General features: G+C 55.6%; 52 protein-coding genes and 1 riboswitch (1 of these 53 only partly in view). Of the genes, 32 read left to right on the top strand and 20 right to left on the bottom strand.

Going from position 1 to position 57,120, the window contains the following annotated elements; translation table 11 throughout:
• Window positions 1-642: the 3' portion of a DedA family protein gene (locus tag NUX24_RS10680; protein WP_023310374.1), read on the top strand. It extends 126 nt beyond the left edge of the window; only the last 642 of its 768 coding nucleotides appear in the window; its start codon lies beyond the left edge, outside the window; it ends in the stop codon at window positions 640-642.
• Window positions 643-685: 43 nt separating this feature from the next.
• Here NUX24_RS10680 and thiQ read toward each other — a convergent pair whose 3' ends face one another.
• From thiQ to sgrR, 4 genes are all read right to left on the bottom strand, one after another.
• Window positions 686-1,387: a thiamine ABC transporter ATP-binding protein ThiQ gene (thiQ, locus tag NUX24_RS10675; protein ID WP_214577061.1), complete on the bottom strand. Its 702-nt coding sequence runs from the start codon at window positions 1,385-1,387 to the stop codon at window positions 686-688.
• On the bottom strand, window positions 1,371-2,981 hold the full coding sequence (gene thiP / locus NUX24_RS10670) for a thiamine/thiamine pyrophosphate ABC transporter permease ThiP (RefSeq protein WP_047651549.1): 1,611 nt from the start codon (window positions 2,979-2,981) through the stop codon (window positions 1,371-1,373). The genes thiQ and thiP overlap by 17 nt, the downstream gene beginning before the upstream one ends.
• A complete protein-coding gene (thiB, locus tag NUX24_RS10665; protein WP_257831437.1) occupies window positions 2,957-3,940 on the bottom strand; it encodes a thiamine ABC transporter substrate binding subunit in 984 nt (327 codons plus the stop codon). Before thiB ends, thiP begins: the two co-directional genes overlap by 25 nt.
• Before the next feature lie 31 nt (window positions 3,941-3,971).
• Window positions 3,972-4,072: riboswitch (TPP riboswitch) on the bottom strand.
• 36 nt (window positions 4,073-4,108) lie between these two features.
• The gene (gene sgrR / locus NUX24_RS10660; RefSeq protein WP_193805051.1) at window positions 4,109-5,764 is read right to left on the bottom strand and encodes an HTH-type transcriptional regulator SgrR; all 1,656 of its coding nucleotides are present in this window, start codon (window positions 5,762-5,764) and stop codon (window positions 4,109-4,111) included.
• Between the two features lie 88 nt (window positions 5,765-5,852).
• Here sgrR and sgrT point away from each other — a divergent pair, with 88 nt between their 5' ends.
• Window positions 5,853-6,005: a glucose uptake inhibitor SgrT gene (gene sgrT, locus NUX24_RS10655; protein WP_023310379.1), complete on the top strand. Its 153-nt coding sequence runs from the start codon at window positions 5,853-5,855 to the stop codon at window positions 6,003-6,005.
• Window positions 6,006-6,124: 119 nt separating this feature from the next.
• Window positions 6,125-7,303 (top strand): sugar efflux transporter, encoded by a 1,179-nt coding sequence (locus NUX24_RS10650; RefSeq protein WP_126328855.1) that lies wholly within the window; start codon window positions 6,125-6,127, stop codon window positions 7,301-7,303.
• Window positions 7,304-7,386: 83 nt separating this feature from the next.
• On the opposite strand, the gene leuD is transcribed toward NUX24_RS10650, so the two are convergent.
• The 5 genes from leuD to leuL all read right to left on the bottom strand — a co-directional run bounded on the left by leuD (window position 7,387) and on the right by leuL (window position 12,246).
• Window positions 7,387-7,992, bottom strand: coding sequence for a 3-isopropylmalate dehydratase small subunit (leuD, locus tag NUX24_RS10645; RefSeq protein ID WP_257831432.1), 606 nt, complete (start codon window positions 7,990-7,992; stop codon window positions 7,387-7,389).
• Between the two features lie 10 nt (window positions 7,993-8,002).
• Window positions 8,003-9,403 (bottom strand): 3-isopropylmalate dehydratase large subunit, encoded by a 1,401-nt coding sequence (gene leuC / locus NUX24_RS10640; protein ID WP_047651542.1) that lies wholly within the window; start codon window positions 9,401-9,403, stop codon window positions 8,003-8,005.
• Window positions 9,404-9,405: 2 nt separating this feature from the next.
• Window positions 9,406-10,497, bottom strand: coding sequence for a 3-isopropylmalate dehydrogenase (gene leuB / locus NUX24_RS10635; RefSeq protein WP_047060144.1), 1,092 nt, complete (start codon window positions 10,495-10,497; stop codon window positions 9,406-9,408).
• Window positions 10,497-12,068, bottom strand: coding sequence for a 2-isopropylmalate synthase (leuA, locus tag NUX24_RS10630; RefSeq protein ID WP_257831429.1), 1,572 nt, complete (start codon window positions 12,066-12,068; stop codon window positions 10,497-10,499). Before leuA ends, leuB begins: the two co-directional genes overlap by 1 nt.
• Window positions 12,069-12,159: 91 nt before the next feature.
• Complete coding sequence (leuL, locus tag NUX24_RS21905) at window positions 12,160-12,246, bottom strand: leu operon leader peptide (RefSeq protein ID WP_071786497.1); 87 nt, start codon at window positions 12,244-12,246, stop codon at window positions 12,160-12,162.
• A 605-nt stretch (window positions 12,247-12,851) separates the two neighbouring features.
• Here leuL and leuO point away from each other — a divergent pair.
• The 23 genes from leuO (at window position 12,852) to mutT (ending at window position 40,029) form a co-directional block, all read left to right on the top strand.
• Window positions 12,852-13,796 carry a transcriptional regulator LeuO gene (gene leuO / locus NUX24_RS10625; RefSeq protein WP_047651540.1) on the top strand — a complete coding sequence of 315 codons (945 nt, stop codon included), beginning with the start codon at window positions 12,852-12,854 and terminating at the stop codon, window positions 13,794-13,796.
• Between the two features lie 380 nt (window positions 13,797-14,176).
• Window positions 14,177-15,901 carry an acetolactate synthase 3 large subunit gene (gene ilvI, locus NUX24_RS10620; protein ID WP_257831427.1) on the top strand — a complete coding sequence of 575 codons (1,725 nt, stop codon included), beginning with the start codon at window positions 14,177-14,179 and terminating at the stop codon, window positions 15,899-15,901.
• 1 nt (window position 15,902) lies between these two features.
• Window positions 15,903-16,394, top strand: coding sequence for an acetolactate synthase small subunit (gene ilvN, locus NUX24_RS10615; RefSeq protein ID WP_023310389.1), 492 nt, complete (start codon window positions 15,903-15,905; stop codon window positions 16,392-16,394).
• Window positions 16,395-16,573: 179 nt separating this feature from the next.
• Complete coding sequence (gene cra / locus NUX24_RS10610) at window positions 16,574-17,581, top strand: catabolite repressor/activator (RefSeq protein ID WP_047651537.1); 1,008 nt, start codon at window positions 16,574-16,576, stop codon at window positions 17,579-17,581.
• Between the two features lie 599 nt (window positions 17,582-18,180).
• On the top strand, window positions 18,181-18,639 hold the full coding sequence (gene mraZ / locus NUX24_RS10605; protein WP_257831424.1) for a division/cell wall cluster transcriptional repressor MraZ: 459 nt from the start codon (window positions 18,181-18,183) through the stop codon (window positions 18,637-18,639).
• Window positions 18,640-18,641: 2 nt separating this feature from the next.
• Window positions 18,642-19,583 carry a 16S rRNA (cytosine(1402)-N(4))-methyltransferase RsmH gene (gene rsmH / locus NUX24_RS10600; protein WP_021240527.1) on the top strand — a complete coding sequence of 314 codons (942 nt, stop codon included), beginning with the start codon at window positions 18,642-18,644 and terminating at the stop codon, window positions 19,581-19,583.
• Window positions 19,580-19,945 carry a cell division protein FtsL gene (gene ftsL / locus NUX24_RS10595; protein ID WP_008501989.1) on the top strand — a complete coding sequence of 122 codons (366 nt, stop codon included), beginning with the start codon at window positions 19,580-19,582 and terminating at the stop codon, window positions 19,943-19,945. The genes rsmH and ftsL overlap by 4 nt, the downstream gene beginning before the upstream one ends.
• Before the next feature lie 15 nt (window positions 19,946-19,960).
• Window positions 19,961-21,727, top strand: a complete 1,767-nt coding sequence (locus NUX24_RS10590; RefSeq protein WP_047651534.1) for a peptidoglycan glycosyltransferase FtsI — start codon at window positions 19,961-19,963, stop codon at window positions 21,725-21,727.
• A complete protein-coding gene (gene murE / locus NUX24_RS10585) occupies window positions 21,714-23,201 on the top strand; it encodes a UDP-N-acetylmuramoyl-L-alanyl-D-glutamate--2,6-diaminopimelate ligase (RefSeq protein ID WP_048979011.1) in 1,488 nt (495 codons plus the stop codon). The genes NUX24_RS10590 and murE overlap by 14 nt, the downstream gene beginning before the upstream one ends.
• Window positions 23,198-24,556, top strand: coding sequence for a UDP-N-acetylmuramoyl-tripeptide--D-alanyl-D-alanine ligase (gene murF / locus NUX24_RS10580; protein ID WP_257831419.1), 1,359 nt, complete (start codon window positions 23,198-23,200; stop codon window positions 24,554-24,556). The genes murE and murF overlap by 4 nt, the downstream gene beginning before the upstream one ends.
• Window positions 24,550-25,632: a phospho-N-acetylmuramoyl-pentapeptide-transferase gene (gene mraY, locus NUX24_RS10575; protein ID WP_008501985.1), complete on the top strand. Its 1,083-nt coding sequence runs from the start codon at window positions 24,550-24,552 to the stop codon at window positions 25,630-25,632. The genes murF and mraY overlap by 7 nt, the downstream gene beginning before the upstream one ends.
• 2 nt (window positions 25,633-25,634) lie before the next feature.
• Entirely contained in the window at window positions 25,635-26,951 is a 1,317-nt protein-coding gene (murD, locus tag NUX24_RS10570) for a UDP-N-acetylmuramoyl-L-alanine--D-glutamate ligase (protein ID WP_045355138.1), read from the top strand.
• Window positions 26,951-28,195, top strand: coding sequence for a cell division protein FtsW (ftsW, locus tag NUX24_RS10565; protein WP_024907458.1), 1,245 nt, complete (start codon window positions 26,951-26,953; stop codon window positions 28,193-28,195). The genes murD and ftsW overlap by 1 nt, the downstream gene beginning before the upstream one ends.
• Window positions 28,192-29,256, top strand: coding sequence for an undecaprenyldiphospho-muramoylpentapeptide beta-N-acetylglucosaminyltransferase (gene murG / locus NUX24_RS10560; RefSeq protein ID WP_257831414.1), 1,065 nt, complete (start codon window positions 28,192-28,194; stop codon window positions 29,254-29,256). The genes ftsW and murG overlap by 4 nt, the downstream gene beginning before the upstream one ends.
• A gap of 56 nt (window positions 29,257-29,312) precedes the next feature.
• Window positions 29,313-30,788 (top strand): UDP-N-acetylmuramate--L-alanine ligase, encoded by a 1,476-nt coding sequence (gene murC, locus NUX24_RS10555; RefSeq protein WP_257831412.1) that lies wholly within the window; start codon window positions 29,313-29,315, stop codon window positions 30,786-30,788.
• Window positions 30,781-31,701, top strand: a complete 921-nt coding sequence (locus NUX24_RS10550; protein WP_126328849.1) for a D-alanine--D-alanine ligase — start codon at window positions 30,781-30,783, stop codon at window positions 31,699-31,701. Before murC ends, NUX24_RS10550 begins: the two co-directional genes overlap by 8 nt.
• A gap of 1 nt (window position 31,702) precedes the next feature.
• On the top strand, window positions 31,703-32,545 hold the full coding sequence (gene ftsQ / locus NUX24_RS10545; RefSeq protein WP_023334507.1) for a cell division protein FtsQ: 843 nt from the start codon (window positions 31,703-31,705) through the stop codon (window positions 32,543-32,545).
• On the top strand, window positions 32,542-33,798 hold the full coding sequence (gene ftsA / locus NUX24_RS10540; RefSeq protein ID WP_023334508.1) for a cell division protein FtsA: 1,257 nt from the start codon (window positions 32,542-32,544) through the stop codon (window positions 33,796-33,798). The genes ftsQ and ftsA overlap by 4 nt, the downstream gene beginning before the upstream one ends.
• Window positions 33,799-33,861: 63 nt before the next feature.
• Complete coding sequence (gene ftsZ, locus NUX24_RS10535; protein ID WP_008501978.1) at window positions 33,862-35,013, top strand: cell division protein FtsZ; 1,152 nt, start codon at window positions 33,862-33,864, stop codon at window positions 35,011-35,013.
• A 101-nt stretch (window positions 35,014-35,114) separates the two neighbouring features.
• A complete protein-coding gene (lpxC, locus tag NUX24_RS10530; RefSeq protein ID WP_008501977.1) occupies window positions 35,115-36,032 on the top strand; it encodes a UDP-3-O-acyl-N-acetylglucosamine deacetylase in 918 nt (305 codons plus the stop codon).
• Window positions 36,033-36,311: 279 nt separating this feature from the next.
• Window positions 36,312-36,815, top strand: coding sequence for a secA translation cis-regulator SecM (secM, locus tag NUX24_RS10525; protein WP_161785592.1), 504 nt, complete (start codon window positions 36,312-36,314; stop codon window positions 36,813-36,815).
• Between the two features lie 58 nt (window positions 36,816-36,873).
• Window positions 36,874-39,579, top strand: a complete 2,706-nt coding sequence (secA, locus tag NUX24_RS10520; RefSeq protein ID WP_023310402.1) for a preprotein translocase subunit SecA — start codon at window positions 36,874-36,876, stop codon at window positions 39,577-39,579.
• Window positions 39,580-39,636: 57 nt separating this feature from the next.
• Window positions 39,637-40,029, top strand: a complete 393-nt coding sequence (mutT, locus tag NUX24_RS10515) for an 8-oxo-dGTP diphosphatase MutT (RefSeq protein WP_257831405.1) — start codon at window positions 39,637-39,639, stop codon at window positions 40,027-40,029.
• Between the two features lie 34 nt (window positions 40,030-40,063).
• On the opposite strand, the gene yacG is transcribed toward mutT, so the two are convergent.
• From yacG to coaE, 3 genes are read right to left on the bottom strand one after another with little or no spacing between them, the layout of a single operon-like run.
• Window positions 40,064-40,258 (bottom strand): DNA gyrase inhibitor YacG, encoded by a 195-nt coding sequence (gene yacG, locus NUX24_RS10510; protein ID WP_045401034.1) that lies wholly within the window; start codon window positions 40,256-40,258, stop codon window positions 40,064-40,066.
• A gap of 9 nt (window positions 40,259-40,267) precedes the next feature.
• Window positions 40,268-41,011, bottom strand: coding sequence for a cell division protein ZapD (zapD, locus tag NUX24_RS10505; RefSeq protein WP_023310405.1), 744 nt, complete (start codon window positions 41,009-41,011; stop codon window positions 40,268-40,270).
• Window positions 41,011-41,631, bottom strand: a complete 621-nt coding sequence (coaE, locus tag NUX24_RS10500; protein ID WP_047651523.1) for a dephospho-CoA kinase — start codon at window positions 41,629-41,631, stop codon at window positions 41,011-41,013. Before coaE ends, zapD begins: the two co-directional genes overlap by 1 nt.
• 228 nt (window positions 41,632-41,859) lie before the next feature.
• Here coaE and NUX24_RS10495 point away from each other — a divergent pair, with 228 nt between their 5' ends.
• Window positions 41,860-42,903 (top strand): GMP reductase, encoded by a 1,044-nt coding sequence (locus NUX24_RS10495; protein WP_023310407.1) that lies wholly within the window; start codon window positions 41,860-41,862, stop codon window positions 42,901-42,903.
• Between the two features lie 43 nt (window positions 42,904-42,946).
• Here the strand turns inward: NUX24_RS10495 and hofC are convergent, their stop codons facing one another.
• The 4 genes from hofC to nadC all read right to left on the bottom strand — a co-directional run bounded on the left by hofC (window position 42,947) and on the right by nadC (window position 47,019).
• Complete coding sequence (gene hofC / locus NUX24_RS10490; protein ID WP_257831398.1) at window positions 42,947-44,131, bottom strand: protein transport protein HofC; 1,185 nt, start codon at window positions 44,129-44,131, stop codon at window positions 42,947-42,949.
• The gene (gene gspE / locus NUX24_RS10485; RefSeq protein WP_257831396.1) at window positions 44,121-45,503 is read right to left on the bottom strand and encodes a type II secretion system protein GspE; all 1,383 of its coding nucleotides are present in this window, start codon (window positions 45,501-45,503) and stop codon (window positions 44,121-44,123) included. The genes hofC and gspE overlap by 11 nt, the downstream gene beginning before the upstream one ends.
• Before the next feature lie 10 nt (window positions 45,504-45,513).
• Window positions 45,514-45,951 (bottom strand): prepilin peptidase-dependent pilin, encoded by a 438-nt coding sequence (gene ppdD, locus NUX24_RS10480; RefSeq protein WP_047651519.1) that lies wholly within the window; start codon window positions 45,949-45,951, stop codon window positions 45,514-45,516.
• Between the two features lie 174 nt (window positions 45,952-46,125).
• Window positions 46,126-47,019 carry a carboxylating nicotinate-nucleotide diphosphorylase gene (gene nadC, locus NUX24_RS10475; protein WP_047651518.1) on the bottom strand — a complete coding sequence of 298 codons (894 nt, stop codon included), beginning with the start codon at window positions 47,017-47,019 and terminating at the stop codon, window positions 46,126-46,128.
• Between the two features lie 87 nt (window positions 47,020-47,106).
• Here nadC and ampD point away from each other — a divergent pair, with 87 nt between their 5' ends.
• The gene (gene ampD, locus NUX24_RS10470; RefSeq protein ID WP_257831392.1) at window positions 47,107-47,658 is read left to right on the top strand and encodes a 1,6-anhydro-N-acetylmuramyl-L-alanine amidase AmpD; all 552 of its coding nucleotides are present in this window, start codon (window positions 47,107-47,109) and stop codon (window positions 47,656-47,658) included.
• A 9-nt stretch (window positions 47,659-47,667) separates the two neighbouring features.
• Window positions 47,668-48,522, top strand: coding sequence for a beta-lactamase regulator AmpE (gene ampE, locus NUX24_RS10465; RefSeq protein WP_121932500.1), 855 nt, complete (start codon window positions 47,668-47,670; stop codon window positions 48,520-48,522).
• A gap of 18 nt (window positions 48,523-48,540) precedes the next feature.
• On the opposite strand, the gene NUX24_RS10460 is transcribed toward ampE, so the two are convergent.
• The 4 genes from NUX24_RS10460 to NUX24_RS10445 all read right to left on the bottom strand — a co-directional run bounded on the left by NUX24_RS10460 (window position 48,541) and on the right by NUX24_RS10445 (window position 52,708).
• Window positions 48,541-49,491, bottom strand: a complete 951-nt coding sequence (locus tag NUX24_RS10460) for a family 43 glycosylhydrolase (protein WP_257831388.1) — start codon at window positions 49,489-49,491, stop codon at window positions 48,541-48,543.
• Window positions 49,492-49,501: 10 nt separating this feature from the next.
• Window positions 49,502-50,899: a glycoside-pentoside-hexuronide (GPH):cation symporter gene (locus tag NUX24_RS10455; RefSeq protein ID WP_126328842.1), complete on the bottom strand. Its 1,398-nt coding sequence runs from the start codon at window positions 50,897-50,899 to the stop codon at window positions 49,502-49,504.
• Between the two features lie 164 nt (window positions 50,900-51,063).
• Window positions 51,064-52,434: an aromatic amino acid transporter AroP gene (gene aroP / locus NUX24_RS10450; RefSeq protein WP_047651512.1), complete on the bottom strand. Its 1,371-nt coding sequence runs from the start codon at window positions 52,432-52,434 to the stop codon at window positions 51,064-51,066.
• A 46-nt stretch (window positions 52,435-52,480) separates the two neighbouring features.
• Entirely contained in the window at window positions 52,481-52,708 is a 228-nt protein-coding gene (locus NUX24_RS10445; protein ID WP_257831385.1) for a hypothetical protein, read from the bottom strand.
• A gap of 263 nt (window positions 52,709-52,971) precedes the next feature.
• On the opposite strand from NUX24_RS10445, the gene pdhR reads away from it, so the two are divergent.
• From pdhR to NUX24_RS10430, 3 genes are all read left to right on the top strand, one after another.
• Complete coding sequence (gene pdhR / locus NUX24_RS10440; protein WP_008501960.1) at window positions 52,972-53,736, top strand: pyruvate dehydrogenase complex transcriptional repressor PdhR; 765 nt, start codon at window positions 52,972-52,974, stop codon at window positions 53,734-53,736.
• 123 nt (window positions 53,737-53,859) lie between these two features.
• Entirely contained in the window at window positions 53,860-56,523 is a 2,664-nt protein-coding gene (gene aceE, locus NUX24_RS10435) for a pyruvate dehydrogenase (acetyl-transferring), homodimeric type (protein ID WP_059310644.1), read from the top strand.
• A 14-nt stretch (window positions 56,524-56,537) separates the two neighbouring features.
• The coding region (locus NUX24_RS10430) for a biotin/lipoyl-containing protein (RefSeq protein ID WP_308280940.1) at window positions 56,538-57,120 on the top strand (583 nt) is incomplete at its 3' end.

Here is a 57,120-nt window from a genome sequence, read left to right as displayed (position 1 = left end):
GCCGGGCTTGGGGCGCTGATTGGCAGCGGCGAGGTTAATTTCTGGCAGGCGTGGCTGGCCGGGATTATCGGCTGCCTGCTCGGCGACTGGATCTCCTTCTGGCTGGGCTGGCGCTTTAAGAAGCCGCTGCACCGCTGGTCGTTCATGAAAAAGAACAAAGCCTTGCTGGATAAGACCGAGCATGCGCTGCATCAGCACAGCATGTTTACCATCCTCGTCGGCCGCTTTGTCGGGCCAACGCGTCCGCTGGTGCCGATGGTGGCGGGGATGCTGGATCTGCCCGTCGCGAAATTCGTGGTGCCGAACATTATCGGCTGCGTTTTCTGGCCTCCGTTCTACTTCCTGCCGGGGATCCTCGCGGGCGCAGCCATCGATATTCCTGACGGTATGCAAAGCGGCGAGTTTAAGTGGCTGCTGCTGGGAACGGCCGTGCTGCTGTGGCTGGCAGCATGGCTCTGCTGGCGGCTGTGGCGCAGCGCGAAAGCCAGCGTCGATCGCCTGACGCGCTACCTTCCGCGTACTCGCCTGCTCTGGCTGGCGCCGCTGACGCTGGGCGTGGCAGTGGTAGCCCTTGTCGCGCTGATTCGTCATCCGCTGATGCCGGTGTACGGTGAGATTTTATTGAAAGTGGTGAGCCGTTAACGTGTTTGCCCTCTCCCGGTGGGAGAGGGCCAGGGTGAGGGCATCAGACCGCACGAATACCCAACAGTGAAGACGCCCCTGCCTTACCACTCAGCAGTTCTTCTGTTTTTCCATCCCACAAAATACGCCCTTCGGCAATCACCACCGATCGCGGTGCGATGCGGGCAGCATCCTCAATACTGTGCGAAACCATCAGCATCGTCAGCCGCTGGCGCTGGCAGACGTCCTGCACCAGGGCGAGCATCTCCTGGCGCAGAGCGGGATCGAGCGCCGAGAACGGCTCATCCAGCAGCAGGATCGGCTGCTCGCGCACCAGGCATCGCGCCAGCGCCACGCGCTGACGCTGGCCGCCGGAAAGCTCGCCCGGCAGCCTGTCGATGAACTCGCTGATCCCCATCTGGGCGGCAATGTTCTCCAGCTTCTGGCGCTGGGCATCGTTCAGCCTGAGTCCCGGATGCATTCCCAGCGCGATGTTTTGCCGCACCGTCAGATGGGTAAACAGGTTGTTTTCCTGAAACAGCATCGAGACAGGACGTTTTGCGGGAGGTGCGTGGGTATAATCTTGATTTTCAATGACTATCGAGCCGCTTGCCGGCTGCAGAAAACCCGCAATCAGATTAAGCAGCGTGCTTTTTCCCGCGCCGCTTGGGCCAAGTACGGCGATCATCTCCCCCTGACGCGCGGAGAGCGTGAAGCGCATCGGCAGATGCTGATAAAGCCAGGTTACATCAGTCAGTTTTAACATCACGCCCCGGAAGTTTCTCGATAACGGTAAATAAGGCAAAGCACAGCAGCAGCAGTAACAGCGCGGTGACCGCGCCGTCCTGACTGCGGTAAGAGCCGATCTGCTGATAGAGCCAGTATGGCAGCGTGCGGAAATCGTCATTGCCGAACAGCGCCACGACGCCAAAGTCTCCAATAGAGAGCACGCAGGCAAACGCCAGCGCCTGCGCCAGCGGACGTTTTAGCGCGCGCAGTTCGACCACCTTCAGCCGCTGCCAGCCCTGCATGCCCAGCGACTGGCACAGCAAACCGTAGCGGCTGTTGACGTCGCGCATCGGGTTTTCCAGCACTTTGAGCGCGTAAGGGATGGCCATCAGGGCGTTGGTAAAAATCACAATGCCGTCGGCGCTTTTCGGCAGGCCGATGGTGCTGTTGAACAGTAAAAAGAAGCCCGTCGCCAGCACGATGCCCGGCATTGCCAGAATCAGCATGCCCGTCAGCTCCAGCGCCTGTCCGGCCTTTTGGGCCTGCCGGGCATAGAGTTCACGGCTGCTCCACAGCAGCATCATGGTTAGCATGACGCACAGTAACCCAGCCGCCAGGGCGATACGCAGCGAGGTCCATGTCGCCTGCCAGAGGACGGGCTGTTGCAGGACGGACATGAGATTAAGGTTCAGTCCGTCAACAATAACGGCCATCAGCGGCGGCAGCAGAAGCAGGAGCGCCAGCGCGATCAGGATAAAATCGGTAACGCGGCTGTGCAGGCTGTCCTGCGGATCGCGCCAGCCGGTAATTTGATTACTGCCAGCGGGAATGGCTTTACTCAGCCGCTGGCTCAACAGCACCAGCGCCAGACAGCACGCCATCTGCACCATCGCCAGCAGCGCGGCGCGACCGGGATCGTAGTCGTAACTTAAGGCCTGGTAAATCGCCAGCTCAATAGTGGTGGCCTGCGGCCCGCCGCCGAGCGACAGCACGGTGGCAAAGCTGGCAAAGCAGAGCATGAAGATTAACGCCGCCACGGGCGGGATCTGGCGGCGCAGCCACGGCCATTCGACAAAGCGGAAGAATGACCAGCCGCGCATGCCGAGCTGGGCGGCAATCTGACGCTGCTCGCCGGGAATGTTTTCCAGCGCCTGCAAAAAGAGGCGCGTTGCCATCGGCATATTGAAAAACACGTGCGCCAGCAGAATGCCCTGCAGGCCGTAAGGAGAGAATGACCATTCCAGACCAAGCTCGCCGAACAGCGAAGCCAGCCAGCCCTGACGACCGTAAACGCTGAGGATCCCAAATACCGCCACCAGCACGGGCAGGATCAGCGTCATGGCGCACAGGCGCAGCAGTGCCAGCCTGCCGGGAAAACGCCGCCGGTACAGGGCGCGCGCCAGGAAAATAGCCGGGAACACCGACAGCAGGGCTGAAAGCGACGCCTGCCAGAAGGAGAACCGGATAACGTGCCAGAGGTAGCTGTCGTGCCAGAGAGCGAGCAGGTCGCTCTCCGGCGCGTTGAACCACAGCGCAAGAAAAGCCCCCAGGCTGACCACCACCATCACTGTGGCGGCGAGCAGCCCGGGAAGTAACCAGCCGGGAATCAACGGCTGACGGCGCGTTGCCATTCACTTACCCATGCTGCACGCTGCGCGGCGACCTGCTGCGGCGTAAACTTCAGCGAGGTGTTTGGTTTGGTCAGCTGCTCGAAACCTGCGGGCAGCGCAACGTTCGTGACCGGATACATCCAGTTGCCTGCGGGAATCGCATTCTGGAACGCCGGTGAAACCATAAACTTCAGGAACTTCTCGGCCAGCTCCGGCTGTTTGCTGGCGGCGGTACGCGCGGCGACTTCCACCTGCAGATAGTGCCCTTCAGCAAAATCCGCGGCAGCATAGTTATCTTTCTTCTCGGCGATGATGTGGTAGGCCGGAGAGGTGGTGTAGCTCAGCACAAGGTCGCTTTCACCTTTCAGGAACAGGCCATAGGCTTCGCTCCAGCCCTTGGTGACGGTGACGGTTTTAGCGGCCAGCTTCTGCCACGCCTCCGGCGCTTTATCCCCGTAGACTTTTTGCATCCACAGCAGCAGGCCCAGGCCTGGCGTGCTGGTGCGCGGATCTTCATAAATCACGCGCCATTTCTGGTCACTCTCAACCAGCTCTTTCAGGCTCTTCGGCGGGTTTTTCAGCTTATTTTTGTCGTAAACAAAAGCAAAGTAGCCATAGTCGAACGGCACAAAGGTGTCGTTTTTCCAGCCGCCCGGCACGTTAACGGCATCTGCCGCGACGCCGCTTTTGGCAAACAGTTTGGTCTGCGAGGCGGCTTCCAGCAGGTTGTTATCCAGCCCGAGCACCACGTCGGCCTTGCTGTTTTTCCCTTCCATGCGCAGGCGGTTGAGCAGCGATACGCCATCTTCCAGCGCCACGAACTTCAGTTCGCAGTTACAGTCCGCTTCAAAGGCTTTTTTAACCACCGGGCCAGGGCCCCAGTCGGCAGAGAAGGAGTCATAGGTGTAGACCGTCAGGACGGGCTTCGCAAAAGCAGGCAGCGCAAACAGCGCCAGCAGGGGGAGAACTTTTTTTAACACTTTGCACCTCAAAGTTGAGTGGCAAAGGATTTTGAGAGACAGCCTCAAATCCCTTCGCCGGCGTTATCCGGATCAGGTTCGACGGGTATTATCTCAGCGCACATCTGTGATGCAGCACCCCGTTGAGAACGGCGCTATTGTAATGATTTGGTGAATATTACGAAAGCGTTATGGCTCCGGCGGCGCAAACCAGGCGGATTTAAAATCAAACCAGCCCAGGGTATTCATCCGCAGGCCGCGCATGCTGCGCTGGCCCTGGATCATCAGCCAGTGGTGGATCAAGGGTACGATCGCCTGCTCGGCCAGAAGCTGCTGGCACCAGGCTGCAAGATTCATTTCGCCCGCGCGCCACAGGGCGGCATCCTGCTGCCAGTCACGGTCGATGCAGTGCTGGATCAGCGGGACTTCATACAAATGCGAGAAAAGGGAAAAATCGAGCGGCAGGGTAAAGTTGGCGCTGTTGAGCCAGATATCACTGGCGATCTCCCCCTGATGCCATTCGTCATAGTCCACTTCCCTGACCTCTAACCTGACCCCCTCGGCTGCCAGCAGCCGGGTCATGATTCTGGCGATAAAACGATGCTCCACGTGCTCGCGGTAGTAGGTCAGGGTTATGGACTCCAGCCCGGCGGGTTTGTCGCAGTGAACCGGGCGGGCGTGGTGCCAGCGCGGAAGCAGGCCGTACGCCGGGAACCAGTATGTCTGGTACTGCTCTTCCGCATGGTAAATCAGATTGGAAGGGGACAAAACGTGGCTTACCCACTTGCGGACGGCCTGGTTTGCCCCTCGGTGGGTGCGGCGGTCAAACAGAAGATAGTAGCATCCCTCCTCCAGGCGACTCTCCACGGCTTTTTCTCCCGTGGTGGGGCCTTCCAGCGTTAGGCCGGCGCTCAGCTCTTCATTGAGATCCGGTAATACCCAGACATTCACCTCGTCGATGAGCGCCCGATAGCCAAAGTAGTCATCGAACGCGCGGATTTTCAGCTGGTTGCTGGTATTGCGGGACACGGAGTAAGGCCCGGTGCCAATCGGCAGGCTGGCAAAGTTGTTCATTGATTCCCACTCGCCGGGCAAAATCATCGACGGCACGTAGCCCAGCAGCCAGGGAAGCCACTTATCCTGCTGCGACAGCTCGATATCCAGCGTCCAGGCCGTGGGCGAGTGGACCCGGGAGATATGCGAGTAGAGCGGGAGCTTGCGGACGCGTTCCAGAGAGGCGATGACGTCGTGCATTTCCAGCTCGCGGCCGTGGTGAAAGTGAATGCCGGGGCGTAAAAAGAAGCGCCAGTGGCGGGGTGAAAGCTGCTGCCAGTGGTGCGCGATATCCGCTTCTAGTTCCCCGTTTTCCTCATTTATGCGCGTCAGGCCGCTGAAGATTTGCCGGGCCATATGAGTTTCTGAGCGGCGTAACGCCGTACCGGGTAACAGATTTTTCATCGGACGGTAGTAGAGCACCCGCAGAATGTGTCGGCCCTGACGAAAGCTGCGCCCCAGATGGGAAACCAGCATCTGGCGCACGGCGGCCTTGTCGCCCACCAGCTGTACCAGCTGATCGATGCGGTCCTGCTCGAGCAGATCTTCCGCGCGCTGCTGCTGCAGCGCCAGCCCGGTATAGAGGAAGGTCAGCCGCGAGCGTTTGCCGCGTCCTGCCTCCGCTTCCCAGCTTAACCAGCCCTGCTGCTGCATGGTGTTGAGCAGCGTGCGCATATGGCGGCGGGAGCAGCTAAGCAGGTCAGCCAGCTCGTTGAGCGTGGTCTCCTGCGATTGCCCCTCGCAGCACTGCCAGAGGCGAATAAACTGTTGTTGCAGACGACCGGAAGGCATAAAAGGGGAACTCCTGACAAAAAACCAGCAATTTATTTATCCCTATATTAGGCCAATAATTCTCCCCGATGAAGCGAGGAGGTAAATTATGAAGAGGTCTACCGCACGTCAGTTTTATCAGCAGTACTTTTCAGCGACAAAAGGAGCGTCCTGGCTGGCCCGCCGGTGTGCAGAGCAACGGCTGAAAACGTTAGAAGAACTGATGCAGTGGGACGTTACAGCCCCGACCTCTTCCCGCTAACTCGCCTCGATCATGTGTGACTGAGTATTGGTGCTTATCACCCGCCAGCAAAATGTTTTTGCTGGCTTTTTTCGTTTACTATTCACCCAATTTCGATTCGCTTTCACAAGGACTTGCGCATGCTGTGGTTGATGACGATGGGGCGACGCCTGAACGGCGTGTATGCCGCTTTTATGCTGGTGGCCTTTATGATGGGCGTGGCGGGGGCGCTGCAGGCGCCGACGCTGAGCCTGTTTCTCAGCCGCGAGGTGGGGGCGCAGCCGTTTTGGGTCGGCCTGTTTTATACCGTCAACGCTATTGCCGGGATCCTGGTCAGCCTCGCGCTGGCGAAACGATCGGACAGCCAGGGCGATCGCCGCAGGCTGATCCTCTTTTGCTGCGCCATGGCCGTGGGAAACGCGCTGCTCTTTGCCTTCAACCGTCATTATCTGACGCTCATTACCTGCGGCGTGCTGCTGGCGTCGCTGGCGAATACCGCCATGCCGCAGCTGTTCGCGCTGGCCCGTGAATATGCGGATAACTCGGCGCGTGAAGTGGTGATGTTCAGCTCGGTGATGCGCGCCCAGCTTTCGCTGGCGTGGGTCATTGGCCCGCCGCTGGCCTTCATGCTGGCGTTGAACTACGGCTTTACCACCATGTTTTTCATCGCCGCCGGGATTTTTGTCATCAGCCTGGCGCTGATAGCCTTCGCGCTGCCGTCCGTGGCGCGCGTCGAACAGGCGACGGATAAACCTGTCACCGAGGTGAGCGGCTGGCAGGACAAAAACGTCCGCATGCTGTTTATTGCCTCCACGCTGATGTGGACCTGCAACACCATGTACATCATCGATATGCCGCTGTGGATCAGCAGCGATCTGGGCCTGCCGGACAAGCTTGCGGGGATCTTAATGGGAACTGCCGCCGGGCTGGAAATTCCGGCAATGATTCTGGCGGGTTACTACGTTAAGCGGTTTGGAAAGCGCAGGATGATGATCGTCGCCGTGGCGGCCGGGGTGCTGTTCTACGCGGGGCTGATCCTTTTCCATTCGCGGGAAGCGTTGCTGGCGCTGCAGCTGTTTAACGCCGTGTTTATTGGGATTGTTGCCGGGATCGGCATGCTCTGGTTTCAGGATCTTATGCCCGGCCGTGCCGGCTCGGCGACCACGCTTTTTACCAACAGCATTTCAACCGGGGTGATTCTGGCGGGCGTGATTCAGGGGGCGCTGGCGCAAAGCTATGGGCATGCATCCGTGTACTGGACGATCGCAGCGATCTCGGTCATCACGCTGGTATTGACGTGCCGGGTTAAAGACGTTTGATACTGGAAGCCGAAAAGCAATAAGAGGGCTGGAATGCAAAAATGTGCTGGAATCAGTGGCCCGCTAAGCGCGGGCCACTGCCTTTAGCCCATAAACGCAGGCTGTTTGTTCTCATACGCTGAGATAGCGTCTTCGTGCTGGAGAGTTAAACCAATGCTGTCCAGACCGTTCAGCATGCAGTGACGGCGGAAGGCATCAATGCTGAAGCTGTAGGTCTTATCCCCGGCTTTCACCACTTCTCCTTCCAGATCCACTTCAAACGAAATGCCCGGATTCGCTTTAACCAGTGCGAACAGCTCATCGACCTGTTCATCGCTCAGCGTGACGGGCAGCAGCTGGTTGTTGAAGCTGTTACCGTAAAAAATATCCGCGAAGCTTGGGGCAATGACCACTTTAAAACCGTAGTCGGTGAGCGCCCACGGCGCGTGTTCACGGGATGAGCCGCAGCCAAAGTTTTCGCGTGCCAGCAAAATGGAGGCGCCTTTATATTCCGGGAAGTTCAGAACGAATTCCGGATTAGGCACTTCTCCCTTATCGTCCAGGAAACGCCAGTCGTTAAACAGATGTGCGCCGAAACCGGTGCGCGTCACTTTCTGCAGAAACTGTTTTGGAATAATAGCGTCAGTATCGACGTTAGCGGCGTCCAGCGGGACAACACGGCCCGTATGTTGGGTAAATTTCTCTGCCATGATTGTCTCCTTATTTCAGGCTGCGAATATCGGCGAAATGGCCGGTGACTGCCGCAGCGGCGGCCATTGCCGGGCTGACCAGATGGGTGCGCCCACCGCGGCCCTGACGGCCTTCAAAGTTACGGTTGCTGGTAGAGGCGCAGCGCTCACCCGGATTCAGGCGATCGTTGTTCATGGCCAGACACATGGAGCAGCCGGGCAGGCGCCACTCGAAGCCCGCTTCGATAAAGATCTTATCCAGACCTTCGGCTTCCGCCTGGGCTTTCACCGGGCCGGAGCCAGGAACCACCAGCGCCTGAACGCCAGGCGCCACTTTGCGGCCTTTGGCAATCTCGGCTGCGGCACGCAAATCTTCGATACGGGAGTTGGTGCAGGAACCGATAAAGACTTTATCAATGGTCACGTCGGTCAACGGCACGCCGGGCTTCAGACCCATGTAGGCCAGCGCTTTTTCCGCACTGGCGCGCTCGACCGGATCGGTAAAGGATGTCGGGTCCGGGATATTGTCATTAACGGAAATCACCTGGCCCGGGTTGGTGCCCCAGGTCACCTGCGGCGCAATCTCTTCTGCCTGCAGCGTGACGACGGTGTCAAACGTCGCCCCATCGTCGGTTTTCAGGGTTTTCCAGTACGCTACCGCGTCGTCAAAATCCTGACCTTTCGGCGCGTGCAGACGACCCTTCACGTAGTTGAAGGTGGTTTCGTCCGGCGCGACCAGACCGGCTTTGGCACCCATCTCAATGGCCATGTTGCACAGGGTCATTCGCCCCTCCATGCTCAACGCCTGGATGGCTTCACCGCAGAATTCAACAACGTGACCGGTGCCGCCTGCGCTGCCGGTTTTACCGATGATGGCCAGCACGATGTCTTTGGCGGTAATACCCGGTGCGGCTTTACCCTTCACTTCAATCTTCATCGTTTTGGCGCGGCCCTGTTTCAGGGTCTGCGTAGCCAGCACATGCTCCACCTCGGAAGTGCCAATCCCGAACGCCAGAGCGCCAAACGCGCCGTGGGTTGCGGTATGGGAGTCACCGCAGACGATGGTCATGCCCGGCAGGGTGATCCCTTGCTCAGGCCCCATCACGTGGACGATGCCCTGATACGGATGGTTCAGATCGTACAGCTCAACGCCAAACTCGTTGCAGTTCTTAATCAGCTCCTGCATCTGGATACGCGCCATCTCACCCGAGGCATTAATGTCTTTGGTCTGGGTGGAAACGTTGTGATCCATCGTCGCGAAGGTTTTACCCGGCTGACGTACCGGGCGCTTGTGTGCGCGCAGGCCGTCAAATGCCTGAGGAGAGGTCACTTCGTGTACCAGATGACGGTCAATGTACAGCAGCGGGGTTTCGTTCGGTGCCTCGTAAACAACGTGCGCATCAAACAACTTTTCATATAACGTCTTAGCCATGATTACACCCCTTCAGCGACATAGCGGGCAATGATGTCGCCCATTTCATCGGTACTGACTGCCGCCGTGCCGCGTGCTAAATCACCGGTACGGACGCCTTCTTCTAACGCCCGGTTAATGGCGTTTTCAATTGCGGTTGCTGCCTCGCCTGCATCCAGGCTGTAGCGCAGCAGCAGGGCCAGGGAGAGGATCTGCGCAATCGGGTTGGCAATGTTTTTGCCCGCGATATCCGGCGCGGAACCGCCTGCCGGTTCGTACAGGCCAAAGCCTTCTTCGTTCAGGCTTGCGGAGGGCAGCATGCCCATCGAGCCGGTGATCATCGCGCATTCGTCAGAGAGAATATCGCCGAACAGGTTGGAGCACAGCAGCACGTCAAACTGGGACGGATCCTTAATCAGCTGCATGGTCGCGTTGTCGATGTACATGTGCGACAGCGCGACGTCCGGGTACTGCTTAGCGACTTCACTGACGATCTCGCGCCACAAAATGGAAGACTGCAGCACGTTCGCTTTATCAATGGAGGTTACTTTATGGCGGCGTTTGCGCGCCGACTCGAACGCGATGTGGGCGATACGTTCGATTTCGAAACGGTGATACACCTCGGTGTCGAACGCTTTCTCGTGTTGCCCGCTGCCTTCGCGTCCTTTAGGCTGACCGAAATAGATCCCGCCGGTCAGTTCACGCACGCACAGAATGTCGAAACCGTTGGCGGCGATATCCGCACGCAGCGGGCAGAACTCTTCCAGACCCTGATACAGCTTCGCCGGACGCAGGTTGCTGAACAGCTTGAAATGTTTACGCAGCGGCAGCAGCGCGCCGCGCTCTGGCTGCTCTGCCGGCGGCAGGTGTTCCCACTTCGGGCCACCGACGGAACCAAACAGCACGGCATCGGCATTTTCGCAGCCTTCCACGGTCGCTTTCGGCAGCGGCGTACCGTGGTTATCAATCGCAATACCGCCCACATCGTAGTGGCTGGTAGTTATTTTCATCGCAAAACGCGCGCGAACGGCTTCCAGTACTTTCAGCGCCTGTGCCATCACTTCCGGACCAATACCGTCGCCCGGTAACACAGCAATATGGTAATTCTTCGACATTACACGGTTTCCTTGTTGCTCTCTTTATTCTGAGCTTTGCGTTGCAACTCTTTTTCGACTTCGGCGGCGCGCCAGATGTTGTTCAGAACATGCACCATCGCTTTCGCGGAGGATTCAACGATGTCGGTCGCCAGGCCCACGCCATGGAAGCGACGGCTGTTGTAATTGACCACGATATCCACCTGACCCAGTGCATCTTTGCCGTGGCCCTTGGCCGTCAGGTCATATTTCACCAGCTCAACGTCGTACTCGGTGACGCGGTTAATCGCCTGGTAGATGGCATCGACAGGGCCGTTACCGTTAGCGGCCTCTGCTTTAATTTCATCACCGCAGGCCAGTTTGACCGAGGCGGTGGCGATGTCGCTGGAGCCGGACTGCACGTTGAAGTAATCCAGACGGAAATGCTCCGGCTCTTCCTGCTGCTTGTTAATAAAGGCCAGCGCTTCCAGGTCATAGTCGAAAACCTGACCTTTTTTGTCGGCCAGCTTCAGGAACGCGTCGTACAGCTGATCCATGTTGTAATCGCTGTCCTTATAACCCATCTCTTCCATACGGTGTTTAACCGCGGCGCGACCGGAACGGGAGGTCAGGTTCAACTGTACCTGATTCAGTCCGATGGATTCCGGGGTCATGATTTCGTAGTTTTCACGATTCTTCAGGACGCCATCCTGGTGAATACCGGAGGAGTGCGCGAAGGCGCCGGTGCCGACAATCGCTTTGTTAGCCGGAATAGGCATGTTGCAAATCTGGCTGACGGTCTGGCTGGTGCGCCAGATTTCGTTGTGATTGATGCGGGTGTGCACGTCCATAATGTCTTTGCGCACTTTGATCGCCATGATCACTTCTTCCAGCGAACAGTTGCCCGCGCGTTCGCCGATACCGTTCATCGCGCCTTCTACCTGACGTGCGCCAGCGTGGACGGCGGCAATCGCATTACCCACGGCCAGACCCAAATCATCGTGGGTGTGGACGGAGATAATTGCTTTATCAATATTCGGCACGCGGTCATACAGGCCGGTGATGATGTTGGAGAACTCAAACGGCATGGTGTAGCCGACGGTGTCCGGGATGTTGATGGTTTTCGCGCCCGCGTTGATGGCGGCTTCTACAACGCGCGCCAGGTCTTCGATTGGCGTACGGCCCGCATCTTCACAGGAGAACTCAACGTCATCGGTATAGTTGCGTGCGCGCTTAACCATGTAGACCGCGCGCTCAATAACTTCATCCAGCGTGCTGCGCAGCTTGGTTGCGATGTGCATAGGCGAGGTAGCAATAAAGGTGTGGATACGGAACGCTTCGGCGACCTTCAGCGACTCGGCAGCGACGTCGATGTCTTTCTCTACGCAGCGCGCCAGGGCACAGACGCGGCTGTTTTTAATGGTGCGCGCAATGGTCTGTACGGATTCGAAATCACCCGGAGACGAGACCGGGAAACCGACCTCCATCACGTCGACACCCATACGTTCGAGAGCCAGCGCGATCTGCAGTTTCTCTTTTACACTCAGGCTTGCCTGTAATGCCTGTTCACCGTCACGTAAAGTAGTATCGAAAATAATGACTTGCTGGCTCATGGGTTAGGTCCTTGTCAGTCTTAGGGCGCCTTGCTACGAGCATAAAAAAACCCGCGCAGTGGCGCGGGTTTCTAGTCTTACTGGTGACGATTCAACGCTGAATTTCGCCCGCCAGTCTACCGCGCACAGTGGATGCGTTTAGTAGTAGTAGACCGGTGAAACGAATGGTGCGTGTCATGAATCGTGCTCCGTTAAATTCAATATGCTTTTAGTGGTACTGGATACGGCTGTTCATGTCAACCCCTGAGGATGAAAACGGGCCCGACAGACGAGATCAACAGGATATTCACTTTAGCTAATTGTGCTGGTTTTTGCTTTTTTGACCCGTCTAATTGTCTAATTTTGGACTTAATAAAAAATTGCAGAAACAAAAAAATATAATTGTTCAAACAAGCGTGAAATGGGTTGAAGAGAATTCTATGTGCTTAAAGCGTTTTGAGATCATTAAGTTATAAATGCTGTGAATCTATTCCAGAATGCTGAAAAGCGGACGGGGGTAACAGGTTGTTAACTAACTGTTGGACGATAGCGATAATTTTTTAATAATACTTACGTCATCATTAACCTGATGGCAATTGTATATTTGTTTAGTTTATGGTTTCATTTGGCTCCTAAAGTCAAACATATCATTTTTGTTCATTAACTTTCGTTAATATAGAGTCTTTATATATTCCGAATTTTAAATCATTCTCTTTCGCTGATCGTATTTGCATGATAAATCATATTTTTCGAGATTATTACCGTACGTTGGCAAAGGGGTGTAGCGTGACAGTGGAGTCAGAAGTGCCAGAAAATAATATTAAACAACCTCAAGCTACTGATGGGATTAAACCGCAGTTACGCACGGTGGATCTGAATCTTCTGACGGTGTTTGATGCTGTCATGCAGGAACAGAATATCACCCGCGCTGCTCAAACCTTGGGGATGTCACAACCTGCCGTAAGTAATGCCGTTGCCAGGCTTAAGCTTATGTTTAACGACGAATTATTTGTTCGGTACGGGAGAGGGATTCAGCCTACAGCGCGCGCATACCAGCTGTTTGGCTCTATTCGCCAGGCGTTGCAACTGGTTCAAAATGAGCTGCCGGGGTCGGGCTTTGAACCCTTAAGCAGCGAGCGCGTATTCCATCTTTGTGTCTGTAGTCCATTAGATAATTATTTAACGTCGATTATCTATAATAAAGTTGAAGAGATCGCACCAAATATCCATCTTGCTTTTAAATCATCCCTGAATCAAAACACGGAACATCAGTTACGCTATCAGGAGATAGAGTTCGTTCTGGGGTATGAAGAGTTCCGTCGTCCGGAATTTTCCTGCGTGCCGCTGTTTAAGGATGAAATGGTTCTGGTCGCCAGTAAAAAACACCCGCGCATGAATTCTCCGCTGCGAGAAAACGATGTTTATAACGAGCAGCACGCCGTTGTTGCGCTCGACAGATATGCTTCTTTTAGCCTGCCGTGGTATGACACTGCGGATAAACAGGCGAGCGTGGCTTATCAGGGGATGGCTATGGTCAGCGTATTAAACGTTGTCTCCCAAACGCATCTGGTGGCGATTGCACCGCGCTGGCTGGCAGAAGAGTTTTCTGAATCTTTAAATCTGCAAATTTTGCCTCTGCCGCTTAAGCTAAATAGCCGAACCTGTTATCTTTCCTGGCATGAAGCAGCGGGCCGGGATAAAGGACATCAGTGGATGGAAGAGTTGCTGGTTGGCATCTGCCGCCGGTAAACGCATCAGGATAAATCGCATCGGTTTATGTGATTTATCCTGATTTTTTTTAGATAACTGATATTTTATTCTATAGTGCTTTTTTTTGGGCTGCTCTCTGGCGCGCAAAAATAGATGATTTTCTGCGTTGTCGCGCTTTTCAGCGATGATTTATCACCCCATCCTCTATTCTCAGAGGAATTAACCATATCTTCTCTTAACGGCTGCTTTTTCTGCTTTACCCACCGTTTATCTCCCCAGGTTTGCTAATTGCCTGCCTCATAACGAGCGGTTAAGGTAAAGAACACTCTGCAAAATATAAGATTGGTTTATCCCAATCGTAAGACGGTGCGGAAATGAATTCGGCAGTCCGTCTATAACAAAATGCCTGGAGGCAAAGCATGGAGATGTTGTCTGGCGCGGAAATGGTCGTTCGGTCGCTGATCGATCAGGGCGTAAAGCAAGTGTTCGGCTACCCTGGCGGTGCGGTCCTCGATATTTATGATGCGCTGCATACGGTTGGGGGCATTGACCATGTTCTGGTACGTCACGAGCAGGCGGCGGTACACATGGCTGACGGCCTGGCACGTGCGACGGGTGAAGTGGGCGTGGTATTAGTCACGTCCGGCCCCGGCGCAACAAACGCCATTACCGGCATTGCGACGGCCTATATGGACTCTATCCCGCTGGTGATCCTCTCCGGGCAGGTGGCAACCTCGCTGATAGGCTACGATGCGTTTCAGGAGTGCGACATGGTCGGGATTTCGCGTCCCGTTGTGAAGCACAGCTTCCTGGTCAAGCAAACAGAAGACATTCCAGGCATACTGAAAAAAGCCTTCTGGCTGGCGGCGAGCGGACGCCCGGGACCGGTGGTGGTCGATCTGCCTAAAGATATCCTCAACCCGGCAAACAAGCTGCCTTATGTCTGGCCGGAAGCGGTCAGCATGCGCTCTTATAACCCCACAACGCAGGGGCATAAAGGTCAGATCAAGCGAGCGTTGCAAACGCTTCTGGCCGCCAAAAAACCGGTGGTCTATGTCGGTGGCGGGGCGATCAACTCTGCCTGTGAAGCCCAGCTTCGTGAACTGATTGAAAAGCTTAACCTTCCCGTTGCGTCGTCGCTGATGGGGCTGGGGGCGTTCCCTGCCACCCATCGTCAGGCGCTGGGGATGCTGGGTATGCACGGTACCTATGAAGCCAACATGACAATGCATCATTCCGATGTGATCTTTGCCGTCGGCGTGCGGTTTGACGATCGCACCACCAACAACCTGGCGAAGTATTGTCCGAACGCCACCGTGCTGCACATTGATATCGATCCAACGTCAATTTCAAAAACGGTGTCGGCTGATGTGCCGATCGTCGGTGATGCCCGGCAGGTTCTGGAGCAAATGCTGGATCTGCTGGCCCAGGAGAGTGCAACCCAGCCGCTGGATGAGATCCGCGACTGGTGGCAGCAGATTGAGCAGTGGCGCGCGCGTCAGTGCCTGAAATATGACACGCAAAGTGAAAACATTAAGCCGCAGGCGGTCATTGAAGCGGTGTGGCGACTGACGAAAGGTGAGGCGTACGTGACCTCAGACGTGGGGCAGCATCAGATGTTTGCCGCCCTGTATTACCCGTTTGATAAACCGCGACACTGGATCAACTCCGGTGGGTTAGGAACCATGGGCTTTGGTCTGCCTGCCGCGCTGGGCGTGAAGCTGGCGCTGCCGAATGAAACCGTCGTCTGCGTGACGGGGGACGGCAGTATTCAGATGAACATTCAGGAGCTGTCTACCGCGCTGCAATATGAACTGCCGGTACTGGTGCTGAACCTGAATAACGGCTATCTCGGTATGGTCAAGCAGTGGCAGGATATGATCTACTCTGGCCGCCACTCCCAGTCCTACATGAAATCGCTGCCGGACTTTGTTCGTCTTGCTGAAGCTTACGGTCATGTAGGCATGCGGGTGACCGATCCGGCTGAGCTGGAAACGAAGCTCGCACAAGCGCTTGAGCACGTTAAAAACAACCGCCTCGTCTTTATGGATGTGATTGTTGATGGATCCGAGCACGTTTATCCGATGCATATTCGTGGTGGTGGTATGGATGAAATGTGGTTAAGCAAAACGGAGAGAACCTGATATGCGCCGGATATTATCTGTTTTACTGGAAAACGAGTCTGGCGCACTGTCGCGCGTCATTGGCCTTTTTGCGCAGCGCGGCTATAACATTGAAAGCCTGACCGTTGCCCCGACGGAAGACCCTACGCTGTCGCGCATGACGATCCAAACCGTCGGTGATGCCAAAGTGCTTGAGCAGATTGAGAAACAACTGCATAAGCTGGTCGACGTACTGCGCGTGAGCGAGCTGGGGCAGGGGGCCTACGTTGAACGTGAGGTCATGCTGGTGAAAATCCAGGCCAGTGGCTACGGGCGTGATGAAGTCAAACGCAATGCGGATATTTTCCGCGGACAAATTATCGACGTCACGCCTTCTCTTTATACGGTTCAGCTGGTTGGGACAAGCGACAAGCTGGATGCTTTCCTGGCGTCCGTGCGGGATGTCGCAAAAATTGTCGAGGTCGCGAGATCGGGTGTAGTGGGTCTGTCACGCGGTGAGAAAATCATGCGTTAGTTGTCAAAAAGGTTCGCCTCTTTCTGCCCGGTCACCAAAGCCGGGCTTTTTTTTGCGTAATCAGCCGACAACGCAGATAAAAGCGGTTGCCGCGAAGGCTTTTCTGCGTTTAGATGTTAAAAGATTTAACCATAACCTTGACAGGGCCATGGACTCTTTTCTTTTTTTAAGGGGCAATTGTGAAACTGGATGAAATCGCCCGGCTAGCCGGCGTGTCACGAACAACGGCCAGCTATGTGATTAACGGTAAAGCAAAGCAGTACCGTGTCAGCGACAAGACCGTTGAAAAAGTTATGGCGGTGGTTCGTGAGCATAACTACCATCCGAATGCTGTCGCAGCCGGCCTACGTGCCGGGCGTACCCGCTCTATTGGTCTGGTGATCCCTGACCTGGAAAACACCAGCTATACCCGTATCGCCAACTATCTTGAACGTCAGGCGCGCCAGCGCGGCTATCAATTGCTGATTGCCTGCTCGGAAGACCAGCCCGACAACGAGATGCGCTGCATTGAGCATCTGCTCCAGCGCCAGGTGGATGCCATCATCGTATCGACCTCCTTGCCGCCAGAGCATCCGTTCTACCAGCGCTGGGCGAACGACTCGTTCCCAATCGTTGCGCTGGATCGCGCTCTCGATCGCGAGCATTTCACCAGCGTCGTGGGTGCGGATCAGGATGATGCAGAAATGCTGGCCGCGGAGCTGAGAACGTTCCCCGCTGAAACAGTGCTGTATCTTGGCGCGTTGCCCGAGCTTTCCGTAAGCTTCCTGCGTGAGCAGGGATTCAGAACTGCCTGGAAAGACGATCCGCGCGAGGTTCACTACCTCTATGCCAACAGCTACGAACGTGAAGCCGCAGCGCAGCTGTTTGAGAAATGGCTGGAAACGCACCCGATGCCTCAGGCGCTGTTCACCACGTCATTTGCGCTGTTGCAGGGTGTCATGGATGTAACATTACGTCGTGAAGGTAAACTGCCCTCCGATCTGGCGATTGCCACGTTCGGGGATAACGAGCTGCTCGACTTCCTCCAGTGTCCGGTACTGGCGGTAGCACAGCGTCACCGCGATGTGGCTGAACGCGTGCTGGAGATTGTGCTGGCAAGCCTGGATGAGCCGCGCAAACCGAAGCCGGGCCTGACACGTATCAAACGTAATCTCTATCATCGCGGAATTTTAAGCCGCCAAAAATGAAATGACCGGGGCGGAGAAGTCTGCCCCATTTTGCTGCGATAAAACGTGCGGATAATTCCCGGAGAGAAATTAGGATAATTCTTGTGAGATCATAATCGCCTATTTTTCTTAATTCATTTTGGCTTTTAAATTGTCCTTTAAAGAACATCTCAGCGATTTTAAACAGCTATCTTTGTATTGTTTTGTTACAAACCCTATTCGGCCGATGAATAATCAGACGTTTTTCCTCCTGCTGTGCCAGCTTACGTGGCAACCGCCGCGCTTACCGGATGCCAGAGTGAATCTGGCGCTGTTATCCCCTGAGAATCTGTCATAAAATGCTGCCCGCGTCGCAAACTGACACTTTATATTTATCTGCGATGATATTGAGTGAGCTTTAACGCTAGTGTGCATATTCGGTTTTTTTCTTACAAATATTCATAACGTTAATTTTGCCTCGCCAGTTGTGCAGTTATTAACCAGGACTGTTTATCTCTGTAAATAGAGGGCTTCCGAGTCCTTATAGGGAGAGTCCTGGCTTGACAAGCTTTTCCCTCGCTCCGTAAACTCCTTTAGGTGGGAATTTGTGGGTTAAAGTGGTGAGGAGGGGTGAGACTGGCATGTTCCGTGGAGCAACGTTAGTCAATCTCGACAGCAAAGGGCGATTATCGGTACCAACCCGATACCGCGACCAGCTGATTGAGAACGCTGCGGGTCAAATGGTTTGCACCATTGACATTAACTCCCCCTGCCTGCTGCTTTACCCCTTTCCTGAATGGGAAATTATTGAGCAAAAGCTGTCGCGACTGTCGAGCATGAACCCGCAGGAACGCCGCGTGCAGCGGCTGTTATTGGGACATGCCAGTGAATGTCAGATGGATAACGCAGGGCGATTACTGATTGCGCCTGTGTTGCGGCAACATGCCGGTCTGACCAAAGAAGTGATGCTGGTCGGGCAGTTCAACAAGTTTGAACTGTGGGATGAAACGACCTGGTATCAACAGGTCAAGGAAGATATCGACGCTGAGCAGTCTGATTCCGCGACATTATCGGAACGGCTGCAGGACTTGTCTCTATAAATATGATGGAAAATTATAAACATAAAACGGTGTTACTGGACGAGGCCGTAAACGGTCTGAATATTCGTCCGGATGGCATCTACATTGATGGCACGTTTGGTCGCGGTGGTCACTCGCGTTTGATTCTCTCCCAGCTTGGAGAGGAAGGACGTCTGCTGGCAATCGATCGCGATCCGCAGGCTATTGCCGTTGCACAGACCATCAATGACCCACGCTTTTCCATCGTGCATGGACCTTTCTCTGCGCTCGCGGATTATGTTGCCGAGCGCGGCCTGACGGGCAAGATCGACGGGATTCTTCTCGATCTTGGCGTCTCTTCACCCCAACTTGATGATGCTGAACGTGGTTTCTCCTTTATGCGTGATGGTCCGCTGGACATGCGTATGGACCCGACGCGCGGTCAGTCTGCCGCTGAGTGGTTACAGACCGCTGACGAAGCCGATATTGCATGGGTCATCAAAACGTTTGGCGAGGAGCGCTTTGGCAAACGTATTGCGCGCGCCATCGTTGAGCGCAATCGTATTGAGCCCATGACCCGCACCAAAGAGTTGGCCGAAGTGATCGCGGCGGCGACGCCGGTGAAGGATAAGCACAAACATCCCGCGACCCGTACCTTCCAGGCGGTTCGTATCTGGGTAAACAGTGAACTGGAGGAAATAGAGCTGGCGCTAAAAAGCTCGCTCGACGTGCTGGCCCCGGGTGGGCGGTTATCCATCATCAGCTTCCATTCGCTGGAAGACCGTATTGTGAAACGCTTTATGCGCGAACAAAGCCGCGGTCCACAGGTGCCAGCGGGGCTGCCGATGACGGAAGAACAACTCAGGAAGCTGGGTGGCCGTCAGTTGCGAGCATTAGGCAAGTTGATGCCGGGCGAAGAAGAAGTGGCAGAGAATCCACGCGCCCGTAGTTCAGTGCTGCGTGTTGCAGAGAGGACGAACGCATGATCGGCAGAGTGACAGAGACCCTAAGCAAAGTTAAGGATTCGTTAGGAAGCAACGAGCGCCATGCCTTGCCTGGCGTGATCGGCGACGATCTTTTGCGGTTTGGGAAACTGCCACTCTGTCTGTTCATTTGCATCATTGTCACGGCTGTTACGGTGGTGACCACCGCCCACCATACACGTTTATTGACTGCGCAACGCGAGCAGATGGTACTGGAACGCGATGCACTGGATATTGAATGGCGAAATCTGATCCTTGAAGAAAACGCGCTCGGCGATCACAGCCGGGTTGAACGGATCGCAACGGAAAAGCTGCAATTGCAGCATGTTGATCCTTCGCAGGAAAATATCGTAGTACAAAAATAAGGGAAAACGCGACGCATGAAAGCAGCGGCAAAAACGCTAAAACCAAAACGTCAGGAAGAACAGGCCAACTTTATCAGTTGGCGTTTTGCGTTGCTTTGCGGCTGCATTTTACTCGCTCTGGGTTTTCTGCTTGGACGCGTGGCCTGGCTACAAATCATCGCTCCTGACATGCTGGTACGCCAGGGTGACATGCGTTCCCTGCGCGTTCAGGAAGTGTCGACATCCCGCGGGATGATCACCGACCGCTCGGGTCGTCCGCTGGCGGTGAGCGTGCCGGTGAAGGCGATCTGGGCCGATCCGAAAGAACTGCATGATGCAGGCGGGATCACGCTTGATAACCGCTGGAAGGCGCTTGCGGATGCGTTGAAGATGCCGCTGGACCAGTTAGCTTCACGCGTGAATACCAACCCGAGAGGGCGGTTTATCTATCTGGCGCGTCAGGTGAACCCTGACATGGCGGACTACATCAAAAAATTAAAGCTGCCGGGCATCCACCTGCGTGAAGAATCCCGTCGTTACTATCCCTCCGGCGAAGTGACTGCTCACCTCATTGGCTTTACTAACGTCGATAGCCAGGGGATTGAGGGCGTTGAAAAAAGCTTTGATAAATGGCTCACCGGCCAGCCCGGCGAGCGCATTGTGCGTAAAGACCGCTATGGTCGCGTAATCGAGGATATCTCCTCTACGGACAGCCAGGCCGCACACAACCTGGCGCTGAGTATTGATGAGAGGTTACAGGCGCTGGTTTACCGCGAGCTGAACAATGCCGTGGCTTTCAACAAAGCGGAATCGGGCAGTGCCGTGTTAGTCGACGTCAACACGGGTGAAGTGCTGGCGATGGCCAATAGCCCTTCCTACAACCCTAACAATCTCACCGGTACGCAGAAGGATGTTATGCGTAACCGTACCATCACCGACGTATTCGAACCGGGTTCGACCGTTAAGCCGATGGTGGTCATGACTGCACTTCAGCGCGGTATCGTCAATGAAAACACCGTACTGAATACCATTCCATACCGAATTAACGGCCACGAAATCAAAGACGTGGCGCGCTACAGCGAATTGACCCTGACCGGGGTGTTACAGAAGTCGAGTAACGTCGGTGTTTCAAAGCTGGCGTTAGCGATGCCGTCCTCAGCGTTAGTAGAGACTTACTCACGTTTTGGGCTTGGAAAGGCGACCAATTTGGGGTTGGTCGGAGAACGCAGTGGCTTATATCCTCAAAAACAACGGTGGTCTGACATAGAGAGGGCCACCTTCTCTTTCGGCTACGGGCTAATGGTGACACCGTTACAGTTAGCGCGAGTCTACGCAACGATCGGCAGCTATGGCGTATATCGTCCGCTGTCGATTACCAAAGTTGATCCACCGGTTCCCGGCGAGCGTATCTTCCCGGAATCAACCGTCCGTACTGTTGTTCATATGATGGAAAGCGTGGCGCTGCCCGGTGGCGGCGGCGTGAAGGCGGCAATCAAAGGTTATCGCATCGCCATCAAGACCGGTACGGCGAAAAAAGTAGGGCCGGACGGCCGCTATATCAACAAATACATTGCCTATACCGCAGGCGTTGCGCCTGCAAGCAATCCGCGTTTTGCGCTGGTGGTCGTGATAAACGATCCACAGGCGGGTAAATACTACGGCGGCGCCGTCTCCGCGCCTGTGTTCGGGGCTATCATGGGCGGCGTGTTACGCACCATGAACATTGAACCGGATGCGCTGGCGACGGGCGAAAAAAGTGAATTTGTAATTAATCAAGGCGAGGGTACAGGTGGCAGATCGTAATTTGCGCGACCTTCTCGCTCCGTGGGTGCCAAATGCACCGGAGCGAGCACTGCGAGAGATGGTACTGGACAGCCGCGTGGCTGCTTCTGGCGATCTTTTTGTGGCGGTGGTCGGTCATCAGGCGGACGGGCGTCGTTATATCCCGCAGGCGATAGCGCAAGGTGTGGCTGCCATTATTGCTGAGGCGAAAGATGAGGCAACCGACGGTGAGATTCGTGAAATGCACGGAGTGCCGGTTATCTATCTCAGCCAGTTAAACGAGCGTCTTTCCGCGCTGGCGGGACGTTTTTATCACGAACCTTCCGACCAGCTGCGCCTGGTTGGCGTCACGGGTACGAACGGTAAAACCACTACCACGCAGCTGATGGCGCAGTGGGCCCAGCTGCTGGGTGAAACCGGTGCGGTGATGGGTACCGTGGGTAACGGCCTGCTGGGCAAAGTGAGCCCGACGGAAAACACCACCGGCTCGGCGGTAGACGTACAGCACGTGCTTGCCGGTCTGGCAGGGCAGGGGGCAACCTTTGCTGCAATGGAAGTCTCTTCGCACGGTCTGGTACAGCACCGCGTCGCGGCGCTGAAATTTGCTGCTTCCGTATTTACCAACCTGAGCCGCGATCATCTTGATTATCACGGTGATATGGAGCATTACGAAGCCGCGAAATGGCTGCTGTTCTCTACTCACCATTACGGACAAGCCATTATCAACGCCGACGACGAAGTGGGCCGCCGCTGGCTGGCGAAGCTGCCGGATGCGGTTGCGGTGTCGATGGAAGACCATATCAATCCGAACTGCCACGGCCGCTGGCTGAAAGCGGTTGAGGTGAATTATCACGACAGCGGGGCGACAATCCGCTTTGCCTCTTCCTGGGGTGAAGGTGAGATTGAAAGCCGCCTGATGGGCGCCTTTAACGTCAGCAACCTGCTGCTGGCGCTGGCCACGCTGCTGGCGCTGGGTTATCCGATGGCTGAACTGCTGAAAACCTCAGCGCGTCTGCAGCCGGTTTGCGGCCGCATGGAAGTGTTCAGCGCGCCGGGCAAACCGACCGTTGTGGTTGATTATGCCCACACGCCGGATGCGCTGGAAAAAGCGCTGGAAGCGGCGCGCCTGCACTGCGCCGGTAAGCTCTGGTGCGTATTTGGCTGCGGCGGCGATCGCGATAAAGGCAAACGCCCGCTGATGGGGGCTATTGCCGAGCAGTTCGCAGATATTCCGGTTGTGACCGATGACAACCCGCGTACCGAAGAGCCGCGCGCCATCATTAATGACATTCTGGCGGGCATGCTGGACGCGGGCCGCGCTCGCGTGGTGGAAGGCCGTGCGGAAGCCGTGACCAACACCATCATGCAGGCGCAGGAGAATGATGTTGTCCTGTTAGCGGGCAAAGGGCATGAAGATTATCAGATCGTTGGCAATCGCCGTCTGGACTACTCGGACCGCGTAACGGCAGCACGCCTGCTGGGAGTCGTGGCATGATTAGCATCACGTTAAGCCAGGCCGCTGCCATCCTGCAGGGCGACCTGCACGGGCAAGACCTGACCATTGATGCCGTAACGACGGACACCCGCAAAATCACTGCAGGCTGTCTGTTTGTGGCGCTGAAAGGCGAGCGTTTTGACGCGCATGATTTTGCAGAACAGGCCAAAGAGAACGGCGCTGGTGCGCTGCTCGTCAGCCGCAAGCTCGATATCGATCTGCCACAAATTGTGGTGAAAGATACGCGTCTCGCGTTCGGTGAGCTGGCCGCCTGGGTGCGTCAGCATGTCCCTACTCGCGTTGTCGCCTTGACCGGTTCATCAGGCAAGACGTCGGTGAAAGAGATGACGGCGTCGATCCTCAGCGAGTGCGGGAATACGCTTTATACCGCGGGCAACCTCAATAATGACATCGGTGTGCCGATGACATTACTCCGCCTGACCAAAGAACATGAATTTGCAGTGATCGAGTTAGGGGCAAACCACCAGGGCGAAATCGCCTGGACCGTGAGCCTGACTCGCCCGGAAGCCGCGCTGGTGAATAACCTCGCGGCGGCGCATCTGGAAGGCTTTGGCTCGCTGGAAGGCGTAGCGAAAGCCAAAGGTGAGATTTACACCGGTCTGCCGGATGACGGTATCGCCATCCTGAACGCCGACAACAACGACTGGCTGAACTGGCAGAGCATCATTGGTTCGCGTAAAACCTGGCGCTTCTCGCCGAATGCGGCCAACAGTGATTTTACCGCGACCAATATCCACGTGACGTCGCACGGCACGGAGTTCACCCTCACGACCCCAACGGGTGACGTTGATGTGCTGCTGCCGCTGCCGGGTCGCCATAACATCGCCAATGCGCTTGCGGCGGCGGCGCTGTCGACGGCGGTGGGCGCGTCGCATGAGGCGATTAAAACCGGGCTGGCGAACCTGAAAGCCGTGCCGGGGCGTCTGTTCCCGATTCAGCTTTCGGAAAACAAGCTGCTGCTGGATGACTCCTACAACGCGAACGTTGGCTCGATGACGGCGGCGGTGCAGGTGTTATCTGAAATGCCGGGCTATCGCATCATGGTGGTGGGCGATATGGCAGAGCTGGGCGACGAAAGCGAAGCCTGCCATACCCAGGTCGGTGAAGCGGCGAAAGCGGCAGGGCTGGACTGCGTGCTGAGCGCAGGAAAACTGAGCCAGGCGATTAGCCATGCCAGCGGCGTTGGCGAGCATTTTGCTGATAAAGCCGCGTTGATAGCGCGCCTTAAGGCGTTGATTACAGAAAAACAAATTGTGACTGTGTTAGTGAAAGGTTCACGTAGTGCCGCCATGGAAGAGGTTGTGCACGCATTACAGGAGAACGGGACATGTTAGTTTGGCTGGCCGAACATTTGGTCAAATATTATTCAGGCTTTAACGTCTTTTCGTATCTGACGTTTCGCGCCATCGTCAGCCTGCTGACTGCGCTGTTCATCTCGTTGTGGATGGGCCCGCGCATGATTGCCCGTCTGCAAAAACTCTCTTTCGGCCAGGTTGTGCGTAACGACGGTCCGGAATCGCACTTCAGCAAGCGCGGCACGCCGACCATGGGTGGGATCATGATCCTGACCGCCATCGTCGTTTCCGTGCTGCTGTGGGCGTATCCTTCCAACCCGTACGTCTGGTGCGTTCTGACGGTACTGGTGGGTTACGGGATCATCGGTTTTGTGGATGATTACCGCAAAGTCGTCCGCAAAGATACCAAAGGCCTTATCGCGCGCTGGAAATATTTCTGGATGTCGGTGATCGCGCTGGGTGTGGCCTTTGCGCTGTATCTGGCAGGCAAAGACACGCCTGCCACGGAGCTGGTCGTGCCGTTCTTTAAAGACGTGATGCCACAGCTGGGGCTGTTCTACATCCTGCTGGCCTACTTTGTGATTGTCGGTACCGGCAACGCCGTTAACCTGACCGACGGTCTGGATGGCCTGGCCATTATGCCAACCGTCTTTGTGGCCGCCGGTTTTGCGCTGGTGGCGTGGGCGACCGGTAACATGAACTTTGCGAACTACCTGCACATCCCTTATCTGCGCCACGCGGGTGAACTGGTGATCGTCTGTACGGCGATTGTCGGCGCGGGGCTGGGCTTCCTGTGGTTCAACACCTATCCGGCGCAGGTCTTTATGGGTGACGTCGGTTCTCTGGCTTTGGGCGGTGCGCTCGGCATTATCGCCGTACTGCTGCGTCAGGAGTTCCTGCTGGTGATCATGGGCGGCGTGTTTGTGGTTGAAACCCTGTCGGTGATTTTGCAGGTCGGTTCCTTCAAGCTGCGCGGTCAGCGCATCTTCCGTATGGCGCCGATTCACCACCACTATGAACTGAAAGGCTGGCCGGAGCCGCGCGTGATTGTGCGTTTCTGGATTATTTCGCTGATGCTGGTGCTGATTGGCCTGGCAACGCTGAAGGTACGTTAATCATGGCAGATTACCAGGGCAAAAAAGTCGTTATCATCGGGTTGGGCCTCACGGGGCTCTCCTGCGTGGACTTTTTCCTCGCACGCGGCGTGACGCCACGCGTGATGGATACGCGTGTCTCTCCGCCGGGTCTGGACAAACTGCCGGAGCAGGTTGAACGCCACCTTGGTGGTCTGAATGATGACTGGCTGCTGGCAGCCGATCTGATTGTCGCAAGCCCGGGTATGGCGCTGGCGCACCCTTCGCTGAGCGCTGCCGCGGATGCGGGCGTTGAAATTGTCGGCGATATCGAGCTGTTCTGCCGAGAAGCGCAGGCGCCCGTTATCGCCATTACCGGCTCCAACGGTAAAAGCACCGTCACCACCCTGGTGGGTGAAATGGCGAAAGCGGCGGGAATGAACGTCGGCGTTGGCGGTAATATTGGTTTACCTGCTCTGATGCTGCTGGACAAAGGCTGCGAGCTGTATGTTCTCGAACTTTCCAGCTTCCAACTGGAAACCACCTCCAGCCTGCATGCCGCGGCTGCGACAATCCTTAACGTGACCGAAGATCATATGGACAGGTATCCATTTGGTCTGCAGCAGTACCGTGCCGCCAAGCTCCGCGTTTATGAAAATGCCAAAGTCTGCGTTGTTAACGCCGATGACGCGCTGACCATGCCGGTGCGTGGCGCAGACGATCGCTGTATTAGCTTCGGTATCACGATGGGGGATTACCACCTGAACCGTCAGCTGGGCGAAACCTGGCTGCGCGTGAAGGGTGAGAAAGTGCTGAACGTGAAAGAGATGAAGCTCTCTGGTCAGCACAACTATACCAATGCCCTGGCGGCGCTGGCGCTGGCGGATGCAGTAGGTCTGCCGCGCTCATCCAGCCTGAAAGCGTTAACCACGTTTTCTGGCCTGGCGCACCGTTTCCAGCTGGCACTGGAGCACAACGGCGTTCGCTGGATTAACGACTCCAAAGCCACCAACGTGGGCAGCACCGAGGCCGCGCTGAACGGTCTGCACGTTGACGGCACCCTGCATTTACTGCTGGGCGGCGACGGTAAATCAGCGGATTTCTCCTCCCTGAAGCCGTATCTCGCCGGAGATAACATCCGCCTGTACTGCTTCGGCCGTGACGGCAGCGAGCTGGCTGAACTGCGCCCTGAGGTTGCCGAGCAAACCGAAACCATGGAACAGGCGATGCGGTTGATTGCTCCTCGCGTGAAGCCAGGCGATATGGTGCTGCTCTCTCCGGCCTGTGCCAGTCTCGATCAATTCAAGAATTTCGAACAGCGTGGTGATGTCTTTACCCGCCTGGCGAAGGAGTTAGGCTAATGCGTTTATCTCTCCCTCGCCTGAAAATGCCGCGCCTGCCAGGATTTGGGATCCTGGCATGGTTGTTTGCGGCGCTCAAAGGCTGGGTGATGGGCTCTCGTCAAAAAGATAACGACAGCCTTGTCATGTACGATCGCACGCTGTTCTGGCTCACGATGGGGCTGGCGGCGGTCGGCTTCATTATGGTGACGTCAGCCTCAATGCCTGTCGGGCAGCGTCTGGCGAACGATCCTTTCCTGTTTGCCAAGCGTGATGGTCTTTACATTATCCTGGCGTTCTGTCTGGCGCTGGTGACCTTGCGCCTGCCGATGGAGTTCTGGCAGCGGCACAGTACGGCGATGCTGATCGCCTCGATTATTATGCTGCTGATCGTACTGGTGGTGGGGAGCTCTGTTAACGGGGCATCACGCTGGATAGCCTTTGGCCCGCTGCGCATTCAGCCTGCGGAATTTACCAAGCTCTCCCTGTTCTGCTACCTGGCTAACTACCTGGTCCGTAAGGTAGATGAAGTGCGTAACAACCTGCGCGGCTTCTTAAAACCGATGGGCGTCATTCTGGTGCTGGCGGTATTACTGCTGGCGCAGCCTGACCTCGGTACCGTGGTGGTACTGTTTGTGACCACCCTGGCCATGCTGTTCCTGGCGGGCGCGAAGCTGTGGCAGTTCATCGCTATTATCGGGATGGGGATTTCGGCGGTTGTGCTGCTGATCCTCGCCGAGCCTTACCGTATTCGCCGTGTGACCTCGTTCTGGAACCCGTGGGAAGATCCCTTCGGCAGCGGTTATCAGCTGACGCAGTCGCTGATGGCCTTTGGTCGCGGTGAAGTCTGGGGGCAGGGGCTGGGTAACTCGGTACAGAAACTGGAGTATTTACCGGAAGCGCATACTGACTTCATCTTCTCCATTATTGCGGAAGAACTGGGTTATATCGGTGTGGTATTAGCGCTATTAATGGTATTCTTCGTCGCTTTCCGCGCCATGTCTATCGGCCGGAAAGCGCTGGAGATCGATCACCGCTTCTCAGGATTCTTAGCCTGTTCAATTGGTATCTGGTTTAGCTTCCAGGCATTGGTTAACGTCGGGGCCGCAGCGGGTATGCTGCCGACCAAAGGTCTGACGTTGCCGTTGATCAGTTATGGTGGTTCGAGTCTGTTGATTATGTCGACGGCCATCATGTTTTTGTTGCGCATAGATTATGAGACGCGTCTGGAAAAAGCCCAGGCGTTTACACGAGGTTCACGATGAATCAACCGAAGCGGTTAATGGTGATGGCAGGCGGTACCGGCGGACACGTGTTCCCGGGGCTGGCGGTTGCGCACCATTTAATGGATCAGGGCTGGCAGGTACGCTGGCTGGGAACCGCAGACCGCATGGAAGCCGACCTGGTGCCGAAGCACGGTATCGAGATCGACTTTATTCGTATTTCCGGCCTTCGGGGCAAAGGCCTCAAGGCAATGCTGCTGGCTCCGGTGCGTATTTTTAACGCCTGGCGTCAGGCGCGCACCATCATGAAGCGCTTTAAGCCAGATGTGGTGCTGGGCATGGGCGGCTATGTCTCGGGTCCTGGCGGGCTGGCGGCGTGGTCGTTAGGCATTCCCGTTGTGCTGCATGAACAGAACGGTATTGCCGGTCTGACCAACAAGTGGCTGGCGAAAATTGCCACCAAAGTCATGCAGGCGTTTCCCGGTGCGTTCCCGAAAGCGGACGTGGTGGGGAACCCGGTGCGTGTGGATGTGCTGGCGCTCCCGCTGCCGGATGCTCGCCTGACGGGCCGTGATGGGCCGGTTCGTGTACTGGTCGTCGGCGGTTCTCAGGGCGCACGCATTTTAAACCAGACGATGCCGCAGGTTGCCGCAAAGCTGGGGGATACCGTGACGATCTGGCACCAGAGCGGAAAAGGCGCTCAGCAGACCGTTGAGCAAGCTTACGCAGACGAAGGCCAGCCGCAGCATAAAGTTACAGAGTTTATCGACGACATGGCGGCAGCCTATGCCTGGGCCGATGTCGTGGTCTGTCGTTCAGGCGCGCTGACGGTGAGCGAAATCGCAGCCGCGGGTTTGCCTGCCCTGTTTGTGCCGTTCCAGCACAAAGACAGACAGCAGTACTGGAATGCGCTGCCGCTTGAGAAAGCCGGTGCCGCGAAGATATTTGAACAGCCACAATTTACCGCCGACGCGGTCGCCACCACCCTGGCGGGCTGGAACAGAGACGCACTGCTGGAGATGGCGCAACGCGCGCGCGCGGCCGCTATCCCTGATGCGACGGAACGGGTGGCAAAAGAAGTGAGCCTGGCAGCCCAGGCTTAACCCTCGCAGCGCGTGTTGCGCTGCACGAATTTTAAGTAGTCGATGGCGTTTAGAGAATGAATACACAACAACTGGCAAAACTGCGTTCAATCGTGCCCGAGATGCGTCGCGTCCGGCACATTCACTTTGTTGGCATCGGTGGTGCTGGCATGGGCGGTATTGCCGAAGTGTTAGCTAACGAAGGCTATCAGATCAGCGGGTCTGACCTGGCGCCAAACCCTGTTACGCAGCAGCTGGCGTCGCTTGGGGCGACTATCTATTTCAACCATCGTCCGGAAAACGTGCGCGATGCGAGCGTGGTGGTGGTCTCGAGCGCTATCTCCTCTGACAACCCGGAAATCGTTGCCGCGCACGAAGCGCGCATTCCGGTGATCCGCCGTGCAGAAATGCTGGCGGAACTGATGCGTTTCCGTCACGGCATCGCCATTGCCGGGACCCACGGTAAAACCACGACCACGGCGATGGTTTCCAGTATTTATGCGGAAGCGGGCCTCGACCCGACGTTCGTTAACGGCGGTCTGGTCAAAGCCGCGGGCGTACACGCGCGTCTGGGCCACAGCCGTTACCTGATTGCTGAAGCGGATGAGAGCGACGCGTCGTTCCTGCACCTGCAGCCGATGGTGGCGATTGTCACTAACATCGAAGCTGACCATATGGATACCTACCAGGGCGACTTCGAAAACTTAAAGCAGACCTTCATCAACTTCCTGCACAACCTGCCGTTCTACGGGCGCGCGGTGATGTGCGTAGACGATCCGGTGATCCGCGAGCTGCTGCCGCGCGTGGGTCGTCAAATCACCACTTACGGCTTCAGTGAAGACGCTGACGTCCGCGTGGAAGAGTACAAACAGATTGGTGCGCAGGGGCATTTCACTCTGGCGCGTCAGGACAAAGAGCTGCTGCACGTCACGCTGAATGCGCCGGGGCGCCATAATGCCCTCAATGCCGCAGCGGCAGTGGCCGTCGCGACGGAAGAAGGCATTGATGATGATGCGATTCTGCGCGCGCTGGAAAGCTTCCAGGGCACCGGCCGTCGTTTCGACTTCCTCGGTGAATTCCCTCTGGACGTCGTTAACGGTAAAGCCGGCACAGCGATGCTGGTAGACGACTACGGCCACCATCCGACCGAAGTTGACGCCACCATTAAAGCCGCGCGTGCAGGCTGGCCTGACAAAAATCTGGTGATGATCTTCCAGCCGCACCGCTTCACGCGTACGCGCGATCTGTATGACGATTTCGCCAGCGTCCTGTCACAGGTAGACACCCTGTTAATGCTGGACGTGTATGCCGCAGGCGAGACGCCGATTCCTGGCGCAGACAGTCGTTCTTTATGCCGTACCATCCGTGGGCGCGGGAAAGTTGACCCTATTCTGGTTTCTGATCCTGCACAGGTGGCGGAAATTCTGGCACCGGTCCTGACAGGTAACGATCTGATTCTGATTCAGGGCGCGGGAAATATCGGCAAAATCGCCCGTACCTTAGCTGAAATCAAACTGAAGCCGCAAACCCAGGAGGATGAGCATCATGGCTGATAAGATTGCTGTCCTGTCTGGCGGTACCTCCGCCGAGCGCGAGGTTTCCCTGAATTCCGGCGCGGCCGTGCTGGCGGGCCTGCGTGAAGGTGGCGTCAATGCGCACCTGGTCGACCCAAAAGAGGTCGACGTGACGCAATTAAAAGCCATGGGCTTCGATAAAGTCTTTATCGCTTTGCATGGTCGCGGTGGTGAAGACGGCACCCTGCAGGGGCTTCTGGATTTGATCGGCATGCCGTACACCGGCAGCGGCGTGATGGCCTCCGCTATCTCTATGGATAAACTGCGCAGCAAGCTGCTGTGGCAGGGCGCGGGATTACCCGTTGCGCCATGGGTTGCGCTGACGCGTCGCGAATTTGAATTGGGCCTGCCGGATAGCGTTAATGCACGCATTGCTGAACTGGGCTTACCGGTTATTGTAAAGCCCAGCCGGGAAGGCTCCAGCGTGGGAATGTCCAAAGTCGACAAAGCTGAAGATCTTTCGTCCGCTTTAGCACTGGCATTTCAACATGATGAAGAAGTTCTGATTGAAAAATGGCTCAGCGGGCCGGAATTTACCGTCGCCATGCTTGGCGAAGAAATTTTACCGTCAATCCGTATCCAACCGGCCGGAACCTTCTATGATTATGAGGCGAAGTATCTCTCTGATGAGACGCAATATTTCTGCCCTTGTGGTCTTGAATCTGAGCGTGAAGCAGATTTACAGTCCCTGGTGCTTAAAGCCTGGCATGTTCTGGGTTGCCGCGGCTGGGGACGCATCGACGTAATGCAGGACAGTGACGGACAATTTTATCTGCTGGAAGCGAATACCTCTCCGGGAATGACCAGCCACAGCCTTGTGCCGATGGCCGCGCGTCAGGCGGGGATGAGTTTCTCGCAGTTAGTCGTACGCATTCTGGACCAGGCGGGCTGATATGTCTCAGGCTGCATTGAACACGCGCAACCGCGATGACGAGGACGAATACACCTCTTCACGCCGCAGTAATGGAACGCGTCTTGCAGGCATCATTTTCCTGCTCGGGGTGCTGTGCACCGTGTTTATCAGCGGCTGGATGGTCCTGGGCTGGATGGAAGATGCGCAGCGGTTGCCGCTCTCTAAGCTGGTGGTCACCGGTGAGCGTCACTACACGCGTAACGACGATATTCGCCAGTCAATTCTGGCGCTGGGCTCGCCTGGCACCTTTATGACGCAGGACGTCAATATTATCCAGAGTCAGATAGAACGTCTGCCATGGATAAAACAGGCGAGCGTAAGAAAGCAATGGCCTGATGAATTGAAGATTCATCTGGTTGAATATGTGCCCATTGCGCGTTGGAATGATCAGCACATGGTTGACGTCGACGGAAATTCCTTCAGCGTCCCGGCCGATCGTGTCAACAAGCAAAATTTACCGATGTTGTATGGCCCTGAAGGCAGCGAAAACGAAGTGTTACAAGGTTTTCGTGAAATGGGTCAGGTGCTGGCGAAGGACAGGTTTACGTTAAAAGATGCAGCCATGACGGCGCGCCGTTCCTGGCAGCTGACTTTAACGAACGGCATTAAGCTCAACCTGGGGCGCGGCGACACCATGAAGCGTCTGGCGCGTTTTGTCGAACTTTACCCGGTTTTACAGCAGCAGGCACAGACTGACGGCAAACGGATAAGCTACGTTGATTTGCGCTATGACTCAGGCGCAGCAGTCGGTTGGGTACCGGCTCCGGTCGAGGAACCTAATCAGCAACAGAATCAGGCACAGGTACAGGCAGAACAACAATGATCAAGGCGACGGACAGAAAACTGGTAGTTGGACTGGAGATTGGCACCGCGAAGGTTGCCGCTTTAGTAGGGGAAGTTCTGCCCGACGGTATGGTCAATATCATTGGCGTAGGCAGTTGCCCGTCCCGTGGTATGGATAAAGGTGGGGTAAACGATCTTGAATCGGTGGTCAAATGCGTTCAGCGCGCCATCGATCAGGCTGAACTGATGGCAGATTGCCAGATTTCTTCTGTCTATCTGGCCCTTTCTGGCAAGCACATTAGCTGCCAGAACGAAATCGGTATGGTGCCGATTTCCGAAGAAGAAGTAACGCAGGAAGACGTTGAAAACGTCGTGCACACCGCGAAATCCGTGCGTGTCCGCGACGAGCATCGCGTGCTGCATGTCATTCCGCAGGAATATGCGATTGACTACCAGGAAGGGATCAAGAACCCGGTCGGTCTTTCTGGCGTACGTATGCAGGCAAAAGTGCACCTGATCACATGTCACAACGATATGGCGAAGAACATTGTAAAAGCCGTTGAACGTTGTGGCCTGAAAGTTGACCAACTTATTTTCGCCGGTCTGGCGGCAAGTTATTCCGTACTGACCGAAGATGAACGTGAACTGGGTGTCTGTGTGGTCGATATTGGTGGTGGTACAATGGATATCGCCGTCTATACCGGCGGTGCGTTGCGCCACACGAAAGTGATCCCTTATGCCGGGAACGTTGTGACCAGCGATATTGCTTACGCTTTTGGTACGCCGCCGAGCGATGCAGAAGCGATTAAAGTGCGCCATGGCTGTGCGCTGGGGTCTATCGTTGGCAAAGATGAGAGCGTTGAAGTGCCGAGCGTCGGTGGTCGTCCACCGCGTAGCCTGCAGCGCCAGACGTTGGCAGAGGTGATTGAGCCGCGCTATACCGAGCTGCTCAACCTGGTCAACGAAGAGATTTTACAGTTACAGGAACAGCTTCGTCAGCAGGGCGTTAAGCATCATCTTGCGGCGGGGATTGTATTAACCGGCGGTGCAGCGCAAATTGAAGGTCTTGCGGCCTGTGCTCAGCGGGTGTTCCATACGCAGGTGCGTATTGGTGCGCCGCTGAATATCACCGGTTTAACGGATTATGCTCAGGAGCCGTATTATTCAACGGCTGTGGGCCTGCTTCACTACGGGAAGGAATCTCATCTCAGTGGTGAAGCAGAAGTGGAAAAACGCGTCTCAGTGGGGTCGTGGGTCAAACGACTGAACAACTGGTTGCGAAAAGAGTTTTAATTTTTTTAAGAGACCGGAGAGAATTAGCGGTCTCGGGCGACAGGCACAACGGAGAGAGAAATTATGTTTGAACCTATGGAACTGACCAACGACGCGGTGATTAAAGTCATCGGCGTCGGTGGCGGCGGCGGTAACGCCGTAGAGCATATGGTGCGTGAACGCATTGAAGGTGTTGAATTCTTCGCAGTTAACACCGATGCGCAGGCACTGCGTAAGACGGCTGTAGGCCAGACTATCCAGATCGGCGGTGGTATCACCAAAGGGCTGGGAGCAGGGGCTAACCCGGAAGTCGGTCGCAATGCGGCTGAAGAAGATCGTGAAGCGCTGCGCGCTGCGCTGGAAGGTGCGGACATGGTCTTCATCGCAGCAGGTATGGGTGGCGGTACGGGTACCGGTGCAGCACCTGTTGTGGCTGAAGTAGCTAAAGATTTAGGTATCCTGACCGTTGCTGTCGTGACCAAGCCTTTCAACTTTGAAGGCAAGAAGCGTATGGCGTTCGCGGAGCAGGGTATCACCGAGCTGTCCAAGCATGTGGACTCGCTGATCACTATCCCTAACGACAAGCTGTTGAAGGTTCTGGGGCGCGGTATCTCCCTGCTGGACGCATTCGGTGCAGCAAACGACGTGCTGAAAGGCGCGGTCCAGGGTATCGCTGAACTGATTACCCGTCCTGGCCTGATGAACGTTGACTTTGCAGACGTTCGCACCGTGATGTCCGAAATGGGTTACGCGATGATGGGCTCTGGCGTGGCGAGCGGTGAAGACCGTGCTGAAGAAGCGGCTGAAATGGCTATCTCTTCTCCACTGCTGGAAGATATCGATCTGTCTGGTGCGCGCGGCGTGCTGGTCAACATTACCGCTGGCTTTGACCTGCGTCTGGATGAGTTCGAAACCGTGGGTAACACCATCCGTGCGTTCGCCTCTGACAACGCTACCGTGGTAATCGGTACTTCCCTTGACCCTGAAATGAACGACGAGCTGCGTGTGACCGTTGTTGCGACCGGTATCGGTATGGACAAGCGTCCTGAGATCACCTTAGTGACTAACAAGCAGACTCAGCAACCGGTAATGGATCGTTACCAGCAGCACGGTATGTCTCCTCTGACTCAGGAGCAGAAACCGGCCGCGAAAGTGGTGAACGACCCAACGCCGCAAACGGCGAAAGAGCCAGATTATCTGGATATCCCGGCGTTCCTGCGTAAGCAAGCTGACTAAGAATTGGCTGGAATTTGGGGATTTGCGCTCTTTGTGCTAAACTGGCCCACCGTTAGTGATATACACTCTCGGTTGGATAGTTAATTTGGCGAGATTATACGATGATCAAACAAAGGACACTTAAACGTATCGTTCAGGCGACGGGTGTCGGTTTACATACCGGCAAGAAAGTCACGCTGACGTTACGCCCTGCGCCGGCCAATACCGGGGTCATCTATCGTCGCACCGACTTGAATCCACCGGTAGATTTTCCGGCCGATGCCAAATCTGTGCGTGATACTATGCTCTGTACTTGTCTGGTGAACGAGCATGACGTGCGGATTTCTACCGTTGAGCACCTGAACGCCGCCCTGGCGGGGCTGGGTATCGACAACATTATTGTTGAAGTCGATGCGCCAGAAATCCCGATTATGGATGGCAGTGCTGCACCGTTCGTCTATCTGTTGCTGGATGCCGGCATCGAAGAACTGAACTGCGCGAAGAAATTTGTACGCATCAAAGAGACCGTTCGCGTCGAAGATGGCGACAAATGGGCTGAATTCAAACCGTACAATGGTTTCTCGTTGGACTTTACCATCGACTTTAACCATCCGGCGATTGATTCCAGCACCCAACGCTATGCGATGAACTTCTCTGCCGATGCGTTTATGCGCCAGATCAGCCGAGCCCGTACGTTTGGCTTCATGCGTGATATCGAATATCTGCAGTCCCGCGGCCTGTGCCTGGGCGGCAGCTTCGATTGTGCCATCGTTGTTGACGATTATCGCGTACTGAACGAAGACGGCCTGCGTTTCGAAGATGAATTCGTTCGTCACAAAATGCTGGATGCTATCGGCGACCTGTTCATGTGTGGTCACAACATCATTGGTGCATTTACCGCGTTTAAATCCGGTCATGCACTGAACAACAAACTGTTGCAGGCCGTCCTGGCAAAACAGGAAGCCTGGGAATATGTGACCTTCGAAGACGAAGCTGAACTGCCGCTGGCTTTCAAAGCACCAAGCATGGTTCTGGCGTAACGGGTCATCCCGTTTCGTAAAAAACTCGACTGGTTAACCTGGTACTCTCTCCGACCAGGAAGACCAGTCGTTTTTATTTTTACCCTTCTTCGTTTGCCCCAGCGTTATCTCTCGTTTGTCTTACGCAGAAAATGTGCGCGTTAGCTGCATTCTTGACCGTTTTTCCCCGCGGCGGCACCTCATTCCTGCTGATGTATATTGGCTTTAGTGGTACTATCTGGGCGCTAAAAAGAATAACTGAACTCAGCCTCTGCGAGGCTGGCTTATTGGGTGGAGCAGGTGAGCGGAATACTGACGCGCTGGCGACAATTTGGCAGACGTTACTTCTGGCCGCATCTCTTATTAGGGATGGTCGCGGCGAGTTTCGGCTTGCCTGCGCTCAGCAACAGTGCCGAAGCGGCGACGCCCGCAAAAACCTCCACCACTAAACACGATTTCAACACGCGGGTTAACTTCACTAACCTCGCGTGGCTTGAAGCCAGTCGCCGCCCAAACTTCACCGTCGATTACTGGCACCAGCACGCTATCCGCACCGTTATCCGCCATCTGTCCTTTGCGATGGCACCGCAGGCCATGCCTGTTGCGGAAGAGGCCCTGCCGGTTCAGGCTCAGCATCTTGCCCTGCTGGACACGCTCAACGCGCTGCTCACGCAGGACAGCCAGCCGCCGGTTATGGTTCGTCAGACAGCGCAGCGTGCGTTTGTCTCGCCTGTTTCATTCTCTGTTTCAACCTGGATTAGCCAGGCTCACGGCATTCGTGCCGGGCCGCAACGCCTCAGCTAAATTAACTTTTTCAATACCTTAATTTATCTGCCCATAATGGGGCGTTTGAGAATTTATTATGCTAATCAAATTGTTAACTAAAGTTTTTGGTAGTCGTAACGATCGTACCCTGCGCCGTATGCGCAAAGCTGTTGCCGTCATCAACGGTATGGAACCGGCGATGGAGAAGCTCTCTGATGACGAGCTGAAAGCGAAAACGGCGGAATTCCGTGCGCGTCTGGAAAAAGGCGAAACCTTAGAAAGCCTGATCCCGGAAGCGTTTGCTGTCGTGCGCGAAGCGAGTAAGCGCGTATTCGGCATGCGTCACTTCGACGTTCAGCTGCTGGGTGGTATGGTGCTCAACGAGCGCTGCATCGCGGAAATGCGTACCGGTGAAGGTAAAACCCTGACCGCAACGCTGCCGGCTTACCTGAACGCGCTGACCGGTAAAGGCGTTCACGTCGTTACCGTCAACGACTATCTGGCGCAGCGTGACGCCGAAAACAACCGTCCACTGTTCGAATTCCTCGGTATGACCGTCGGCATCAACATGTCCGGCCTGCCTGCGCCAGCCAAGCGCGAAGCGTATAACGCGGACATCACCTACGGCACCAACAACGAATACGGCTTCGACTACCTGCGTGACAACATGGCGTTCAGCCCGGAAGAGCGCGTCCAGCGTAAGCTGCACTATGCGCTGGTGGATGAGGTTGACTCCATCCTGATCGATGAAGCGCGTACTCCGCTGATCATCTCCGGCCCGGCTGAAGACAGCTCCGAGATGTACCGTAAAGTGGACAAAATCATTCCACACCTGCTGCGCCAGGAGAAAGAGGACTCGGATACCTTCCAGGGTGAAGGTCACTTCTCCGTTGATGAAAAAGCGCGCCAGGTGAACCTGACCGAACGCGGTCTGGTGAAAATTGAAGAGCTGCTGGTCGCTGAAGGCATCATGGAAGAGGGCGAGTCCCTGTACTCCCCGAGCAACATCATGCTGATGCACCACGTGACCGCTGCACTGCGCGCCCACGCGCTGTTCACCCGCGACGTCGATTACATCGTTAAAGACGGCGAAGTGATCATCGTCGATGAACACACCGGCCGTACCATGCAGGGACGTCGCTGGTCTGACGGTCTGCACCAGGCTGTGGAAGCCAAAGAAGGTGTGGATATTCAGAATGAAAACCAGACGCTGGCGTCTATTACCTTCCAGAACTACTTCCGTCTGTACGAGAAGCTGGCGGGGATGACCGGTACTGCTGATACCGAAGCGTTTGAATTCAGCTCCATCTACAAGCTGGATACCGTGGTCGTTCCAACCAACCGTCCAATGATCCGTAAGGATATGCCGGACCTGGTGTACATGACCGAAGCGGAAAAAATTCAGGCAATCATCGAAGATATTCGCGACCGCACTGCCAACGGCCAGCCGGTTCTGGTGGGGACCATCTCCATCGAGAAATCCGAAGTGGTTTCTCACGAGCTGACGAAAGCGGGTATCAAACACAACGTTCTGAACGCCAAATTCCACGCTAAAGAAGCGGACATTGTTGCGCAGGCGGGTTATCCGGCGGCGGTGACCATCGCCACCAACATGGCAGGTCGTGGTACCGATATTATGCTGGGCGGTAGCTGGCAGGCTGAAGTGGCTGAGCTGGAAAACCCAACGCCAGAACAGATTGCGCAGATCAAAGCCGACTGGCAGGTTCGTCATGACGCCGTTTTGGCTTCCGGCGGTCTGCACATCATCGGTACCGAGCGTCATGAATCCCGTCGTATCGATAACCAGCTGCGTGGCCGTGCGGGTCGTCAGGGCGATGCCGGTTCATCCCGCTTCTACCTGTCTATGGAAGATGCGCTGATGCGTATTTTCGCCTCCGACCGCGTGTCCGGCATGATGCGTAAGCTGGGGATGAAACCAGGCGAAGCCATTGAGCACCCGTGGGTGACCAAAGCGATCGCTAACGCACAGCGTAAAGTGGAAAGCCGCAACTTTGATATTCGTAAGCAGCTGCTGGAATATGATGATGTGGCTAACGATCAGCGTCGTGCGATCTACACCCAGCGCAACGAACTGCTGGACGTGTCCGACGTAAGCGAAACCATCAACAGCATTCGTGAAGATGTGTTTAAAGCCACCATCGACGCGCATATTCCACCGCAGTCTCTGGAAGAGATGTGGGATATCGAAGGCCTGCAGGAACGTCTGAAAAATGACTTTGACCTCGATCTGCCAATCAAAGAGTGGCTGGATAAAGAGCCTGAGCTGCACGAAGAGACCCTTCGCGAACGTATCTTTGAAACCGCGCTGGACGTCTACAAGCGTAAGGAAGAGGTTGTTGGCGCTGAAATGATGCGTCACTTCGAAAAAGGCGTGATGCTGCAGACCCTGGACTCCCTGTGGAAAGAGCACCTGGCGGCGATGGACTACCTGCGTCAGGGTATTCACCTGCGTGGCTATGCGCAGAAAGATCCGAAGCAGGAATACAAGCGTGAATCCTTCTCCATGTTTGCGTCTATGCTGGAGTCACTGAAATATGAAGTGATTAGCACCCTGAGCAAGGTTCAGGTGCGCATGCCGGAAGAGGTGGAAGCGATGGAGCAGCAGCGTCGTGAAGAAGCCGAGCGCTTGGCACAAATGCAACAGCTGAGTCATCAGACCGACGACAGCGAAGCCGCAGCGGCGATCGCCGCACAGACCGGCGATCGTAAAGTGGGTCGTAACGATCCGTGCCCGTGTGGTTCCGGTAAAAAGTACAAGGCGTGCCACGGCCGTCTGAGCTAAGTTCATAAAAAAACAAAAAGGCGCAGATTTCTGCGCCTTTTTTATGGAAGTGACAATATGAAAATACTGCAAATTGCCGTCGGGATTATTCGCAACCCGCAAAACCAAATCTTTATCACCCAGCGCGCTGCCGACGCCCATATGGCGAACAAGTGGGAGTTTCCGGGCGGTAAAATCGAGTCAGGTGAAACGCCGGAAGAGGCGCTGGTTCGGGAACTTCAGGAAGAGGTGGGGATCACGCCGCTTGGCGCAACGCTGTTTGATAAGCTTGAATACCAGTTTCCGGACAGGCACATCACGCTGTGGTTTTGGCTGGTGGAAAAATGGGAGGGTGAACCCTGGGGAAAAGAGGGACAGCCGGGTAGCTGGGTGGAACTTCAGGCAAGTGATGCCGAAAAATTCCCGCCAGCTAATGAGCCCGTGATCCTGCGGTTAGTCGCACAACCGTAGGCCTGCCAGGCGAAACGCCAGCAGGCTTTACAGATTACTGCTGGGTTTCACTCCAGTCGTCGCTGTCCGAGAGATCGCCTTTGCTCGGAATGCGTTTCTCTTCCGCCGCCCATTCGCCCAGGTCAATGAGCTGACAGCGCTTGCAGCAGAATGGGCGGAACGGACTCACTTCGCCCCAGACAACGGTTTTGCCACAGGTTGGGCAGCTTACGGTAGTGACATCAGACATCGGCACTCCTTAACAACAGGCCAGTTCAAAATCGAGACGTTCCGGCACGGTGCCATTTTCACTGTCCAGCGGCATAAAGCGAATCGCAAAGCGGCTCTTATGCCCGGAAATCTGCGGGTAAAGCTGTTCTCCAAGCGATAAATTCAGGCGCAGAAGATCGGCATCATCACCGTTATCCTGGAAGAAACCATTCAGGCTGGTTTGCTTGCGGAACGGCGCAGAGTTACGGATCAGATCGAGGATCAGCGACAGCGTCTGGTGCATTGGCTCCAGGCTCGCCAGCCAGCTGTTCACCTGTGCGTCACGCTGCGCCTGTGGCATATGTAGCCACATATGCAGGGTCGGCAGGTCGAAGCTGCAGCAGCCGCCAGGAATGCTCAGACGCTGGCGCACCAGGCCAATCAGGCGGTCTTCACGCAAAAACTGCCCGACGCGCGGCGCGGCCATCAGGACGGCACTGCTGCTTTTCAACTGCTGGCGGAGCGCGTCGATACGGCTCTGATCTACGCCGGGGACCTCTGTCCATGCCTGTAATTTACGCTGCTGGCGCTCCAGCTCTTTGAGTAATTCTGTGCGGACATCGCCGCGTTCAATCACATCCAGCAGATCGCCTACGTTGCGGAAGAAGTGCAACGCCGTGGCATGATCGTTAACAGGCAGATGTTGTGAAAGTTGTTGAATAAGAAATTCGATGCGCAGCCAGGTGCGCATTTTTTCGTTGAGCGGATGCTCAAAAAGGATGTGTGTCGACATTATGGTTTTTCCTGTGCAACGGCCTGCGCGGCGAACGTCAGATACTGCGCGTGCAGACGGGCAACATCCGATGCAATGGCATCTGGTGCGCCGTTATTATCAATAACATCATCCGCCACGGCAAGGCGCTGAGCGCGCGTAGCCTGAGCGGCAAGAATTTGTTCAGCATGCTCCCGCGAGACGCGATCGCGCGTCATGGTTCGCTGGATTTGCATTTCGGGTGCGACATCAATCACCAGCACACGATCGGCTTTCTTCTGCAGCTGATTTTCAACCAGTAGCGGAACCACCCACAGGACATAGGGCGAGCGGGCTGCGGCTATCTGACGCTGAGTTTCCTGGTGGATGATGGGGTGGAGCAGGGCATTAAGCCAGTCTTTTTCCGCAGAATCAGAAAAAATACATTCGCGAAGCTGACGGCGATTCAGTGTGCCATCGGCAGTGATGACTGCCTGACCAAAATGTTCTGCGATGGCCTTTAGCGCGGGTGTATTGGGCTCTACCACCTGGCGGGCAATGATATCGGCATCAATAATCGTGATACCCAAACGAGAGAACGCGTCCGCAACGGTACTTTTGCCACTACCGATGCCGCCGGTTAATGCGACGATATACCCCATTAATTCAAATCCTGGGAATTATTCATTATTAAAATCAGTTGGTTAAAACTATTTGGTGCGCTGGCAACTGTTTGGCTCTGTTTACCGGCTTTTTACCAGGTAAATTTATAGGATTGTAGCGTAAAAAAAGAGAATTTCGCAGTCTTGCGGAGCAGGTATTAGTGCGTATGATAACGTCACTGGAGTTGTGCTTTTAACATATTTGCCTCTAACCCCAGGAATCCGCACATGCGTATCGAAGAAGATCTGAAGTTAGGTTTCAAAGACGTTCTTATCCGCCCAAAACGCTCTACACTGAAAAGTCGCTCAGACGTTGAACTCGAACGTCAATTCACCTTTAAGCATTCCGGTCAGACCTGGTCTGGCGTGCCGATCATCGCTGCCAACATGGATACTGTGGGAACCTTTGAGATGGCAACCGCCCTGGCACAGTTCGACATTCTCACCGCCGTGCACAAACATTACAGCCCTGAAGAGTGGAATGCGTTTGTTGCGTCCGCGTCTGCTGACGTGGTGAAGCATGTGATGGTTTCTACCGGCACTTCCGATGCCGATTTCGAGAAGACCAAACAGATCCTGAACGCTAACCCGGCGCTCAACTTCGTTTGTATTGACGTGGCGAACGGTTACTCCGAGCACTTCGTGCAGTTCGTCAGCAAGGCGCGTGAAGCCTGGCCGACGAAAACCATCATCGCGGGCAACGTGGTGACCGGTGAAATGTGTGAAGAGCTGATCCTTTCCGGTGCAGATATCGTGAAAGTGGGTATTGGCCCGGGCTCCGTGTGCACGACCCGCGTCAAAACCGGCGTCGGTTATCCGCAGCTTTCCGCAGTCATTGAATGCGCCGATGCGGCGCACGGTCTGGGCGGTCAGATCATCAGCGATGGCGGCTGTACCATGCCGGGTGATGTTGCGAAAGCCTTCGGCGGCGGCGCCGACTTCGTGATGCTCGGCGGTATGCTGGCAGGCCACGAAGAGAGCGGTGGTACCGTTGTTGAAGAGAACGGCGAGAAATTTATGCTGTTCTACGGCATGAGTTCTGAATCCGCGATGACCCGTCACGTCGGTGGCGTGGCAAAATACCGTGCGGCAGAAGGCAAAACCGTGAAGCTACCTCTGCGCGGCCCGGTTGAATACACCGCGCGCGATATCCTCGGCGGCCTGCGCTCGGCCTGCACCTACGTTGGGGCATCCCGCCTGAAAGAACTGACGAAACGTACAACGTTTATTCGCGTTCAGGAGCAGGAAAACCGCGTATTCAATAGCCTGTAATGGCTTCTGCTGGCGCATCCCCGTGCGCCAGCACTGTTTAGCACTACCCCGCGCTCATCGCATCCCCCAGATGGAAAATCGGTAGGTACATTGCCACCACCAGCGTGCCGATGATGACCCCTGTCACAATCAGAAGCACTGGCTCGAGAAGTGCAGCCAGATTATCTGCCCGTTGAAAGGTCTGTTCCGTGTGGTGCCGGGCGAGATTTGCCAGCATGATGTCCAGCGCACCTGACATTTCACCGGTTCGTAAAAGCTGAATACACAGCGGGGTAAAGATGGCCGCTTTCTCAAAGGATGACCAGACGGGGAGACCTTTTTCAATGTCCTCCCGAACGCTGTGGAGTATCCCCCGCCAGTAACAACTTTCAACGGTCTCCTCTGCGCTCTCCAGACCCTGTAAAAAGGGGATACCAGCCTGCTGCGTGAGTGACAGCACGGTAAAGATATGTCCCAGTTTTTGTCCTTTTGCCAGCGCGCCCATCACGGGCATGTGCATCAGCATGCGCTGCCAGCGAGGGTTCTGCCGCAGAGCCCAGGCGGCGGCTAAGGGCATTAATAACGCGACGAACAACGCAAGGGCATAGGACTGGATAAATGCGGCCATCCCCATGACCATTTGCGTCAGCATCGGGAGCGGCGTGTTAAACGTTTTGTAGATCGCGGCAAACTCGGGCAAGACAAGAATGACCATCGCCAGCACCACGAGTACGGCGAGCGTCAGGACGATCGCCGGGTAGCGCAGGGCCTTTTTCACCTTCTCTCTAAGCTGCTGCTGCGCTTTTTGCTGCTGCGCGAGCTGGCGGCAGCACTCCTCCAGTTTCCCTGTGAGCTCACCGGTTTTCACCATTGAGACATGCAGCGGGCTAAACACCTCTGGCCACTTTTTTAGCGACTCAGAAAAGGGGGATCCCTCACTGAGCTCATCGGCAATGCTTTGCAGCAGCGCCTGCCACGGTTTTAATGGATGTTGCTCTGCCAGCATCTGCAGGCTGTGGGACAACGTCAGCCCCGCCTGCAAAAGCGTGGCGAGCTGGCGAAACATCTCGCAGCAGTGATGCGGCCGCCAGCGGTGCCGCTGAGCGCATCGGGTCAGCGCCAGAGGATGGAGATCGCTACGCATTAGCCAGGTGAAGGCGGCATTGCGGTCTGTGGCCCAGAGTGTTCCGCTTTGGGATTCACCTTCTTTGGTGAGCGCTCGCCAGCGCCAGAGCTGATTAGCAGCCATCCGGTATTCCCAGCACGCGCACCAGCTCTTCGATCGTGGTCAGCCCTTGCTCGACGGCCATGCAGCCGTGCTCAAAAAGAGAAATCATTCCCGCCTGCCGGGCACTCGCCTCTATCACTTCGATTCCCGCCCCACTGGCAATGGCCTGACGCAGGGGATTGTCGATCGCCAGCACTTCAAAAATTGCCACGCGGCCATAAAAACCGTGATAACAGCGATCGCAGCCGGTGGGCTGCCAGCGTGGAAGCGGTCTGGACCATACGGCGCGCGGTAATTCAGCATGCTCGCTGGCTTCCCGGCGACAGTGCGGACACAAACGCCGGACCAGCCGCTGGGCAATCACCATCGACAGCGCGGAAGATATCATCCAGCGCGCGACGCCCATCTGCTCGAGGCGAATCAGGGTTTCCGTCGTCGAGTTGGTGTGCAGCGTTGACAGCACCAGATGACCGGTCTGGGCGGCATTAATGGCAATTTCTGCCGTTTCACCGTCACGGATTTCGCCGACCATAATGATGTCTGGATCCTGACGCAGCAGTGCCCTCAGCACGCTCTGGAATGTTAAACCCGCCCGGGGATTAATCTGCGTCTGGTTTAATCTCGCCAGAGGGATCTCAATGGGATCCTCCACGCTACAGATGTTGACGTCAGGGGTATTACGCGCCTGCAGCGCGCTGTACAGCGTCACGGTTTTGCCGCTGCCGGTAGGGCCGGTGACCAGAATCAGCCCCTGCGGCTGGTGGAGAACCTCATTGAAACAGGCCAGTTGTTCTGCGCTCATACCAAGCGCTTTCGGCTCAAGAGCCTGCTGAACCTGATGCAGCAGACGCAGCACAATTTTCTCGCCACCGCTGCAGGGAAGCGTCGCGATCCGAAACGAGACCGGCTCGTTTGCCAGCTCAATCGTAAACTGACCGTCCTGAGGTAAACGACGTTCTGCAATATCCAGGTTACCCAGCACTTTTAAACGTGCGCTGAACAGGCTGGCCAGCGAGGCGGAAAGCGGAGGCTGGGGGCAAAGCACCCCGTCGATGCGTAAACGGATCTGGCATGCGTGCTCCATCGGTTCGATATGAATGTCGGAGGCGCGCTGGTTGATTGCCTGCTGCAGCGTGTGGTTGAGGATATCCACCGTCGAGTGTGTTTGCGAAATAACGGGCAGATGCGATTGTGACGTTAGCTGCCGGTGTTTTTCCATGCGCTCAGCGCTCCAGCACTCAATATCAATCCGTTTCTGGGTCGCGAAGCGCAGCGCCTCCATGAGTTCAGCCGCGGGGCTGCCCACGACGGCGATGCTGACCATGTCACTGTCGCTGGTGAGCAGCAGAGCGTGATGGCGCTGACAAAGCGCCACGAGTTGATCGGTATTCATTATCCGCTCCTCAGTTATTGTCAAAGCGGAAAACGTCTTCGCAGGCCTGTTTCAGGGCGCTGTCCGCGCTGATGTTGCAGTCGCGCGTCCAGCCCGTCATACCGTTGCCGTCGTTCCACTGCGGCGTCATGACCACTTCCAGCCCGTTAAGACTCTCCTGTCCTGTTAAGGTCACGGTCCCTTTCGCCACGCTCATTCCTGAAACGTAGCGTGTCGTGGTGGGGGAAGGGATACCGTTACTGCCAGCGTCGCAGCTCTCCACGCCACCGTGATCCAGCGCGCAAAGCTCAATGGCCGTACGGTAGGGAACAAAGGTTTGCAGCATATCGGTCAGCGCCGCCTTGCGCAGGTAATTTTGATAGGCGGGAACGCCGATGGCGCTCAGAATCGCAATGATGCCAATGACTACCATCAGCTCAATGAGTGTGAAGCCTTGTTGTCTGTTCATATCTGCTCCTTATGCAAAGTGGCGCTACTTTGTCAGCGGGAAAGAGCAGAAACGAGAGGTAAAAAAGGGAACGGGAAGAGGGCTTCAGAGAATTTATGCAGAGTTGCAGGGAAGAACAGCGGATCTGCGAGCGGGGCTGAAATTCCCCTCTCCGGGTTGAGAGGGGAGAATGCGTTATTTGAAGCGCATTGAGAGGTCGAGGGCGCGAACGTGTTTGGTCAGCGCGCCGACGGAGATGTAATCCACGCCGGTTTCGGCGAATTCACGGATCGTTTCGAAAGTGACGTTCCCGGACACTTCAAGCTGGGCCCGGCCGTTAGTCAGTTTTACCGCCTCGCGCATCTGCTCTGTTTCGAAGTTATCAAGCATGATGATATCGGCCCCGGCCTTAATCGCCTGCTCCAGCTCTTCCAGGCTTTCGACCTCTACTTCGACAGGCACATCCGGGTGCAGCCAGAAGGCTTTCTCCACCGCCTGACGCACGGAGCCAGAGGCAATAATGTGGTTCTCTTTAATCAGGAAGGCGTCGGATAAGCCCAGACGATGGTTTGCGCCACCGCCGCACAGCACCGCATACTTCAGCGCGGTGCGCAGGCCCGGCAGCGTTTTGCGGGTATCCAGCAGCTGGGTGCGGGTACCGGCCAGCAGGTCAACGTAGCGACGCACTTCGCTGGCGACGCCGGAGAGCGTTTGTACAAAATTGAGCGCGGTACGTTCGCCGGTCAGCAAGACGCGGGAAGGACCGTCCAGTTCGAACAGCGGCTGGTTTGCCGTAATTGCATCGCCGTCTTCAACGTGCCAGATAATCTGCACATCATCGCCCGCCAACTGGGTAAATACCTCTTCGACCCAACGCTTGCCGCAAAAGACGCCGTTTTCACGGGTAATAATGACCGCGTGTGAGCGTGTCTCTTTTGGCAATAATTGTGCGGTAATATCCTTATCAGCGTTAACGTCACCGCCCAGATCTTCTTTCAAAGCATGGGAGACGCTTGCCGGAATATCCATATTAATACGTTCCAGAAGCGCTTCACGTCGGTGGTCGGGGTTGTAGCGGCGAGGCGGCATGATAAAACTCCAAATTGGTAACGAATCATAATATTGAAACATGCTACTCTGAACCGAGTCATTGCACCATACAGAAGGAGTTCCAGCATGTTGTTAGAAAACGGATGGCTGGTGGATGCGCGGCGTGTGCCCTCGCCGCACCACGATTGCCGCCCGGAGGATGAAAAGCCCACACTGCTGGTGGTTCATAATATTAGTCTCCCGCCGGGTGAATTTGGCGGCCCGTGGATCGATGCGCTATTCACGGGAACGATTGATCCCGATGCTCATCCCTTCTTTGCTGAAATTGCACATCTGCGCGTATCGGCTCACTGCCTGATTCGTCGCAATGGTGAAGTGGTTCAGTATGTTCCCTTCGATAAGCGCGCCTGGCACGCCGGGGTGTCGATGTATCACGGGCGCGAACGGTGCAATGATTTTTCTATCGGGATTGAGCTGGAAGGCACGGATACGACGCCCTACACCGATTCACAGTATCAACAGCTGGCGGCTGTGACCCGCACGCTTATCGGACTCTACCCGGCTATCGCCGACAATATCACGGGACACAGTGATATCGCCCCGGAGAGAAAAACCGATCCCGGCCCGGCCTTTGACTGGTCCCGGTTTCGCGCCATGCTCACCGCGTCGTCAGAATAAGGAGATACCATGACGTTGTTTACCATGCTGCTGGTTATCATCGCTGAACGCCTGTTCAAGCTCGGCGAGCACTGGCATCTGGATCACCGGCTGGAGGTGTTATTCCGCCGTATCAAACATTTTTCCATGCTGCGCACGCTGCTGATGATGGCAGGGGTGATGGTCATTACGTTCCTGCTCCTGCGCTCGCTGTACGGACTCTTTTTCAACGTGCCGCTGCTGGTGGTGTGGATCCTGCTCGGCGTGCTGTGCATAGGCGCAGGCAAGGTGCGTTTGCACTATCACGCCTACCTGAAAGCCGCCTCCCGTGACGATGCCCATGCGCGCGGTGCCATGGCGAGCGAGCTGACGATGATCCACGGCGTGCCGCCGGACTGCGACGAGCGCGAGTTTCTGCGCGAGCTGCAAAACGCGCTGCTGTGGATTAACTTCCGTTACTATCTTGCGCCGTTGTTCTGGTTCGTGGTGGGCGGTCCGTGGGGGCCGGTGCTGCTGATGGGGTATGCGTTTCTGCGCGCCTGGCAGACCTGGCTTGCCCGTTATCTGACGCCGCATGAACGCCTGCAGTCCGGCATTGACGCCATCCTGCACGTGCTCGACTGGCTCCCGGTGCGTCTGGTAGGCGTGGTGTACGCGTTAATTGGTCACGGTGAAAAAGCGCTGCCCGCATGGTTCGCTTCTCTTGCCGATCGCCATACGTCGCAGTACCAGGTGCTAACGCGTCTGGCGCAGTTCTCGCTGGCGCGTGAGCCGCATACCGACAAGATTGAAACGCCGAAGGCCGCTGTCTCCATGGCGAAGAAAACGTCGTTTGTGGTGGTGGTTATCGTGGCGCTGCTGACGATTTACGGCACGCTGGTGTAGGCCAGCGCGCCGCAAAGGCTAAAGCGTATCCGCGGGCGGGATGCCGAAATCAGGCATCCCGTTTTCATTCCAGCGGACGAGCTTCAGTCGAGTATGGCGATTCGGATCGTACAGCGGGTCGCCCTCAATTTCGGTGTAATTCCGCGCGTGATATACCAGCACATCTTCTCCTTCCGGCGTTTGCGTAAAGCTGTTGTGCCCCGGGCCGAACTGGCGATTTTCATAGCTGGTAATGAACACCGGACGCGGGGATTTGTGCCAGTTTGCCGGATTTTGCGGATCGGCATTCAGGTCTATCCACAGTAGCCCCATACAGTAGTTCTCGTCGGTCGCGCTGGCGGAGTAGCTGATAAACAGCTTATTGCCGTGAACCAGCACCGCCGGGCCTTCGTTGACCCAAAACCCGCGACGCTCCCAGTCATACTCCGGCTTGCTGAGCATCACCGGTTCGCCTTTCAGCGTCCAGGGGTTCTCCATTTCACAGAGATAAAGATTGGAATTTCCGGTGATGTCAGGCGCTTTTTGCGCCCACAGATACCAGCGTTTCCCCTGATGAACAAAGGTGGTGGCGTCCAGAGCGAAGGTATCGAAAGGCGTTTTGATTTGCCCTTTCTCCACCCACGTGCCGGCTAGCGGATCGCCGTCGGCACATTCAATGGCGAACATACGGTGCTGGAACATTCCGAGCGCGTCGAGCGCCTGGGTGTGCGTCGCAGCAAAATAGATGTACCATTTCCCGTCAATGTGATGCAGTTCCGGCGCCCAGATCAGCTGGCTCATCGGGCCGGTGTCGGGCTTGCGCCAGACCACCACTTCTTCGGCATTACGTAAGCCTTCAAGAGACTCTGCGCGGCGGATTGCCAGCCTGTCGTACTCCGGCACGGAGGCGATAAAATAGTACAGCCCCTCGTGGCGTAAAATGTACGGATCGGCGCGTTGTTCAATAAACGGGTTTGGCCAGGTTTGCATTCGGCTTTCCTTATTTTGTCTCAGCGACTTTGAGTTCCTGATAATCGTTCAGCTCGCGGTAGTTATTGCGACGCTTTTCCAGATCGGACTGGATCTGCTTCATGGTTTCGCGATCCACTTTCAGCAGGCGCACCACGCCCGCGGTAACTAAGTACCCAATGCCGGGAATGACGGTAAAGAGCAGCACGATCCCGTTAATGGCGTCCGCGCTCTGCGCTTTTGCGCCCGCGTCATAACCGTACCAGGATAGCAGGAAGCCGACCATCGCCCCGGCAATCGCCAGCCCCAGCTTCAGGAAGAAGATGTTGCCGGAGAAGCTGATCCCCGTGATGCGTTTTCCGGTCTTCCACTCGCCGTAGTCGTCCACGTCGGCCATCAGCGACCAGTGCAGAGGAGACGGGATCTGGTGCAGGATGTTCAGCAGGACGTAGAGCACCACGATGGTGACGGTGGCTTTCGGGTCGAAGAAATAAAAGGCGGTTGAGAAAATCGCCAGAACGATATTGGTCCAGAAGAAGACCTTGAGCTTGCACCAGCGGTCGGTCAGGACTTTTGCCAGCACGCTGCCGAGCATCATGCCGACCACGCCCAGGCTGATAAACAGCGTGGCGAAATGGGTGCTCTGGCCCATCACCCAGGTGACGTAATACATGGTGGCCGCCATGCGGATAAAGCCCGGGCAGACGTTGCACAGGGTCAGGAGCAGAATGCGTACCCACTGGTCGTTCTTCCACACGTCTTTCAGATCGTTTTTCAGCTCGTCGTTGGTCTGTACCGCCGGACGCACGCGCTCGCGCACGGTGGCGAAGCAGAACAGGAACATGCAGGTGCCAATCAGCGCCAGAACGGTCATCGCCATCTGGTAGCCTTTGGCTTTGTTATCTCCGCCAAACCAGTCGGCCATCGGCAGCAGCGTTAATGAGAGCAGCAGCGTGGCGATACCGACCAGCACGAAGCGATACGACTGGCAGGCCACGCGTTCTTTTGGATCGTTGGTGATCACCCCGCCCAGCGAGCAGTAGGGAATGTTGATGGCCGTATAGGTCAAAGAGAGCAGGAAGTAGGTGACAAACGCATAGATAACTTTGCTGTTATAGCTCCACTCCGGCGTGGTGAACATCAGGATGCTAAACAGCGCGTAGGGGAAGGCGATCCACAGCAGCCATGGACGAAACCGGCCATATTTACTGCGGGTACGGTCAGCAATCGCCCCCATGATCGGGTCCGTTACGGCGTCAATCACGCGTACGGAAAGCAGCAGCACGCCGACCAGCGCAGGGGCGAGGCCAAAAATATCCGTATAAAAATAGTTAACAAACAGCATGATGGCGCCGAAGATGATGTTGCATCCCGCGTCGCCCATCCCATAGCCGATCTTTTCTTTTACTGACAGTGTGTTGTTATCCATCGACAGCTCTCCGGTTTACGGTATGGAGAGAATTATTTGCTGGCAAAGGAATATATGCGTTGCAGTATCAGGGCGGTGATATGGATAAATGCGCTGTGGGCGTGAAAGTGTGAGGGAGGTAACAACGCGCGGCACCCGCAAAAGCAGGCGCCGCGGAGAGAGGCTTAGTGTGCCTTCATGGCATTACGGCTTTTCTGACTGAAGAGATAGCCGACGCCAAGAATCGCAATCCAGACCGGGATCAGGTAGACGGAAATCGCCATTCCCGGCGTGATCAGCATGATCACCAGCACGGCCGCCATGAACACCAGGCACACCCAGTTGCCCAGCGGATAGAGCAGGGCAGGGAAGCGGGTGGTGACGCCCTGCTGCTGTTTTGCGCGGCGGAACTTCATGTGCGCCAGGCTGATCATCGCCCAGTTGATGACCAGGGCAGAGACCACCAGTGCCATCAGCAGGCCAAATGCCGATTCCGGTGCCATGTAGTTAATGAGTACGCACAGCGCGGTCACGACCGCCGAAACCAGAATTGTGTTTACCGGCACGCCGCGTTTATCGACGTTGAGCAGCGCTTTTGGCGCGTTCCCCTGCTGGGCCAGGCCGAACAGCATACGGCTGTTGCAGTATACGCAGCTGTTGTAAACAGAGAGCGCGGCGGTCAGCACCACGATGTTCAGGGCGTTCGCGACAAAGGTGTCGCCCAGCTCGTGGAAGATCAGCACAAACGGGCTGGTGTCAGCGGTCACGCGCGTCCACGGCAGCAGGGAGAGCAGCACGGCCAGCGAGCCCACATAGAAGATCAGGATACGATAGATAACCTGGTTAGTGGCTTTTGGAATGCTCTGCTCCGGGTTGTCGGCTTCAGCGGCGGTGATGCCCACCAGCTCGAGGCCGCCGAAGGAGAACATGATAATGGCCATCATCATTACCAGGCCGGTCATGCCGTGAGGCAGGAATCCGCCCTGTTCCCAGAGGTTGCGCACGGTTGCCTGCGGGCCGCCGTTGCCGCTGAACAGCAGCCAGCCGCCAAAGATAATCATCGCCACTACGGCAATCACCTTAATAATGGCAAACCAGAACTCCATTTCCCCGAATACTTTTACGTTGGTCAGGTTAATGGCGTTAATAATGACGAAGAAAGCCGCTGCGGAGGCCCAGGTTGGGATCTCGGGATACCAGAACTGAATGTATTTCCCGACGGCGGTAAGCTCGGCCATGGCAACCAGAACGTACAGCACCCAGTAGTTCCAGCCCGAGGCGAAACCGGCAAAGCTGCCCCAGTATTTATAGGCAAAGTGGCTGAAGGAGCCTGCGACCGGCTCTTCAACGACCATTTCACCCAGCTGGCGCATAATCAGAAAGGCAATAAAGCCGGCAATCGCGTAACCCAAAATAATGCCGGGACCGGCTGACTGGATAACGGATGCGCTGCCCAGAAACAGGCCGGTACCAATCGCACCGCCCAGTGCGATGAGCTGTATATGGCGGTTTTTAAGCCCGCGCTTTAGCTGATCGCCGTGCTGTTGAGCTTCCATTTGAAACCTCGTGTGTGGTTGTTATGTTCACGCTGTGCGTGTGTAATTATGAAAATCCATATTCTGTATTTATTTCTTTACGGTTAACGAGACCGAAAAAAGCGGGAATGACTTCCGTAAGCGCAAGAATAGTGGTAAGCGCCTGCGAATGCACCTGCTTTATGAAGGGGTGATGACGACTTGAATAAAAAGAAAGCATTTGTAAATCGGCCCGCTCATTCTTCCTCACCCAACCTATAGAATAGAAATGCTCCATAAGTGGGCGAATTTTCATTATTTGCCTTGTTGAATCGCTTCAGATTGCAAAAACCCTCGTTTCATTATGGTTAAAACTCCCTCTTTGGGAGTAATCAACTCATTTGTGCAAAGTTACATTTCTGAAACGTTATTTCTGTAAGGTTGTTAAAATGTGCAGGGTTTACTGATTTCAATCAAAACCAATATGGACAGAAGGTGAATACTTTGTTACTTTAGCGATACGAAATAGAAATTGGTAAGACCAATTGACTCCGGGCAAAAAGGCGTAAGACAGGGAATATGGCCTACAGCAAAATTCGCCAACCAAAACTATCTGATGTGATTGAGCAGCAGCTGGAGTTTTTAATCCTCGAAGGGACTCTGCGCCCGGGTGAGAAACTTCCGCCAGAACGCGAGCTGGCAAAACAGTTCGACGTTTCACGTCCCTCTCTGCGTGAGGCGATTCAACGTCTCGAAGCAAAGGGCTTGCTGCTTCGTCGCCAGGGCGGCGGAACCTTTGTGCAAAACAGCCTGTGGCAGAGCTTCAGCGATCCGCTGGTAGAACTTCTCTCTGACCACCCAGAATCCCAGTTTGACCTGCTTGAGACCCGTCACGCGCTTGAAGGTATTGCGGCCTATTACGCCGCCCTTCGCAGCACTGATGAAGATCGTGTGCGTATCCGCGAACTGCATCAGGCCATTGAACGGGCACAGCAGTCCGGCGATTTAGACGCCGAGTCCAGCGCCGTCGTCCAGTATCAAATCGCCGTCACCGAAGCGGCCCACAACGTGGTGCTCCTCCATCTGCTACGCTGCATGGAGCCGATGCTGGCCCAGAACGTTCGTCAGAATTTTGAATTGTTGTATGCCCGTCGGGACATGCTCCCACTGGTAAGCAACCATCGCACCCGAGTATTCGAGGCGATAATGGCCGGGGAACCGGAGCAGGCGCGCGAAGCGTCGCACCGACATCTGGCTTTCATTGAGGAAATCTTGCTGGACCGCAGCCGTGAACAATCGCGTCGCGAACGTTCATTACGCCGCATACAGCAACGAAAGGATTAAGCGCCAGGTACTTTTAGAGCGCGGCAACTAAACGCAGAACCTGTCTTATTGTGTTCTTGCCCAAGAGCACAATGGGACAGGTTCCAGACAAATCAACGTATTAGATAGATAAGGAATACCCCCATGTCAGAACGTCTCCAAAATGACGTGGATCCGATCGAAACTCGCGACTGGCTACAGGCGATCGAATCGGTCATCCGTGAAGAAGGTGTTGAGCGCGCTCAGTATCTGATTGATCAGCTGCTTTCTGAAGCCCGCAAAGGCGGTGTGAAGGTTGCTTCAGGTGCAGGGGCTAGCAACTACGTAAACACGATTGCCGTCGAAGACGAACCGGAATACCCGGGCAATCTGGATCTGGAACGTCGTATCCGTTCTGCAATCCGCTGGAACGCCATCATGACCGTTCTGCGCGCATCCAAGAAAGACCTGGAACTGGGTGGCCACATGGCGTCCTTCCAGTCTTCCGCGACCGTTTACGAAGTGTGCTTCAACCACTTCTTCCGTGCAGCGAACGAGAAAGACGGCGGCGATCTGGTGTACTTCCAGGGCCACATCTCTCCGGGCATCTATGCACGTGCATTCCTGGAAGGTCGTCTGACTGAAGAGCAGATGAACAACTTCCGTCAGGAAGTTCACGGTAAAGGTCTGTCTTCTTACCCGCACCCTAAACTGATGCCTGAATTCTGGCAGTTCCCGACCGTATCTATGGGTCTGGGCCCAATCGGTGCGATCTACCAGGCCAAATTCCTGAAATACCTGGAACACCGTGGTCTGAAAGACACCTCCGAGCAGACCGTTTACGCCTTCCTGGGCGACGGCGAAATGGATGAGCCAGAATCTAAAGGTGCGATCACCATCGCAACCCGTGAGAAGCTGGACAACCTGTGCTTCATCATCAACTGTAACCTGCAGCGTCTGGATGGTCCGGTAACCGGTAACGGCAAGATCATCAACGAACTGGAAGGCATCTTCGCAGGTGCTGGCTGGAACGTGATCAAAGTCATGTGGGGCGGTCGTTGGGATGAGCTGCTGCGTAAAGACACCAGCGGTAAACTGATCCAGCTGATGAACGAAACCGTTGACGGTGACTACCAGACCTTCAAATCCAAAGACGGTGCCTACGTTCGTGAGCACTTCTTCGGCAAATACCCTGAAACCGCAGCACTGGTTGCAGACTGGACTGATGAGCAGATCTGGGCCCTGAACCGCGGTGGTCACGATCCGAAGAAAGTCTACGCTGCACTGAAAAAAGCGCAGGAAACCAAAGGTAAAGCGACTGTAATCCTGGCCCATACCATCAAAGGTTACGGCATGGGTGATACCGCAGAAGGTAAAAACATCGCTCACCAGGTTAAGAAAATGAACATGGACGGCGTGCGTTATATCCGCGACCGTTTCAACGTTCCAGTGACCGATGAGCAGGTAGAAAACCTGTCTTACATCACCTTCCCGGAAGGGTCTGAAGAGCACAAGTACCTGCATGAACGTCGTCAGGCGCTGAAAGGCTACCTGCCAGCTCGTCAGCCTAACTTCACCGAGAAGCTGGAACTGCCAGCGCTGGAAGACTTCTCTCAGCTGCTGGAAGAGCAGAACAAAGAGATCTCTACCACCATCGCTTTCGTTCGTGCCCTGAACGTGATGCTGAAGAACAAGTCGATCAAAGACCGTCTGGTTCCAATCATCGCCGACGAAGCGCGTACTTTCGGTATGGAAGGTCTGTTCCGTCAGATCGGTATCTACAGCCCGAACGGCCAGCAGTACACCCCGCAGGACCGTGAGCAGGTTGCATACTACAAAGAAGACGAGAAAGGTCAGATCCTGCAGGAAGGTATCAACGAGCTGGGCGCAGGCGCATCCTGGCTGGCTGCTGCGACCTCTTACAGCACCAACAACCTGCCGATGATCCCGTTCTACATTTACTACTCCATGTTCGGGTTCCAGCGTATCGGTGACCTGTGCTGGCAGGCAGGCGACCAGCAGGCTCGCGGCTTCCTGGTAGGCGGTACGTCCGGTCGTACGACTCTGAACGGTGAAGGTCTGCAGCACGAAGATGGCCACAGCCACATTCAGTCTCTGACTATCCCTAACTGTATCTCTTACGACCCGTCTTACGCGTACGAAGTGGCAGTCATCATGCATGACGGTCTGCAGCGCATGTACGGTGAAGCGCAAGAGAACATTTACTACTACATCACCACCCTGAACGAAAACTACCACATGCCGGCAATGCCAGCAGGTGCCGAGGAAGGTATCCGTAAAGGTATCTACAAACTCGAAACCCTCGAAGGTAGCAAAGGTAAAGTTCAGCTGCTGGGCTCCGGTTCTATCCTGCGTCACGTACGTGAAGCAGCACAGATCCTGGCGAAAGACTACGGTGTGGGTTCCGACGTGTACTCTGTGACCTCCTTCACTGAGCTGGCGCGTGATGGCCAGGATTGTGAGCGCTGGAACATGCTGCACCCAATGGAAACCCCACGCGTTCCGTACATCGCTCAGGTGATGAACGATGCACCAGCGGTGGCGTCTACTGACTATATGAAACTGTTCGCAGAGCAGGTTCGTACTTACGTTCCAGCTGATGATTATCGCGTTCTGGGTACTGACGGCTTCGGTCGTTCTGACAGCCGCGAAAACCTGCGTCACCACTTCGAAGTTGATGCTTCTTACGTGGTTGTAGCAGCACTGGGCGAACTGGCTAAACGTGGCGAAATCGATAAGAAAGTGGTTGCTGACGCAATCACCAAATTCAACATCGATGCAGAAAAAGTTAACCCGCGTCTGGCGTAAGAGGTAAAAGAATAATGGCTATCGAAATCAATGTACCGGACATCGGGGCTGATGAAGTTGAAATCACCGAGATCCTGGTCAAAGTAGGCGACAAAGTTGAAGCTGAACAGTCGCTGATCACCGTAGAAGGCGACAAAGCCTCTATGGAAGTCCCGTCTCCTCAGGCTGGCATCGTTAAAGAGATCAAAGTCTCTGTTGGCGATAAAACCGAGACCGGCAAACTGATCATGATTTTCGATTCCGCCGACGGTGCAGCAGCTGCTGCACCTGCGCAGGAAGAGAAGAAAGAAGCCGCTCCGGCCGCCGCTGCTCCAGCCGCTGCCGCGAGCGCGAAAGAAGTGAACGTGCCTGACATCGGCGGTGACGAAGTTGAAGTCACTGAAATCCTGGTGAAGGTGGGCGACACCGTTGCAGCCGAGCAGTCACTGATCACCGTAGAAGGCGACAAAGCCTCTATGGAAGTGCCAGCTCCGTTCGCCGGTACTGTTAAAGAGATCAAGATCAACACCGGCGACAAAGTGTCTACCGGCTCCCTGATCATGGTCTTCGAAGTGGCGGGTGCTGCACCTGCTGCCGCGCCAGCACAGGCCGCTGCTC

Origin of the sequence: Enterobacter sp. HG048 (genome assembly GCF_024702055.1) — a bacterium.
Taxonomy (GTDB): domain Bacteria; phylum Pseudomonadota; class Gammaproteobacteria; order Enterobacterales; family Enterobacteriaceae; genus Enterobacter; species Enterobacter dykesii.
This window is presented reverse-complemented; position numbering and strand designations above follow the sequence as displayed.

Excerpts from the sequence above, each read along its gene's own strand:
- ftsW (WP_024907458.1), top strand. The coding sequence starts at position 26,951 with ATGCGTTTATCTCTCCCTCGCCTGAAAATGCCGCGCCTGCCAGGATTT.
- ppdD (WP_047651519.1), bottom strand. The coding sequence starts at position 45,951 with ATGAACAGACAACAAGGCTTCACACTCATTGAGCTGATGGTAGTCATT.
- leuL (WP_071786497.1), bottom strand. The coding sequence starts at position 12,246 with ATGACACGCACCATTCGTTTCACCGGTCTACTACTACTAAACGCATCC.
- NUX24_RS10445 (WP_257831385.1), bottom strand. The coding sequence starts at position 52,708 with ATGAAAATTCGCCCACTTATGGAGCATTTCTATTCTATAGGTTGGGTG.
- murC (WP_257831412.1), top strand. The coding sequence starts at position 29,313 with ATGAATACACAACAACTGGCAAAACTGCGTTCAATCGTGCCCGAGATG.
- ftsA (WP_023334508.1), top strand. The coding sequence starts at position 32,542 with ATGATCAAGGCGACGGACAGAAAACTGGTAGTTGGACTGGAGATTGGC.
- gspE (WP_257831396.1), bottom strand. The coding sequence starts at position 45,503 with ATGAATACCGATCAACTCGTGGCGCTTTGTCAGCGCCATCACGCTCTG.
- nadC (WP_047651518.1), bottom strand. The coding sequence starts at position 47,019 with ATGCCGCCTCGCCGCTACAACCCCGACCACCGACGTGAAGCGCTTCTG.
- leuD (WP_257831432.1), bottom strand. The coding sequence starts at position 7,992 with ATGGCAGAGAAATTTACCCAACATACGGGCCGTGTTGTCCCGCTGGAC.
- pdhR (WP_008501960.1), top strand. The coding sequence starts at position 52,972 with ATGGCCTACAGCAAAATTCGCCAACCAAAACTATCTGATGTGATTGAG.
- lpxC (WP_008501977.1), top strand. The coding sequence starts at position 35,115 with ATGATCAAACAAAGGACACTTAAACGTATCGTTCAGGCGACGGGTGTC.
- mutT (WP_257831405.1), top strand. The coding sequence starts at position 39,637 with ATGAAAATACTGCAAATTGCCGTCGGGATTATTCGCAACCCGCAAAAC.
- thiP (WP_047651549.1), bottom strand. The coding sequence starts at position 2,981 with ATGGCAACGCGCCGTCAGCCGTTGATTCCCGGCTGGTTACTTCCCGGG.
- zapD (WP_023310405.1), bottom strand. The coding sequence starts at position 41,011 with ATGTCGACACACATCCTTTTTGAGCATCCGCTCAACGAAAAAATGCGC.
- NUX24_RS10460 (WP_257831388.1), bottom strand. The coding sequence starts at position 49,491 with ATGCAAACCTGGCCAAACCCGTTTATTGAACAACGCGCCGATCCGTAC.
- ftsZ (WP_008501978.1), top strand. The coding sequence starts at position 33,862 with ATGTTTGAACCTATGGAACTGACCAACGACGCGGTGATTAAAGTCATC.
- leuA (WP_257831429.1), bottom strand. The coding sequence starts at position 12,068 with ATGAGCCAGCAAGTCATTATTTTCGATACTACTTTACGTGACGGTGAA.
- coaE (WP_047651523.1), bottom strand. The coding sequence starts at position 41,631 with ATGGGGTATATCGTCGCATTAACCGGCGGCATCGGTAGTGGCAAAAGT.
- NUX24_RS10495 (WP_023310407.1), top strand. The coding sequence starts at position 41,860 with ATGCGTATCGAAGAAGATCTGAAGTTAGGTTTCAAAGACGTTCTTATC.
- yacG (WP_045401034.1), bottom strand. The coding sequence starts at position 40,258 with ATGTCTGATGTCACTACCGTAAGCTGCCCAACCTGTGGCAAAACCGTT.
- leuB (WP_047060144.1), bottom strand. The coding sequence starts at position 10,497 with ATGTCGAAGAATTACCATATTGCTGTGTTACCGGGCGACGGTATTGGT.
- secA (WP_023310402.1), top strand. The coding sequence starts at position 36,874 with ATGCTAATCAAATTGTTAACTAAAGTTTTTGGTAGTCGTAACGATCGT.
- ilvN (WP_023310389.1), top strand. The coding sequence starts at position 15,903 with ATGCGCCGGATATTATCTGTTTTACTGGAAAACGAGTCTGGCGCACTG.
- leuC (WP_047651542.1), bottom strand. The coding sequence starts at position 9,403 with ATGGCTAAGACGTTATATGAAAAGTTGTTTGATGCGCACGTTGTTTAC.
- aroP (WP_047651512.1), bottom strand. The coding sequence starts at position 52,434 with ATGGAAGCTCAACAGCACGGCGATCAGCTAAAGCGCGGGCTTAAAAAC.
- NUX24_RS10650 (WP_126328855.1), top strand. The coding sequence starts at position 6,125 with ATGCTGTGGTTGATGACGATGGGGCGACGCCTGAACGGCGTGTATGCC.
- sgrR (WP_193805051.1), bottom strand. The coding sequence starts at position 5,764 with ATGCCTTCCGGTCGTCTGCAACAACAGTTTATTCGCCTCTGGCAGTGC.
- ftsL (WP_008501989.1), top strand. The coding sequence starts at position 19,580 with ATGATCGGCAGAGTGACAGAGACCCTAAGCAAAGTTAAGGATTCGTTA.
- sgrT (WP_023310379.1), top strand. The coding sequence starts at position 5,853 with ATGAAGAGGTCTACCGCACGTCAGTTTTATCAGCAGTACTTTTCAGCG.
- hofC (WP_257831398.1), bottom strand. The coding sequence starts at position 44,131 with ATGGCTGCTAATCAGCTCTGGCGCTGGCGAGCGCTCACCAAAGAAGGT.
- mraZ (WP_257831424.1), top strand. The coding sequence starts at position 18,181 with ATGTTCCGTGGAGCAACGTTAGTCAATCTCGACAGCAAAGGGCGATTA.
- NUX24_RS10590 (WP_047651534.1), top strand. The coding sequence starts at position 19,961 with ATGAAAGCAGCGGCAAAAACGCTAAAACCAAAACGTCAGGAAGAACAG.
- NUX24_RS10550 (WP_126328849.1), top strand. The coding sequence starts at position 30,781 with ATGGCTGATAAGATTGCTGTCCTGTCTGGCGGTACCTCCGCCGAGCGC.
- rsmH (WP_021240527.1), top strand. The coding sequence starts at position 18,642 with ATGATGGAAAATTATAAACATAAAACGGTGTTACTGGACGAGGCCGTA.
- murG (WP_257831414.1), top strand. The coding sequence starts at position 28,192 with ATGAATCAACCGAAGCGGTTAATGGTGATGGCAGGCGGTACCGGCGGA.
- ilvI (WP_257831427.1), top strand. The coding sequence starts at position 14,177 with ATGGAGATGTTGTCTGGCGCGGAAATGGTCGTTCGGTCGCTGATCGAT.
- thiQ (WP_214577061.1), bottom strand. The coding sequence starts at position 1,387 with ATGTTAAAACTGACTGATGTAACCTGGCTTTATCAGCATCTGCCGATG.
- ampE (WP_121932500.1), top strand. The coding sequence starts at position 47,668 with ATGACGTTGTTTACCATGCTGCTGGTTATCATCGCTGAACGCCTGTTC.
- murD (WP_045355138.1), top strand. The coding sequence starts at position 25,635 with ATGGCAGATTACCAGGGCAAAAAAGTCGTTATCATCGGGTTGGGCCTC.
- ftsQ (WP_023334507.1), top strand. The coding sequence starts at position 31,703 with ATGTCTCAGGCTGCATTGAACACGCGCAACCGCGATGACGAGGACGAA.
- aceE (WP_059310644.1), top strand. The coding sequence starts at position 53,860 with ATGTCAGAACGTCTCCAAAATGACGTGGATCCGATCGAAACTCGCGAC.
- NUX24_RS10455 (WP_126328842.1), bottom strand. The coding sequence starts at position 50,899 with ATGGATAACAACACACTGTCAGTAAAAGAAAAGATCGGCTATGGGATG.
- murF (WP_257831419.1), top strand. The coding sequence starts at position 23,198 with ATGATTAGCATCACGTTAAGCCAGGCCGCTGCCATCCTGCAGGGCGAC.
- mraY (WP_008501985.1), top strand. The coding sequence starts at position 24,550 with ATGTTAGTTTGGCTGGCCGAACATTTGGTCAAATATTATTCAGGCTTT.
- ampD (WP_257831392.1), top strand. The coding sequence starts at position 47,107 with ATGTTGTTAGAAAACGGATGGCTGGTGGATGCGCGGCGTGTGCCCTCG.